Genomic DNA, 57457 nt, shown 5'->3' with positions numbered 1-57457 from the left:
CGCAAGAGGGCTGCCCCTTGAGGCCCATTCTTACCCCCTCAGAACGATCCTGCATAAAATCGATTGACGAATTGAGCAATTGTTACCAACGGTGGACCTTGCACAGGCCCGGAAGATAAGGTCCGCGCCCGCGCCGGGCCCGCTCACCGAGTGAGAAACGCCACACGACACGCCGGTGATGATCATCCGGACCCCGAGCGGGCGGCGCTCCATGCCCTTGCGTAAAACGTTCCAAGTGCCAGTAACACCACCCCGGTGGCCACGAACGCGAGTACTCTGATCATCCCGTCGAGGGTGGCCAGATCGAAGATCAGCAACTTGGCGACGGCGACGCCCGCGGTGATCAAACCGCCGACCAGGCCCCGGCCTACCCTGGCCAGGCTGCGCAGCAGCAACCAGCTGGCGACGATCATCAACCCGAACGTCGCCGCCGCATGCCCGATCAGGAAGCCCAGTTGACGATCACCGAGGGCGGCGCCGACGATCCGGCCGGTGATCACCAGGACTCCGGTGCCGGTGATCATGGCACAGACCCAGACCACGGCCATCGGCGCGCGCACGTCGGAGTGGCTCGCCACGCGGCGTACGAAGGATCCCGCGGCGACCGCGGCCAGGACGCCCGCACAGGAGGCGGACAGGTCCCACACAGTCGGCAGGGCGCTGTCGGTGATCACCAGCCCCGGCAGGACGGCCAGGTAGAACAGGAAGGCGTCCAGGCCGGCGCCGACGCCGACCCAGCCGACGACCCGGTCCACTCCGGCGCCGCCGAGCGCCAGCAGTGTCGCCGCGATGATCATGAACGTTGCGCCGACCAGGCCGACCTGATCGAACCCGGCCACGCCGACGGCCGCGGTCAGCGCTGCGCCGCTGATCAAGACAGCTCGGCGCCCGGGGGTACGGAGCAGGACGGCGAACCCGCACCAGACCACGGCGAGCGCCAGCAGCCAGACGTCGGCCCGGACGTCCTCCAGCAGCACCCGTACCGCGATCATGGGGGTCAGCAGGGCGATCCCGATCATGATCGACGAGATCGTCCCGAGGCCGGGGTGATCGCCGTGGCAGCGGAGCAGCACGTACTCCACCGCGACCACGAGCAGCGCGAACAGGGTCGTCAGGGCCGCACCGAACCAGGTGATGTCGAAGTTCTCCTGGGTCCACCGGGTGCCGGCCAACGTGATCAACACGAGGGCCGTCGGCGCCACCCGGACGCAGTGCACGACGGGCCAGCGCCGATCCAGCTGCAGCAACGTGATCACGCCGGACAGCAGCACCAGCAGGGCGGCCGCCGTCCACGGCCGGTCCAACCCGACGCCAGGGGCGAGCAGGATCACGCCGACCAGAACGATCACCGCGAGCGTCTGGCTGTTCCAGCGGTGCGCCAGCAGGCAGCCGAGCACGGCCAGCAGGGTGGCCATCGCCAGCCCGACGTAGAACGGCACCCAGGCGTAGATCGACGCCACCGCGACGACCACAAGATAGCCGCCCGCGATGCCGCAGGCGGCCAGCGCGATCGGGCCCGGGTTGGTCGGCAGCCGGCGCCGCAGCAGCAGGGCGGTACCGATCAGGGCGGCCGAGACGGCCGAGCCGGTGATCACCCGCGGCACCGGTCCGAACAGGCCGGCCTGGATCGCCAGCACCAGCAGGAACGCGATCCCGACCAGCAGCACCAGCGAGCCCGCGATCGTGAGCAGCCGAGCCACGATCCCCTCGCGCCGCCCCCAGGGCGGCCGGAGCGGCGGGATCAGCGGCGGAAGCTGCCCGGGCGGAACCTGGCCGGGCGGGAACGGCCCGAGCGGAAAGTGCTGGGGTTGGCCCGGCTGGGGCGAGGTCGGCGATCCCGTACCTGCGGCCGGCCGGGTCTGATCCGGCGGAGCCCACGCGTACTGGCCCGGCCCGGACCCTGCCGACGTCGGTGGGCTTGTTGGGACGGCGTGCGGTTGGCCCGGCAGGCCGGGATGCGGCGGCGGGAAGGCGTCCCGGCCCGCATCGCGGGGCTCGGCGGGACCCGCAGCCCGCGCATGCCTCGCCTGCAGTGCGGTCAGATCACGTGCCAGCTGGCCGAGCTGCCGGCTGATCCGACCGAGTTCTTCCTCGAATTCGGGGGATCGCTCCCCCGCTTGACCGCCGCCCACGCTGGGCCGCTGACCATGGCCTGACGATACTGCCCGGAGTGCCGCGGCCCATCGATTCGCCTGGGTTGTCGCCAAAGGTCCTCGGCGGCAGGCTTCCGCGTGACTATGCAGCGGCGGCCGGGGTCTCCAGCAGAGCGTCGACGAACGATTCAGGCTCGAACGGGGCCAGGTCGTCGGCGCCCTCGCCGAGGCCGACCAGCTTGACCGGTACGCCGAGCTCGCGTTGCACCTGGATCACGATGCCGCCCTTGGCCGAGCCGTCCAGCTTGGTCAGTACGATCCCCGTCACGTCGACCACCTCGGCGAAGATCCGGGCCTGGGTGAGCCCGTTCTGGCCGGTGGTCGCGTCCAGCACCAGCAGCACCTCGGTGACCGGTGCCTGCCGCTCGATGACTCGTTTCACCTTGCCCAGCTCGTCCATCAGACCGGCCTTGGTGTGCAGCCGGCCGGCGGTGTCGATCAGCACCGTGTCGACCTCCTGCTCGATGCCGGCCTGGACCGCCTCGAACGCGACGCTGGCCGGATCGGCGCCCTCCGCTCCCCGTACCGTCGGAACGCCCACCCGGTCGCCCCAGGTCTGCAGCTGGTCCGCGGCGGCCGCGCGGAACGTGTCGACGGCACCGAGCAGTACATCGTTGTCCTCGGCGACCAGCACCCGGGCCAGCTTGCCGACCGTGGTCGTCTTGCCGGTCCCGTTGACCCCGACCACGAGCACCACGGCCGGCGTCTCGCCGCGCTGGGTGGCCAGGCTGCGGTCCAGCGACGGGTCGACCAACTTGATCAACTCCTCGCGAAGGATCCCACGGGCCTGGTGCGGGTCGGAGATGCCGTCCACCCGGAACCGGGTCTGCAGCGTCTCCACCAGCTCGGTGGTCGGGCCGACGCCGAGGTCGGAGGTGAGCAGCGTGTCCTCGAAGTCCTCCCAGGTCTCCTCGTCGATCCGGTCCCGGGACAGCAACGTGAGCAGGCCGCGGCTGAGCGCATTGCTCGATCCGGCCAGCCGCCGGCGCAGCCGGGCCAGCCGGCTCTGCCGCGGCTCCGGCCGCTCCACCTCCGGAGCGACCGGCTCGGCCACCGCCGGCTCGGCCGTCTCGGCCGGCTCAGCGGTCGTGGGCTCCGGTGGCGCGGCCTTGGGCCGCTCGACGACCTCCGTCTCGTCCTCCGGCGGCGCCGTGACGGTACCGCCGGTCGTGGACTCGCTCGGGAGCTCGGCCCGGTCCCGGCCCCGGCGCAGGGCCGACCGCCGGCCGACCGCGACGAAACCGACGATGACCACCGCCGCCAGCAGGATGCCGCCGACCACGTACCAGATGAGTGTTGGATCCACCCGGTCAGCTTAGGGCCCTAACGCAGGTCGACCGCGAGCGAGTAGAAGCGGGTGATCTGGCTGGCGCCCGAGTTGTCGTCGGAGATCAGGTACAGCTGCCGGCCGCGGCCCGGCAGCCAGCCGCCGAGCGCCATCCCCTCGACGTTGTCCAGCAGCGGGTTGGGCTGCGGCTGCTTCGCGACGGCGCCCGACGGCGGGCACTCGGCCAGGTCGAACAGGAGGTCCTTCTTCAGGTACGTCCGGTCCGGGGCGTCGGCCAGCGAGGCCCGGTCGGTGACGTCGGTGGCCCGCCGCAGCGAGACAGTGAACACCTTGATCGTGTTGCCGACGCCCGGCGTGTAGCCGCGCTCCAGTGCGACGAGTTGGTCCCGGTCCGCGACGGCGAGCTCGACCAGGGACAGCCCGGGATCGGTGCGGTAGCCGTACTGGGCCGCGACCCGGTAGTCCCGGCCCGGCTTGCCGGCGTACTCGAGGATGCGGTTCCGCGAGCGGCCGTCGGCGTCCGTGCCGTCCGCGGCCAGCGGCCCCTCCATGCCCGCGAACAGCGTGCGGCCGTCGCGGCTCGCGGCCAGCGCCTCGAAGGTGGCGTTCGTCGCCGCCTCACCGGCGGGCGCGACTCGGAACCGCTCCGGTACCGCCAGCGAGGCCGTCTCCTTGCCGTCGGCCAGCCGGAACCGCCGGATCGACGGCTCCCGCTCCGAGCTGGCCAGGATTGACCGGCCGCCACGCTCCACGACCAGACCCTCGCCGTCGAAGTCGGCCCCCGTATACGGTGTGCCGTCCGCGCGCCGCAGGATCGTCAGGCTCTCCACCTCGACCTCCGGCTTGCCGCGGCGGGCGTCGAGCTCCAGCCCGAACACCCGGGCCGGCGTGGTCGCGACGTTGTCGACCAGCGCGAGGGCGTGACCCGGCCTGGTCAGGGAGAGGGCGGACAGCCCGGCGACCGGCTGGCCCTCGTAGGTGGTCTTGTCCAGGCTGTCGCTGAAGCCGAGCAACCGCGCGTCGGCCGAGCAGACGCCGCCGGACGGCGGTCCGTACTGGGCCGCCGCGGGCTGCGGCGGGGCCAGGGCGCCGCCGAGGGCGACAGTGGCGAGCGCAACGGTTGCTGCGAGCAGGTTCTTCCAGCGCACGTGATCCTCCCGAGTTCAGTGGTACGGCACAGCAAAGCCCCGCCCGCCGAACGGAAGGTGAACGAACGTGGGGTCCGGGCACGGTCAGGCCGGCGACCGGTTCTGCCACCCTCACACCGATTTCCGATTACCGTCCAGCCATGGAGAATGGCGGTGAATTGATCCGGTTCCACCGGACAGCCCGGGTCGAACGCCGCGGCTTGTTCGGCACGAAATTCGTCATGCTGGTGCTGTACGACCGCGTCTTCCTGCAGGTCGGCGGAACCAGCCGGCGTGGCTGGATCACGCGGTCCCCGTGCGACACCCGGGCGGAGGCGATCGACGCATTTCAGACGATGCTCGAGCACTATCTGACCGACAGGTACACCTCGGTTCCCTGGCAGGACGAGCTGTTGCCGGAGTTGCCCCCGGAACTGCTGGACGCGGACTGGACCGGCGTGGAGTGCTCGCTGCCGGCCGAGGATGATCACGAAGGGCGGACCGGCGCGGTGCGCTGAGTCATCCGAGCGGGAGAGCCGGCCGGAGTCAGACCTGGTCGCCCAGTTTGAAGCCGCGCTCCTCCCCCTCGGCCCTGGTGTAGGAGAAGCCGTCCGCGCCGATCGTGACCGCGGCCTCGGCGGGGTCGGCGCGCGGCCGGTTCGGCACCGGGTTGCCGTCCAGGTCGAGGACGGCGGAGGCCTCGGCGTACCAGCTGGGCACGACCGGGTTGCCCCACCAGTCGCGGCGCTGGTTGTCGTGGACGTCCCAGGTGACGACCGGGTTGTCCGGGTCACCGGTGTAGTAGTCCTGCGTGTAGAGCTCGACCCGATGCCCGTCCGGATCCCGCAGATAGAGATAGAACGCGTTGGAGACGCCGTGCCGGCCCGGTCCGCGCTCGATGCAGTCGGAGCGGCGCAGTGCGCCGAGCCGGTCGCAGACGGCCAGGATCTGGTGCGACTCGTGCGCGGCGAACGCGACGTGGTGCAGCCGCGGACCGTCGCCGCCGGTCAGGGCGACGTCGTGCACGGTCGGCTTGCGGCGCAGCCAGGCCGCATAGGTGACCCCGTCGGAGTCCCGGATGTCCTCGGTGACCCGGAAGCCGATCCCTTCCAGATAAGCGATTCCGGCCGGCAGGTCGGGTGTCACCTGGTTGACGTGATCGAGCCGGGCGAGGGAGCCGGTCCGGTGCAGGTCGTAGCGCCAGGTCAGCCGCTCGACGTGCTCGACCTGGTGGAAGAACTCGTACGGGAATCCGAGCGGGTCGACCACCCGGACCGCGTCGCCGACCCCGTCCACGAAGCCGCCGGCCGCGCGCCGGGTCGGGCAGCCGAGGTCGCGGTAGTGGGCCTCGGCAAGATCGACATCCTCGGGGGTACGGACCCGGAAGGCGATCGCCGCCGCGGCCGGGACCGGGCCGGCCCGCAGCACCAGGTTGTGGTGGATGAACTCCTCCAGCGTGCGCAGGTAGAGCGTGTCCGGCGTCTCCTTGGTGATCACCAGCCCGAGCAGGTCGACGTAGAACTCGCGGGCCGCGGCAAGATCGGAGACGACCAGCTCGACGTACCCGCAGCGCAGGATGTCCGGGGCGGTGTTGATCATGGCGGTGTTGATCATGATCGGGCTCCGAACCGCGGGGTGTGCGCGGGACCGAGGCTGACGTGGACGGCCTGCTGGTGACTGTAGAAGTCGAGTGACCGCCTGCCCCCCTCCTGCCCGAGCCCGGACGCCTTGACGCCGCCGAACGGGGTTCGCAGGTCACGCACGTTGTGCGAGTTCAGCCAGACCATGCCGGCCTCGATCCGGTGCGCGAGGTTGTGGCCGCGCTCGAGATCGCTGGTCCACAGGTAGGCGGCCAGGCCGTACTTGACGGCGTTGGCCAGCCGCAGCGCGTCGGCCTCGGTGTCGAACGGGGTCAGCGTGACCACCGGCCCGAAGATCTCCTCGGTGAAGATCCGGGCCTCCGGAGCCACGTCGGCGAAGACGGTCGGGGCGACGAAGTTTCCTTGATCAAGTCCGGGCGGCCGGCCGCCGCCGGCCAGCAGCCGGCCCTCGGTCCGGCCCAGCTCGACATAGGACAGGACCTTGGCGCAGTGCTCCGGGTGCACCAGGGTGCCGACCTCGGTCGCCGGGTCACTCGGGTCACCGACGATGATCTTGCTCGCCCGCTCGGCGTATGCGGCGCAGAACTCGTCGTAGATCGGGCGCTCGACGAGGATCCGGCTGCCGGCCGTGCAGCGTTCGCCGTTCAGCGAGAACACGCCGAACAGGGTCGAATCGAGCGCCGCGTCGAGATCCGCGTCGGCGAACACGATCGCCGGTGACTTGCCGCCCAGCTCCATCGACAGCCCCTTCAGCATCGGCGCGGCGCGGGCGAAGATCGTTTGTCCCGTAGCGGACTCGCCGGTGAACGAGATCAACGGCACGTCCGGGTGCGCGACCAGGGCGTCGCCGGCCTGCTCGCCGATCCCGTTGACCAGGTTGAAGACACCGTCGGGAACGCCTGCCTCGGCGAAGATCTCGGGCCACAGGCTGGCCGACAGCGGCGTGAACTCGGCCGGCTTCAGCACCACGGTGCAGCCGGCCGCCAGGGCCGGGGCGAGCTTCCAGCTCTCCAGCATGAACGGCGTGTTCCAGGGCGTGATCAAGCCGGCCACGCCGACCGGCTTGCGGTGCACGTAGTTCAGCTGGCGGCCCGGCACCTGATAGCTGTCTTCGGACTGGGCCACGATCAGGTCGGCGAAGAAGCGGAAGTTCTCGGCGGCCCGCTGGGCCTGGCCGAGGGCCTGGGTGATCGGCAGGCCAGTGTCGTACGTCTCCCAGGCGGCGAGTCGTTGATCTTGGGCCGCGACGGCGTCGGCGATCTTGTTCAGGATCGTGGCGCGTTGCCGGGCGACCATCCCGGGCCACGGCCCGTCGGTGAAGGCGGACCGGGCGGCGCCGACGGCGCGGTCGACGTCCTCGGCCTGACCGGCGCCCGCGGTCAGGTAGGCCTCGTTGGTCATCGGGTCCAGCACCTCGAACGTGCCGCCGTCGACGCTGTCCACGGGCTTGCCGCCGATGAAGTGGCGCAGGTGGTCCGGCAGGTCGGCCGGCTTCCTGTCGTTCATGATCAACTTCCTCCTTCGACGGGACTGAGGAACTCGGCGCCCTCGGCCAGCAGTTGGGCGATCTTGGTCCGGCCGGGTTCGGTCGGCTCGATCAGCGGCGGCCGTACGTGAGCGGAGGCGATCAGGCCGCGCTGCTGCAGGACCAGCTTGGCCGGGGCCGGGTTGGTCTCGGTGAACAACAGATCCACCAATGGGTGCAGGCCGTAGTGGATCCGGCGCGCCTCGGCAAGATCACCATCGGTCCAGGCCTGATACATGGCCGCGCAGGCGGCGGGCGCCAGGTTGGCTGTCGCGCTGATGTAACCGGCGCCGCCGAGGGCGAGCAGCGGCAGGCAGAGCAGCTCGATCCCGGACCAGACCAGCAGCTCCGGCCCGCACCGGTGCAGCACCCGGGAGAAGTGCTCGAAGTCCTTGGTGGTCTCCTTGATCCCGACGAAGTTGTCCAGGTCGGTGAACAGCCTGGCCACGGTCTCCGGAGCAAGATCGACGGCGGTCCGGCTCGGCACGTTGTACGCGATCACCGGCAGGTCCGGGAACTCCCGCGCCACCGCGGAATACCAGCGGTACAAGGCTTCCTGGGTCGGCCGCGCGTAGTAGGGCGTGATGATCAACACCGCGTCCGCCCCGGCCTCCCGGGCGGCGGCGGTCAGCTCGAGGGTCTCGTCCAGCTTGGCGCTGCCGGTGCCCGGCACGAACGGCACCCGATCGGCCACGGTACCGGCGACCAGGCGGATCGCCTCGGCCCGCTCGGCGATCGTCTGCGCACTGGGCTCGCCGGTCGAGCCGCCGATCGAGATCCCGTGCGAGCCCTGCTCGAGCTGCCACTCGACCAGCCGGGTCAGGCTCTGCCGGTCGACCGACCCGTCCTCGGCGAACGGGGTGATCACCGGCGCGAGCGAGCCCCGGATCCGCACCGGGTCGCTGCGAAACCTCATCGTGCCGCCTTTCCGTTGCTGTGGTCGAGGAACGCCCGCAGGGTCGCGTCCCGGTGTTCGCGGACGGCCGCCTCGACGGCGGCGCTGCTCCCCTTCGGGTCGTCGCGGGCCGCGCTGATCGCGGTGATCAACTTCTCGTGCTCGGCCACCGACCGGCGGGCCCGGCCGGGGACGAAACTGAACGTCGAGTCGCGCAACCCGGCCAGCCGAGTTCGGGTGCGCCGGATCAGGTCCAGCAGGTGCCGGTTCGGGCAGCGGTGGAACAGGGCCTCGTGGAATTGCAGGTTGAGCCGGGTGAACTCGGGCGGGTCGAAGTCGTCCAGGGTTCGCTGCAACGCCGCGTTCAGTTCGCGGGCGTGATCAAGATCATCGTCGGTGATCAGCGGCAGCGCCAGCCCGGTGGCGATCCCCTCCAACGCACCGAGGGTCTGCATCACGTCGACGTACTCGGCCGGATCGGGCATCGCGACCTGCGCCCCGACGTTCTTGGCGTAGCGAACCAGGCCCTCCGCCTCGAGCATCCGGATGGCCTCCCGGACCGGTGCGACGCTGATCTCCAATTCGTTCGCGAGTGCCGCGAGGACGAGCCGGTAGCCGGGCGGGTAGCTGCCGTCGGCGATCTTGCCGGCCAGCCAGGTGTACGCCCGCTGAGCCTTCGAGGTCTCCGGTGCCCCGGAGTCGATCATGGTCGCCACTGCCGGTACTTCTCCCGCCAGGCCTCGTTCATCGGATACAGCCCGTCCACCGGTTCGCCGGCGGCGACCTGCTCGGCGATGAAGGTCTCCTGCCGTTCCTGCTCGACGGCGTCGGCCGCGACCTCCGCGACCAGACCGGGCGGGATGACCAGCACACCGTCCGCGTCCCCGATGATCACGTCGCCCGGCTGCACCGTGGTGCCGCCGCAGGCGATCGTCTGGTCGACGTCCCACGGGACGTGCCGCCGGCCCAGCACGGCCGGATGAGCGCCGGCGCAATAGACCGGCAGGCCGAGCTCGGCGACCGCATCATGATCACGAACCCCGCCGTCGGTCACCACACCCGCCGCGCCGCGCACCTTCGCCCGCAGCGCGAGGATGTCACCGATCGTCCCCGTGCCCGGCTCGCCGCGGGCCTCTATCACCAGCACGTCCCCGGGGTTCAGCGTGTCCACGGCCCGCTTCTGCGCGTTGTAGCCGCCGCCGTGACTCTTGAACAGATCCTCCCGCAGCGGCACCATCCGGAGCGTCCGCGCGATCCCGAGCAACCGTTCGCCGGACCGGAGCGCGACCACGCCGTCGATGCTGACGTTGTCCAGACCTCGCTTGCGCAGCTGGGAACTCAGCGTCGCAGTGCCCACCCGGCCCAGCGCAGCCCGGACCTCCTCCGTGAGGGGTCCCTCCGCGCCCTGAGCCTCGTTCCCCGGCGCGCCCTGAGCCTGTCGAAGGGCCTGGGCCCGTCCCGCACCATTCCCCCATGCGTCGGCCCGGGTCGCGTCGTCCACCTTCGGGCCGGCCCCGTAGCCCGCGAGCGGCACCTCACCCGCGCTCACCGTGGTGAGCAACCGTCCGGTCGTCGGCCCACTCGGCGCGTCCACCTCGACCTCGACCCGATCACCGGGCATGATCACCGAAGCGCCGGCCGGCGTCCCGGTCAAGATCAGATCGCCGGCCTCGAGGGTGATCAACTGGGACAGGTCGGCGACCAGGCGGGCGAAGTCGAAGATCAACGCGCCGGTGTCGTCCTCCTGCACCGGCTCGCCGTTCACCCAGGTGCGCAGCCGCAGCCGGCCCGGATCGATCCGGTCCGCCGGGATCAGCGCCGGGCCGATCGGGGTGAACCCGTCACCGCCCTTGGACCGCAGGTTGGAACCCTTGTCGGCGTACCGAAGATCGTAGACACCCAGGTCGTTTGCAGCCGTCACGCCGGCCACCCGGGACCAGGCCTGCTCCGGCGTGGCCCGGCGCGTCGTCTCCTTGATCACCAGCGCAATCTCGCCCTCGAAGCCCAGCAGTTCGGTGCCCGCCGGCCGCTCCACCACCCCGCCGGACGAGGCCAACGAGCTCACCGGCTTGAGGAAGTACGACGGCTGCTCCGGCCGCCTGCCGCGCTCCGCGGCCCGGGACTCGAAGTTGAGATGCACCGCGATGATCTTGCTCGGATACGGCAGCCCGGCCCCGCCGTCGTCGTACGGCAGTGCCCGGAACGGCAACGGCGTCATCGCCTCCGAAATCATAGTTCAGATCGTATATCATGCTAACCAAACTCTGCTTGTGATCAGCAGACCAGATTCTTCACGCGTCTCCGACCACGAACCGGCCAGCTTCGTCTCGACGCTTACCAGCCGCCTGGCTCTTGGAGTACTCAGATCGCAGGGCATTTGGCTCTGGCTGTGATTCCCAGTAGGCAATGATTTCGTCGATCTTCGCACCACGCCGTTTACCCATCAACGGCCGGATCTCCTTCATCAACCGGACCGCCCGCTGGCCCGTCGCGACTGCTCGCCATTGTTGCTTTCGGGCTGGGTACCTCGGCGAGACAGGAACCTTGTAGATCTTGGCGCCGAACAGGTCTGCCACGCGTTGAATGACATCCTCGTCGGTCATGCTCACAACCACGCGCGGGTAGAGATAGATCCCGCGATCACGTTGCAGATAGAAGCTGCCCTCGCCCTCCAAGATGCCTGCAAGCCAGGCAATCTCCTCAGATGTCGCCACGAGAGAAGTCTGCCACCAGCTGAGGAGACGCCGAGTCCACGCCAACGAGGTCCATCATCCCTCGATCTGCTGGGTCAGCGATCGAGAATCCAGACGAAGTCATTGCCCAGATCACCAGTCGAGCCGCTATGTCTGTTTCACGTCGATAGGCCTGAAGTGCCTGGTGCGGATGGATCTGCCCAGCCCATGTGTCGTTGTCGGTCAGGATCATAAAGGTGTCGACCTCGAGGCCGTCTTCCAGAGCCTTGATCATCGGCAGTGCGCAGTCGGTGCCGCCGAACGGCAGCCGGGACACGCTGTCGATCACGTTCTCCAGCCGTTGCCGCGGCCCGATCGCCAGCTCGGTCAGGGCGGCCGAACGCCAACCGGCACCGCCCGCGGTGAACCCGTAGACCGCTGTCCTCGGCTCGGTGGCGACGGTGATCATGGACATCGCCGCCGAGGCCTCCCGCGCGGTCAGCGGGCTGCCGGCGATCGTGACACCCATCGAGCCGGACACGTCCAAGCCGATCATGGTCCGCCGGTTCGCCGGCACCACGTTGCCGAACGACGCGTAGAACGCCGCGTCCAGCGCATCCAGCACCGGCCGGGCGGGGGTCCAGGTCGACGAGCCGCGGAAGGACCGGCCGGCGGCATAGGTGCGCAGGGCGACCAACACGTTGAAGGGATGGATCCTGGCCCGGCTCAGCAGCTCCGGATCGGTGAGCTGCGCCACGACGTCGATGGTGCGATCGCCGTCACGCAACGCGTTGCCGATCACCTCGAGCCGGGTCAACCGGGGCAGCTGCCGGATCAGCGCGGTCATCGGCAGACCGACCTCGACCAGGGCCTGCCAGACCTCGCGCTCGGTCAGCGCGGCGTCTGGCAGCATCTCCCAGGACAACCCGTAATCCTTGATCAACCGGACCCAGTCCGCGGCGGACGCGGCGGCCTGGGCGGCGACGAAGCCGTGCACCAGCCTGGGCAACTGGTACGACAGCTCGTCCTGGGTCACCCAGCGGTACAGGGCGTTCCGTAGTTGATCATCGGTCTTCGGGTGGATCAGCCGCAGCAGGTCGCGCTGGCTGAAGCCCTCCCGGCTGCGGTACTTGACCAACTGGTACGTCAGCGCGTCGATGTCCTTTGCCTCGTACCAGCGGCGACCGGCCCGCATCAGGCCGGAGCCCCAGCCGCGGAACTGCTGGACGTACTTGGCGAACAGCATCAAGTGGGTCCCGGTACGCAGCACTTCAGGCATCGCCGCGAACGCGGCCGCCCGACCCTCCGGCCGGTCCGCCGCGGCGGCCACGGCCAACGCGAAGATCGTCGGGTTCTGCTTGGGCGCCCGCCCGGCCAGCGACACCTCGCGAACGATCTCGACCAGCCGGACCGGGTCCTCGGCCGCGAAGTCGATCACGACCTGCGCGTTCTCGCGGGTCAGTTCCGCCTCGTCCTGGTAGTAGGTGCCGCCGTCGGTGCCGATGATCAAGAACCGCCGCAGCCGTTGCTCCGGGGTGATCTCGAAGACGTGTCCACCGGCGTGGTTGGGCACTTGGTCCGGCGTCGCCGGCCGGGACTGCGGCGTCCGCCGGGTCGAGATCCGGGTCAGCGGATCGGAACCGTACGTCATGATCATCTCCCTCCTGCACCTCGATACGTCGGCGGTGGCCCTCAGACAAGGAATCGACAACCCGGATATTCCACCGCTCTGCCACTGAGCTACAGCGGAAGCCATGTTCCGCCGGCGGGACTCGAACCCGCGACCTCTGGACCCTGAGGTAACGGACTGTCTACGGTCTGAGGACCACCGATCAACCGGCACAGAGCCCGTCTGTGCCGACAGAACGGCGGGGAGGGGACAAGGTTGTGGGACCGGGGTCGTTCTCAGCGATAACCGATCACCTTCGGTCCCCTCCGGACCGCCCGTATTGAGCTTTCTGCCCGCTCAGCGTACGGCCCGTGCCGGTCGGTCACCAGCGGATTTCGGCCCGATCCCTTAGTGTCTGGGTAAAGATCACCGATGATCAGGAGGGCTGATGGCGTCCCCGACCCATCCTGCGGACCCGACCCGGACGAACGCCGCCGAGCGTCGCCGGGTCGCCCTGGCCACCACGATCGGCACCACGATCGAGTGGTACGACTTCTTCATCTACGCGAGCGCCGCGGGCCTGGTGTTCGCCCAGCTCTACTTCCGGCCGGCCGGCGATCAGATCGCGCTGTTGCTGTCGTTCGGCTCGGTCGGCGTGAGCTTCCTGTTCCGCCCGCTCGGCGCCTTCCTGGCCGGCCATCTCGGCGACCGGATCGGCCGCAAGGCGATGCTGGTGGTGACTCTGATCCTGATGGGCGGCGCCACGACCTTGATCGGGCTGCTGCCGACATACGACCAGGCCGGCGTGATCGCGCCGGTCGCGCTGTTGATCTTGCGAATCCTGCAGGGACTCTCGGCCGGCGGTGAGTGGGGCGGCGCCGTGCTGATGGCGGTGGAGCACGCCCCGGCCGAGCGGCGCGGGCGGTTCGGCGCCTTCCCGCAGCTCGGTCCGCCGCTCGGCCTGCTCGCCGCATCCGGCGCGATGGCCCTGATGGCCATGATCGCCCCCGGCGAGGCGTTCGCGGCGTGGGGCTGGCGGGTGCCGTTCCTGATCAGTGTCGTGTTGATCATCGTCGGGATCGTGGTCCGCAGCCGGGTCGCGGAGAGTCCGGTGTTCGCCGAGATCGCCGAACGGCGCGAGCAGGCGTCGCTGCCGATCGCCCGCCTGTTCCGGTTCCACGCGCCGATCGTGATCTTGGCGGCGCTGACGTTCGCCGGCAACAACGCGGCCGGCTACATGACCACCGGCGGCTACATCCAGAACTACGCGACGAATCCCGACGGCCCGCTCGGCCTGGACCGGGCGCCGGTGCTGCTCGCCGTCACGGCGTCGGCCGTCGTCTGGGGCCTCTGCACCTGGATCGCCGGCGGGCTGTCGGACCGGATCGGCCGGCGCACCACGTACCTGATCGGCTGGGGTTGTCAGTTGATCACGGTGTTCCCGATGTTCTGGCTGGTCGATACCGGCAATCTCTGGTTCCTCGCGCTCGGCCTGGCCCTGTTCACGATCGGCAACGGGCTCACGTACGGGCCGCAGGCCGCGTTCTTCGCCGAGCTGTTCCCGGCCTCGATCAGGTTCTCCGGCGTCGCGATCTCGTACGCGATCGGCGCCATCCTCGGCGGCGCCTTCGCCCCGACCATCGCCACCGCCCTCGTGCAGCAGTTCCACACCACCAACGCGGTCGGCGTCTACCTGGCCGGGCTCACGATCATCGCGGCGGCGGCGACGTTCCTGCTCCGCGACCGGACCGGCATCCCGCTCGGCCCCGAGAACGAAGCGGCCCAGTCCCGCGGCGCCACGATCCTCTCCTGACCCACTACCCCACACTTCCTGTCGCAATACCAGAGAAACTTCTATGGTAAAGAGCCAGTTTTTCACGTTACGTGAAAAACTGGCGGGCCTGTTGACGCGGCCGGGCGCGTGATCGTACCGTGACCGAAAACGATTTCATGGACCCCGAGGAAGTGAGCCCATGCCCCCGCATCCAGTTCATCGTGCTCCGCATCCCATCTCTCGTCGCCGCCTGCTCGGCGGCGCCGCCGCCGGTCTGGCCGGCACCGGACTTGCGGCCGGCCTCGTCCAGCCGGCCGCCGCCGACGAAGGCTCGGTGATCGTCGACGGCGTCAAGATCACCAAGGTCAAGAATCTCACCGGGCCGGACATCACCGGCAAGTTCGGGTTGCACTGGGTCGACCTCGGTGCCGTGGCCCGGTGCCCGGACGGCCGCAGCATCTATGTCTTCGGCGACAGCTTCGGGCCCGCCTGGGGTGAGAACTGGCGCTCCCCCACCGCGCTCTGGTCGAGCACCCGCAATCTCGCTACCGGTGTCGAGTTCAACGGGACGCCGGGCGGCGACTGGGCCAAGCAGTTGATCCCGTACGAGCACGGGGACGAGATCTCGACGATCATCCCGTCCGACGTGATCACGATCGGCAACAAGATCTACCTGCACGCCGTGGTCAACCAGGGCTTCGGCAACGTGATCTGGAGCGGGATCTGGGTCTCCAAGGACAACGGCGAGAACTGGGAGGATTCCGGCGCCAGGTTCCCGGGTGCCGCGTACGACAAGCGCTGGCAGCTGGCCAGCTGGGACATCGGCGCGGACGGCTGGCTTTACGTCTACACCTCGGAGTTCCTCCGCGAGAGCACGATGATCTTGCACCGGGTCCGGCCGTGGCACATCACCCAGCCGGAGAAGTACCAGCCGTGGGGCAAGAAGAACGGCCGCTGGCGCTGGGGTGCCGAGCCGACGCCGCTGTCGGACGACATCATCGGCGAGAACTCGCTGCGCCGGTTCGGCGACAAGTGGCTGCACACCTGGTTCGACGGGCCGCGCTACCGGATCGACTGCCAGGTGCTCGACCACCCGACGCAGGATCTCCGGACGACGCCGAAGTTCACCATGCTGCACGGCACCAGCTGGGGCAACCAGGACGTCAACCACCTGGCCCAGCTGTACGGCAGCTACATCATCCCCGGTTCGCGGCTGAACGACGTGCACCTCACCGTGAGCCAGTGGAACACCGGCGACAACAGCATCTACCACGTGATGCAGTACCGCTTCGAGGGCCTCGGCCACTGGGCCGACCGGGCCTGATCACTCGTTGTTGATCACCGGCCGACCGGCTCCAGCCGGTCGGCCGGGATCCGGCGGGCCGCCTGCACCTCCCGCATGTGCGGCGCGACCACGCTGGTCGAGATCCGGCAGTCGGCGACATAGAGCCCGGTCGCCGGGCCGGCCAGCCAGCCGGCCAGATCGTCAAGATCATCGAGGGTGCGTACGGTGCGGCCGGCGGCTCCCACCGAGCGGGCGAGGCCGGCGAAGTCGACCTCACCGATCCGCATCGGACCCTGGTCCAGCCCGAGGCTGCCGTACTGGTGCACCTCGGCGCCGTAGGCACCGTCGTCGAAGATGATCATCACGGCACGGCGGGCGGTCCGGGCCAGCGATTCGAGATCGGGCAGGCCCATCAACGCCCCGCCGTCGCCGGAGGCCAGCACGACCGTGGACTCCGGCCGCGCGCGGGCCGCGCCGACGGCACTGGCCAGTCCCAGACCGATGGTCTGGTACGCGGTACCGACCATGATCAACCGGTCCGGCCCGCCGATCCGCCAATACCGCGGGCCCCACTCCAGGAAGTGACCGCCGTCGGTGACCACCGTCCGGTCCTCCGGCAGGATCGCGTCCAGCCGCTGGGCCAGCCGGCGCGGGTCGAGCCGGCCGTCGGGCGACAGCCCGCCCGGCGTCGCGGGCAACTCGGGCTCGACGGCCGCGGCCACCTCCGGGTGCGCCGCCGTCCAGACGTCATGATCACGCGGCCGGACCAGCCGGAGCAGGTCCCGCACCGCCAGGGCCGCGTCGGCCCGCACCGCGAGGTCCACCCGGGGCTGGGTGGGTGCCGCGAGGTCGACCTGCAGCACCCGGGCGTGCGGGCCGAACAGGTGGCCGAACCGGGTGGTGAACTGGTTCAGGCCGGCCCCCACCACGAGCACCAGGTCGGCCGCCGCGAACGCCGCCGTGCAGCGCCGGGTGCCGAACCCGCCGGCGATCCCGAGGTGATCGGGGACCGGGCCGAACAACGAACGGGCGAACGCCGTCGTGGCCGCCGGGGCCTTGATCGACTGGGCCAGCCGGGTCAGGTCCGGACCGGCACCGGCCAGCCAGGCACCCCGTCCGGCCAAGATCACCGGCCGTTCCGCAGCGTTGATCAACTCCGCCAGGCGATCCAGCTCGCCGGCGGCCGGCGGGACCGGCACCGGCGCCGGGATCCCAGGCAGGGTGGGGATCCGGCCGGCATCGGCCGTCGCGAGATCGTACGGCAGCGCGACCACGACCGGGCTCCGCGCGGCGAGGGCGTACCCGATCGCCTCGGAGAGGTCGGCGACCACCGACCCGGCGCCGACGGTGACGGTGCGCGCCCCGACCGCGGCGGCCAGCGCGGTCTGGTCGACGTCCCACGGCTGCCGGCCGGTGGTCGGTTCGGCACCGGTGATCAAGATCAGCGGGACCTGCGCCCGGACCGCCTCGGCCAGCGGCGTGATCGCGTTGCTGAAGCCCGGGCCGTAGGTCGTGGTGGCCGCGGCGAGCCGACCGGAGGCCCGGACGTAGGCGTCGGCGGCGGCGACCCCGGCGGCTTCGTGCCGGACTGCGGTGAACCGGGTCCGGGTCCGCGACAGCGCATCGAGGAGATAGGCGTTGCCGTTGCCCATCACCCCGAAGACGTCGGAGACGTGGGCGGCGAGGACGAAAGCGGCGTGTTCGGAGACGTTCGACATGAACGGGCCTTCTCTCGACGACGAGGATCAGATCCGTATATGTCTCACCGGTACGCAGCCGGGCTATTGCCCCTTTTTCGAGCAACGACGCCAATTCCGCCGGACACTGCCGACTATAACCCTTGCCGCCCAGCTTCGCGGGTCAGCCGAGTTCGCCCCGGATCCGGTCGGCGGCCTCGGCCAGCCGGGCGCCGACCGGTGCCGGGTCGCGCTCGCGGCCGGCCACGTGCACGACGGCCAGTGCGGCCGGCGCGTGGCCCGGGAGCCGCAGCGGCACGGCGACCGCGGCCAGCCCGGGCACCACCTCGTCCCGGCTGGTCGCGTAGCCGCGCCGCGCGGCCTCGGACGCCTCCGGACGGCGCGCCCGCCCGAGCCCCAGCCCGGCCCACTCGTCGTCGGTGAGCACGCTCTGGATCGCCAGGCCGGGAGCACCGACCATGATCGAATGCCGCGTCCCGGGCCGCTGGGCGATGGTCGCCGGACCGGGCGGCGGCTCGACGCTGGCCAGCGTGACGCACTCGTCGGAATCCAACACCACCAGGAAAGCCGTCATCCCGAGGTCCCGCGCCGCGGCGGTGAGCTCGGGCAGCGCCGCCGCCTGCAGGCTGCGCTGGACACCGCGGGCCAGGGCCGCCATCCGCGGCCCGAGCAGCAGCAGTCCGCGGTCGTCCCGGAGCACCAGTCGGTGATCTTCGAGCGTGCGCAGGATCCGGTACGCGATCGAGCGGTGCAGGCCGAGCGCGGCCGCGAGTTCGGCGATGCTGATCGGCTCGCTCGCCTCGGCCAGGATCTCCAGCGCCCGCAGCCCGCGGGACAGGGTCTGGGAGTGCGCGGCCGCAGGTTTCTGATCAGCCACCCCGCTCCTTTCCCGGTTCGGGTTGCCCACGCCCCACTCCGGGCGTATCGTCCGATACTAGAACAGTGTGTTCTATATGGGAACAACCTACTCAGCGAGGAGCGGGCATGGCCATCCGGACCGGACAACAGTTCCTGGACAAGATCAACTCGATGCGGCCGCACCTGACCATCGACGGCAAGCAGGTCAGCGAGAACGTCGCCGAGCACCCCGCGTTCGCCGGAGTCGCCCGCAGCTACGCGAAGCTGTACGACCTGCAGCACGACCCGGAGCATGCCGCCGCGCTGACGTACCCCTCGCCGAGCAGCGGCGAGCCGGTCAGCGCCTCGTTCCTGATCCCGCGGACCCAGGAGGACCTGGTGCACCGCCGGGAGGCGGCCCGCGTCTGGGCCGACTACTCCCACGGCTTCCTGGGCCGGACCGCCGACTACCTGAACGCGGCGCTGACCGCGCTGGCCGCGGCCGCGGACTGGTTCGACCAGGCCGATCCCCGTTACGGGGAAAGGATCCGGGCCTACTACGAGTACGTACGCGAAAATGATCTTCTGACCACGCACACGCTGATCCCGCCGCAGTCCAACCGGGCGGTCTCCGGCTCGGAGCAGATGGGCGGCAAGGTCGCCGCGCAGGTGATCGAGGAGCGACCGGACGGGATCGTGGTCCGCGGCGCCCGGATGCTCGCCACCGTGGCGCCGATCGCGGACGAGATCCTGGTCTTCCCGTCCACCCTGCTGCGCGGCACCGACCGGGACATCCCGTACAGCTTCGCGTTCGCGATCCCGAACGACACGCCCGGCCTGCGCTACCTGTGCCGGACCTCGCTGCACCACGGCGGCTCCACGTTCGACGAGCCGCTGGCGTCGCGGTTCGAGGAGATGGACGCAATGGTGATCTTCGACGACGTGTTCGTGCCGGCGGAGCGGGTCTTCATGCTCGGCAATCCCCAACTGTGCAACGCGTTCTACACCGAGACCGGGGCGACCGCCCTGATGACCCAGCAGGTGGTGACCCGAACGATCGCCAAGAGCGAGTTCTTCCTTGGGCTGGCGTCGGAGATCGCCTCCTCGATCGCGATCGACGGCTACCAGCACATCCAGGAGGACCTGGCCGAGTTGATCATCGACGTGGAGATCGGCAAGGCGCTGCTGCGGGCGGCCGAGGCCGACGCCGCGCCGAACCGGTGGGGCATGATGACGCCGAAGTGGAGCTCGCTGAACGCGGCCCGGAACTGGTTCCCTCGGGCCTCGCAGCGATTCCCCGCGATCATCCGGAAGTTCTGCGCCTCCGGGCTGCTGGCGGCACCGAGCGAGGCCGACCTCTCCTCCGGTGCCCGCGACGACATCGACCAGTACCTGCAGGCGAAGCTGCTGCCGGCCGAGAGCCGGGCCCAGCTGTACCGGCTCGCCTTCGACGCGTCGATGTCGGGCTTCGCGTCCCGGCAGGCCCAGTACGAGTACTACTTCTTCGGCGACCCGGTGCGGATGGCCGGGGCACTGGTGAACAGCTACGATCGCGAACCGGCCCGGGCCCGCGTCCGGGAGCTGCTGGCCCGGACGGATTGATCAACTCGGCAGGAAGGCGGATCGGATGAGCCAGGACCGCTGGTTCCACCGGCGCGGAACGCTCGCCCGGGACGGCTGGCAGAGCCGCGTGGACGACACCCTGCCCGGCTGGCAGCACACCGGCCTCGATGTCGCCGACCTCACGGACCAGGCCGTCCTGCCACTGGACCGGACGGGCGTGGAGCGGATCGTCGTACCGCTCGCCGGCTCGTTCACCGTCAGCCATCAGGTGGACGGGGTCGCCGGCGAGACCAGGCTGGCCGGGCGGCGCTCCGTCTTCGCCGGGCCGACCGACGTACTCTATCTGCCGGCCGGCAGCACCGGGACGATCACCGGGACCGGTCGGGTCGCCGTGGCGACGTCGCCGACCACCGAGGTCCGGCCGCTCCGGCACGTCGCTGCCGCCGACACCCCGGTCGAGCTGCGTGGTGCCGGCGCCGCGAGCCGGCAGGTGCACAACTTCGGCACGCCGGGCACGCTGGACGCGGCCCGGCTGATCGTCTGCGAGGTGATCACGCCGGCGGGCAACTGGTCCTCGTACCCGGCACACAAGCACGACGACCACGTGCCGGGACACGAATCCCGGCTGGAGGAGATCTACTACTTCGAGGCGGCTCCCGAGGCCGGTGCCGAAGTTGATCATGAGAGCGCCTTCGGCCTGTTCAGCAGCTACTCCTCGCCGGCCGGCGAGATCGAGATCAACGCGATGGTGCGGACCGGCGACATCGCCCTCGTCCCGTACGGCTACCACGGGCCGGCCGTCGCGGCGCCCGGCTACGACCTGTACTACCTGAACGTGATGGCCGGGCCCGACCCGGAACGGGCCTGGCTGATCACCGACGACCCGGCCCACGCCTGGGTCCGCGGCACCTGGCCGGACCAGCCGGTCGACCCACGACTCCCCTACCGTGACGAGGAGTGACTTCCGCCGTGGTCAGCCGGACCGCGAGCCGGACCGGATCGCGGCGACGGAAGCGCGCAGCTCGGCGACATAGAGGTCCGGCACCTCGAGCGCGGCGAAGTGACCGCCCGCCGGCGGTTCGCCCCAGTAGCGCAGGTCGGGGAACCGTCGCTCGGCCCAGCGGCGGGACGGCCGCGGCAGTTCGGCCGGGAAGACCGAGGCGCCGGTCGGGACCATGATCACGTCCGCCGTGGCCTCGGTGAACCACCGGCTCACCTCGCCGATGCTCTCCCAGTAGAGGCGGGCGCTGGACGCGGCGGTCCCGGTCAGCCAGTAGAGCGTGACCGTGTCCAGCAGCCGGTCGATCGGCACGCCCGGCCCGGCCGGATCGGCCCACTCCTCATATTTCTCGGCGATCCAGGCGCAGAGCCCGACCGGCGAGTCGTTCAGCGCGTAGCCGATCGTCTGCGGCCTGGTCGCGTGCAGCTCGCCGTACGCGGAGCCGGTGCGGGACCGCTCGGCCAGTTGATCAACGGCCCGCTGCTCGGCGCCGGTGAACGGCCGCGACCGGTCCGGCGCGACGAGCGGCGGGATCAGGTGGATCCCGATCAGGCGATCCGGCGCCTGGGCGGCGATCATGGTCGAGACGCTGGTGCCCCAGTCGCTGCCCGCGGCGGCGAACCGCCGGTAGCCGAGCCGGTCCATCAGGTCGATCCAGGCGGCGGCGATCCGGTGGATGTTCCAGCCGGCGGAGCTCGGCCGGTCGCTGAACCCGTACCCGGGCAGTGAGGGGCAGACGACGTGGAAGGCATCCGCAGCCGTGCCGCCGTGCGCGGTCGGGTCGGCGAGCGGGCCGACACAAGAGAGGAATTCCAGGTACGAACCCGGCCAGCCGTGGCTGAGCAGCAGCGGCGTCGCGTCCGGGTGCGATGAGCGCTGGTGCAGGAAGTGCACGCCGAGGTCGTCGATCTTGGTCCGGAACTGGGCGTGCCCGGCCAGTTCGGCCTCCAGCCGCCGCCAGTCGTACTCCTCGGACCAGTGATCGGCGATCTCTCGCAGCCGTTCGAGCGCGAGGCCCTGGCCGGGGGCGGTGGCCGGCTCGGGCCAGCGCGTGTCCCGGATCCGGCGGCGAAGATCATTCAGCCGGTCCGGCTCGATCTTGACGATGAACGGTTCGATCACCGTTCCATCCTGCCCGGCCCCACTTCCGGATCCGGGCTCCGGGCCGTTAGGCTGACCCGCGAAGGTGTAACGTCAAACCTAGCCTGGAAGGGCCTTGCCCATGAGCACACCGACCACCCGCGCCGTGATCAACGTCGACCTCGGCGGCCCGGTGATCAACCGGCACCTGTACGGCCACTTCGCCGAGCACCTCGGCCGCTGCATCTACGGCGGCTTCTGGGTCGGCGAGGACTCCGAGCTGCCCAACGTCGGCGGCATCCGGACCGACGTGGTCGAGGCGCTGCGCGCCCTGAACATCCCCAACCTGCGCTGGCCTGGCGGCTGCTTCGCCGACGAGTACCACTGGCAGGACGGGATCGGGCCGCGGCAGGACCGGCCGATCATGGTGAACACCCACTGGGGCAACGTCGAGGAGAACAACCACTTCGGCACCCACGAGTTCATGGCGCTGTGCGAGCTGCTCGGGGCGGACCCGTACGTCAACGGCAACGTGGGTTCCGGCACGGTCCGCGAGATGAGCGAGTGGGTCGAGTACCTGACCCGCGACGGCGACTCCCCGATGGTCCGGCAGCGCAAGGCGAACGGCCGGGAGAAGGCGTGGCGGGTGCCGTTCTGGGGCATCGGCAACGAGGCCTGGGGCTGCGGCGGCAACATGCGGCCCGAGGCGTACGCCGACGAGGCTCGCCGGTTCGCCACGTTCCTTCGTGATCATGGTGACAACAAGCTGTACCGGATCGCCGCCGGCGCCAACGACGACAACCTCGCCTGGACCGAAGCCCTGATGAAGGCGGTCAGCTGCCTGGGCTGCGGCAACAAGCCGCGCGGCTTCTTCCAGGGCATCTCGTTCCACTACTACACCCATGACGGCGACGGCATCCATCGCTCGCACGCCACCGACTTCGACGACACCCAGTACTACCGGACCATGATCAAGGCGGCCGACATCGACCGGGTGATCAAGGCCCACCGGGCGGTGATGGACTCCTACGACCCGGCCGGCGTGGTCGGGCTGGTCTGCGACGAGTGGGGCACCTGGTGGCAGGTCGACGAGGGCACCAACCCTGGCTTCCTCCAGCAGCAGAACACGCTGCGCGACGCCCTGGTGGCCGGGCTGCACTTCGACATCTTCCACTCCCATGCCGAGCGGTTGATCATGGCCAACATCGCCCAGACCGTGAACGTGCTGCAGTCGATGATCTTGACCGATGATCAGGGCGGCCTGGTGCTGACGCCGACCTACCACGTGTTCGAGATGAACAAGGGACACCAGGACGCCGCCTCGCTCGCCGTACACCAGCCGGGCGGGCCGGCCACGATCGATGTCGACGGCACCGCACTGGCCCAGGTCACCGCGTCCGCCAGCCGGAAGGGCGACACCGTGCTGATCTCGGCCGGCAACCTGTCGCTGGACTCCGGCACCATGATCGACTTCGACCTGCGCGGCGGCAGCGTCAGCGCAGCGCGGGGCCGGATCCTCACCGCCGACCGGCCGCAGGCCCACAACACGGTCGCCGAGCCCACCGCGGTCGCCCCGGTCGAGTTGGAGGTACGGGTCACCGACGGCCACCTGATCGCCGACCTCCCGCCGCACTCCTTCGCGACGATCGAGGTCGACCTGGCGAGCTGACAGCCCAGCCGCGATCAGAGGTTGCCGAAGAAGATGATCAGCCATCCCGCGGAGGCAAGGCCGGACAACCCCACGCCGACCAGGCCGAGCACGTAGCCGACATCGAGGGCTCCTTGCTCCGGGTACTCGTAGGGCAAGAAGTAGGCGGCGTAGTAGTCGCGCAACCGGATCTGATAGCGCCGCAAGATCACGATGGTCAGGCTGATCACAAGACCGACCACCGGTATCCAGAACGTGACGATCGCGAAGACCGCCAGCGCGACGCCGGACGCTGCACCGATGAGGCGCACGATCTGGGTGCGGAAGATCTCCCGCGTCCACGGATCGGCCGGCGGCACCGGCGGTGGAGCGCCGGGCCCACGCGCGAACGGTGGCGGTGGCACGGGCGTGCCGGGCTGAGACACGCCGCTGAGCATCACACAACCCGGGGGTCACCGCCAGTGACACCTGTCAGCCTGGTCAGCCTGGGTCAGTGCACGGGTTGGGGCCGCGGCGTACCGGTGCGGTGGGCCACCCAGGCCCGGTGCAGCCTCGCGTAGATGCCGTCCGGCAGGTCGACCAGGTCGGCGTGCCGGCCGTGCTCGACGACGTGCCCGTGGTCCAGCACGAGCGCCAGGTCGGCCCGTTCGGCGGTCGACAGCCGGTGCGCGATGGTGACCGTCGTCCGTCCCCGCTGCAGGCCTTCGATTGCGGCCTGCAGCCGGACGTCGGAGGCCGGGTCGACGGCGCTGGTCGCCTCGTCCAGCACGATCAGGTCCGGGTCGGCGATGTAGGCGCGGGCGAGGGCGACCAGCTGGCGCTCCCCGGCACTGAGGGCTTCGCCGCGCTGGTGCACCGGGGTGTCGAGGCCGAGCGGCATCGCCTCGATCCAGTCCAGCAGGCCGAGGTCCTCCATCGCCGCGAGCATCTGCAGCTCGGTCGCGTCCGGCCGGCCGTAGCGGAGGTTGTCGGCGATGCTGCCGTCGAACAGGAAGCCCTCCTGCGGCACCATCACCACCCGGCCGCGCAGCGAGTCAAACGGGATCCGGTCCACCTCGATGCCGCCGATCCGTACGGCGCCGGAGGTCGGGTCCATCATCCGGGTCAGCAGCTTCGCCAGCGTCGTCTTGCCGCTGCCGGTCTCGCCGACGATCGCGACGTGGGTCCGCGGCGGGATCGAGATGTTCAGGCCATGCAGGACCTCGGGCCCGCCCGGGTACGCGTACCGCAGATCCTCGATCTCGATGCCGAGCGGGCCGGCCGGCAACGGCTGCGCATCGGGCCGGGCCGGGCCGCGCTCCCCCGTCGTCGGGTCGATGGCGCCGCCGGGGTCGCTGACGTCGGCCGGGGTGTCGATCACGCCGAGCACCCGGCGCCAGCCGGCCACCGCGTTCTGCGCCTCGTTCAGCATCTCGATGCCCATCCGGACCGGCTGGCTGAACAGCGACACCAGGAACACGAACGCGACCAGCTGACCCACCGACAGCAGGTCCGTCGACGTGCCCAGCCAGATGCCGACGACGATCACCATGCCGGTGGTGAACCCGTCGCTCATCTCCGACAGCGAGAACGACACGGCCTGGGGTCGCAGCACCTTCAACTGCGCGCCGCGGACCTCGGCGACGGCGCCGTCCATCTCCTGGTTGGTCCGGCCGGTGACGCCGTACGCGCGGATCGTCGCGGACCCGACCAGCGCCTCCGACACCGAGCCGAGCATCGCGCCGACCCGGGTCCGGACGATCTGGTAGCGGGACCGGATCCGCTTCTGGATCTTGGTCATCGCCAGCAGTACCGGGACGAAGCAGAGCCAGGTCAGGATCGCCAGCGGCCACGAGTAGATCGCCATCACGACGGTCGCGATGACCACCTGCAGGCTCATCACGATCAGCATGATCCCGCCGAAGGACATGAACTGGCTGACCGTGTCGACGTCGCTGGTCACCCGGGAGACCAGCGCGCCGCGCTTCTCGGTGGACTGGGTGAGCAGCGACAGGTCGTGGATGTGCCGGAACGCTCGGGTACGCAACGTCCGCAGAGCCGTTTCCGAGGCCCGGAACAGCCGGCGGTTCATGAACACGTTCGCCGTCACCGTCCCCGCGAGGATGAGGGCCGCGAGACCGAGGCTGCCGGCGACGAACCCCAGGTCGATCGCCTCGGCGCCGACGATCCCGCCGTCGATGATCCGCTGCACCGTCACCGGTACGACGATCTTCCCGGCCGTCGTGATCACGGCCAGCACCAGCGTCAGCCACAGGCCGCGGGCGACCTCCGGGGTCAGCGACAGGCCGCGCCGGATGGTGGCGATGGTGCCTTCGGTGGCGTTCCGGTCAGTGACCAGGCTGCTGCTCTCCGAGGCGGGGGCTTTCATCGTTCCTCCATCAGGCGGTCCTCGTCGTCGCAGTCGGTGCGGTGCCGCTCCTCGGCCAGTTCGACCCACACCTCCGGGTCGTCGGGCGACGGCTCCCGCTTCCCGTGCTCGCGCTCGGCGCGCTCCCGTTCCGCCCGTTTCCGCTCGGCAATCTCGGCGTCCGCCCGCTCGCGTTCGGCGCGGGCGCGTTCGTTGCTCGCCGCCGCAGCGGCACGGTCCTCGAGCTCGGCCCGCTCCGACTCGAGCAGTTCGTGGGCGATGGCCGCCTCGTCGTACGCCTCGACCAGGGCTCGGTACGCCGGGACATCGGCGAGCAGCTCGGCGTGGCTGCCGGTCGCGGTGATCCGGCCGTTCTCCAGGAACACCACCCGGCTGGCGATCGCGATCGTCGACTTGCGGTAGGCGACCACCAGCAGCGTCGTCTCGGTGATCTCGCGGTGGATCCCCTCCAGGATGGCGGCCTCGACGGCCGGGTCGCAGGCGCTGGTGGCGTCGTCCAGGACGAGCAGCCGGGGCCGGCGGACCAGCGCGCGGGCCAGGGCGATCCGTTGGCGCTGGCCGCCCGACAGCGACCCGCCGCGCTCCCCGAGCACCGTGTCGAGGCCCTCGGGCAGGGCATCGACGAAGCCCTCGGCCTGAGCGATGCGCAGGGCCCAGCGGACGTCGGCGTCGCTGAAGTTCTCGCCGAGGGTGACGTTGTCGCGAACGCTGGAGTCGAACACGAAGGCCTGCTGCAGGACCAGCGCGACCGACTCGGCGAGCGAGTCGGCGGTGAGGTCGCGCAGATCGACCCCGTCGAGCGTGATCCGGCCGTCGGTCGGGTCCAGCAGTCGGGAGGCCAGCAGGGTCAGCGTCGACTTGCCGGAGCCGGTGGCACCGACGATCGCGACCACCCGGCCGTCGGTCTCGGCATCGGCCGTGAGATCGACCTCGTGCAGGGCGACCGCGTCCGGCCGGGTGCGGCCGGTCGCGGAGTGCGAGTCGCGGTATTCGAGGGTGACGCCCTGGAACTCCACCCGGGCCGGGCGGCCGGTGTCCGGTGCCGTTCTCGTCCCGTACCCGAGCCGGTCCCGGGCGGTCAGGATCCGCCGGGTCCGCCGCCAGCCGACGACCACCCGGGACAGGTCGCCGAGCACCCAGCCGAACGAGCGCAGCGGCAGCGCCATCAGCGTGAACAGGTAGGCGACCTGCACCAGTTGGCCGGTGGTCAGTGCCCCCTGCCCGATCCGCCAGGTGCCGACCAGCGTGACCAGCAGGATCGCCACGTTGGGCAGCGCGTCGATGACCGGGTCGAACCAGCCGCGGACGTAGCCGAGCCGGATGCCGTTGCGGCGCAGCCGGTCGGCGGCGTCGACGAACCGTACCTCCTCGGCGTCCTCCCGGCCCAGTGACTTCACCACTCCTGCGCCGTCGAACGACTCGTGCGCGATCTCGGAGACCTCGGCGCGCAGCCGCTGCGACTCCAGCGCGATCGGCGCCGCCTTGGCCTGGAAGATCATGTTCAGCGCCATCAGGATCGCCACCGTGACGACCATGATCAGCAACAGGACGGGGTCGATGCCGGCCACCACGACGACCGCGTACGCCAGCATGGCCAGCGTCGCCAGGGCGAACGGGAACGGCGCGATGGCGAAGAAGGTGGCCTCGATGTCGGAATACATCGTCGACAGCAGCGTGCCGGTCGACTGGCGCCGATGCCACAGCAACGGCAGCTCGGACAGCCGCCGGGTCAGCCGCAACCGGTAGTCGGCGATCAGGTGGAACTGCGTCACCGAGGCGAGCGTGCGCCGGCCCACCACCGTCACCGCCCGGAGCACCGCGATCCCCGCCACCAGCAACCCCGCCGCGGCAACGGCGCCCGGAACCGGATTCCCGGACTCGAACGACGGCACGATGACGTCCTGCGTCACCTGGCCGATCACCGTGGACGTCAGCACCTGCAGCAGGGCGAACGCGACGCCGGAGAGCACCGACGGAATGAAGATCAGCCGACGTTCCCAGCACGCCGAGAACAACCGCCCGAGTCCCTCGCGGAAGACGACACCCGCCGACGGTGCCGCGGCGATGCCGTCGGCCGTCGGGCCTTTCGCGGTACGGGAGGACGACGATCGAGACGGCGACGTGGAGAGAGTCATGAACACCCAGGAAGAAGTACGAGAACGACGGGAGCCCGTCGACGATGACGAAACCCAACGATCCTAACCCGCCGCCGAGACGCGGGAAAACGAGTTCCCGCGGAGAGGGCCGGCGCGACCGAGTCAGGCCAGGGTGCTGGCTCGACGGACGATGGTGGCCGGAGGCATCACGACCCGGGCCGGCGCGGGGGTCGAACCCTGGGCGATCCGCTCCACCAGCAGGGTGCAGATCGCGTCGGCCATCGCCTCGTTGTCCGGTTCGACGGAGGTCAGCGCGGGAACGGTGTAGGCGCTGGTCCGGAGGTTGTCGAAGCCGATCACCTGCACCTGGTCGGGCACCGTGATCCCGGCGTCGGCGAGGGCCCGCAGAGCTCCGTACGCGGCGGCGTCGGTGAGCGCGAAGACGCCGTCGAAGTCGACCCCGGACCCGAGCAAGTCCCGGACCACGCGATGGCCGTCGGCGACCCGCAGCGGCGACGGCACGATCAGCTCCGGATGCACCGGCAGCCCGGCGTCGGCGTGCGCCGTGCGGTAGCCGCGGGTCCGCAGCGCGGCCATGGTCTGCCGGCGCGACGAGCTGCCGCCCAGCAGCAGGATCCGCCGGGCGCCGGTCCGCAGCAGCAGCTCGGTGGCCTGCCGGGCACCGTCGACGTTGTCCATCAGCACATGATCGAACCGGGCTGGCACGGCGCGCTCGCCGATCAGCACGACCGGGGTGTCGATCCGCAGCCGTTCAAGATCATCACGGTCGCCGGCGACCACGCTCAGCACGAACCCGTCGTAGCTGCTCAGCCGGGCCGCGGTCAGCGTGTCCAGTTCGGCGGCGCGGGAACCGGCGGTGCGTTCCATGATCAACCGCAGTTCATGATCACCGAGCCTGGCGGCCAGCCGGTCGGCCAGCTCGGAGAAGTAGCCGGAGTCGAAGTCGGGCACGGCCAGTCCCACGGTGCCGGTCCGGCCGACCCGGAGTTGCCGGGCGGCGACGTTGACCTGGTAGCCGAGCTCCTCGATCGTCTCCAGCACCCGCTGCCGGGTCGCCTCGCCGACCCGCCGCGACCGCCCGTTGATCACGTTCGACACGGTCATGGTCGACACGCCCGCGGCGCGGGCCACGTCGTTCATGGTCACCGCACGCCGGTTCATGATCAGCTTCGGTCAGGCGACCGATTCGGCGTCGGTACGGAGACGCTGGGAGATCACCGCCGAGACGCCGTCCCCGCGCATGGTCACCCCGTAGAGCGCGTCCGCGACCTCCATCGTGCGCTTCTGGTGGGTGATCACCAGCAGCTGGCTGTTCTCGCGCAGCTCCTCGTAGATCTCCAGCAGCCGGCCCAGGTTGGTGTCGTCCAGCGCCGCCTCGACCTCGTCCAGGATGTAGAACGGGCTCGGCCGGGCGATGAACAACGAGACCAGGAACGCGACCGCGACCAGCGACCGCTCGCCGCCGGACAGCAGCGACAGCCGCTTCACCTTCTTGCCCGGCGGCCGCGCCTCGACGTCGACGCCGGTGGTCAGCCAGTTGCCCGGCTCGGTCAGCACCAGCCGGCCCTCGCCGCCCGGGAACAGCCGGGCGAAGACCCGGTTGAACGCGTTCTCCACGTCGGCGTACGCGTCGGCGAAGACCTGCTCCACCCGGGCGTCGACCTCGGTGATGATGTCGAGCAGGTCGGTCCGGGTCTTGCGCAGGTCCTCCAGCTGTTCGGAGAGGAACTGGTGCCGCTCCTCCATCGCGTCGAACTCCTCCAGCGCGAGCGGGTTGATCCGGCCCAGCTGGCCGAGCGACCGTTCGGCCCGGCGGAGCCGCTTCTGCTGCTCCTCCCGTACGTACGGCACCGGCTCGGGCCGCTCGTCCTCGTCGGTGATGGCCGAGCCGTCGTCCCGGGTCAGCACCGGCACCGGCAGCTCCGGCCCGTACTCCTCGGTCAGCACGGTCGGCTCCAGGCCGAGCTCGGTCATAGCCTTCTCGTTCAGCGCCTCGATCCGCATCCGGTGCTCGGCCCGGGCCATCTCCTCGCGGTGCGCGGAGTCGACCAGCGACTCGAAATCGGCGCCGAGGGAGCGGACCTTCCGGCGGACCTCGGTCAGCACGGCCTCGGCCTCCTGCCGGGTGGCCTCCGCCTCGGACCGTTCCGCCGCGGCCAGCGCGACGGAGCGGTCCACCTGCTCGGCCAGGTGGCTGCCGGCCGCATGCACGGCGGTCGCGATCCGGGCCTCGCGGAGCATCCGTTCCCGGCGGGCCACGGCCCGGGCGTGCGCCTGGCGTTCGTTCTCCGCGGCCCGGCGCAGCGCATCGGCCCGGCCGGCCAGGGCGCGGACCCGTTCCTCCAGCGTCCGCAGTGCGAGCCGGGACTCCATCTCGGCGGCCCGGGCCAGCCGGGCCTCCTCGCCGAGCCGGTCCCGTTCGGTCGAGTCCGGCTCGTCGATCTCGGCCTCGTCGCTGGCCATCTCCAGCCGTTGTTCCAGGTCGGCCAGCCCGGACAGGTCGGAGTCCCGGGCTTCCTCGGCCTGCCGGATCGCCGCGGCCAGCCGGTCGGCCTCGCCGCGGGCGCCCTTCGCGGTCGAGGACAGCTGGCCCAGCTCCTCGGCCACGGCCGCCATCGCGGCGTCGGACTCGTGCAGCTTGGCCAGCGTGATCTCGACGTCCCGCTTGGCCTGGGTGTGCCGGTCGGCCAGCTCGGTCTGGGCGAACTTCAGCCGTTCACAGGCGTGGTTGGCCTCGGCCAGCTTCTGCTCCGCCTCGTCGACCGCGGCCTGCACCTCGATCAGGCTCGGCTGCGCCGACGACCCGCCGGCCGCGAAGTGGGCACTGAGCACGTCGCCGTCCCGGGTCACCGCGGTCAGGTCGGCGTGCTGCCGGACCAGATCCCGGGCCGCCGCCAGGTCGTCCACGACGGCGATCTTGCGGAGCACCCGGTCGACCGCCGGCCGCAACTCGGCGCTGCACTCGACCACGTCCACGGCGTAGCGGACACCCTCGGGCAGCGCGGGCCAGGACGCACGATCCGAGCCGGGAGCGCCGGCCAGCAGCAGCCCGGCCCGGCCCAAATCCTCGGTCTTGAGGTGTTCGAAGGCGGTGATCGCCGCGTTCACGTCGGTCACCGCGACTGCGTCGGCCGCGTGCCCGAAGGCCGCCGCCACCGCCGTCTCGTACGTCGCCTCGACACCCACCAGCGCGGCCACCGAGCCGAGCAGCCCGGCCACCTGGTCGGTCGCCGCGAGCAGGGCGGCACCAGCGTCCTTGCGCCGCAACCCGACCTGGAGCGCCTCGACCCGGGCGACCAGCGCGGCCCGTTCCTGGTGTGCCTGCGCCTCGGCCCGGCGCAGCTCGGCGAGCTCCGCCTCGACCCGGTCCAGCGCCTCCTGGGCGGACTCATGCTCGGCGTCCAGGCCCTCCTCGCCGTCGTCCAGCCCGGCCACCCGCGACTCCAGCGAGGTGAACGCCCGTTCGGCCGCGGCGGCCCGCTCGGCCGCCTCCGCCTGGGCGGCGCTGAGCCGGCCGAGTTCGGCTTCGGCGGCCTCGGCGCGGCTGCGCAGCGAGTTGACCTGGCCGGTCAGCCGGGCCAGGCCCTCCCGGCGGTCGGCGGCGGCCCGGATCAGGCCGGCGAACCGGGTCTCCTCGATCCGGTGCGCCTCCTCCAGCTCGGCCCGCCGTTCGCTGGCGAGTTCGAGGGCCTCGGCCTTCTCCTCCAGTTCGGCGGTCAGCTCGGCCTCCTGCTCGCCGACCGCGTCCGCCTCCCGGTCCAGTTCGTCGGGGTCGCGGCCGGGCCGTACCTCACCCGGATCGGACTCGGCGTTGCGCATCCGCTCCCGGGCGATCGACAGTGTGCTGGCCACCCGCTCCTTGAGCGCGGCCAGGGAATACCAGGTCTCCTGGGCGGCGGTCAGCCGCGGCAGCCCTTCCCGTACGGACTCCTCGGCGGCGACCTCGGTCTCCCGGGCGGCCTCGAGTGCGTCCTCCAGCTCGCGGCGGCGTTCCCGCATCGCCTTCTCGTCGGCCAGGTCCGACTCCATCGCCAGCGTCGCCTGGACCAGGTCGTCGGCGATCAGCCGGGCCTTCGCGTCGCGGACCTCGGCCTGGATCACGGCGGCCTTGCGGGCGACCTCGGCCTGCCGGCCGAGCGGCTTCAGCTGGCGCCGGATCTCCGAGATCAGGTCGTTCAGCCGATTCAGGTTGCCCTCGGTCGACTCCAGCTTCTTGAGCGCCTTCTCCTTGCGCTTGCGGTGTTTCAGCACGCCGGCGGCCTCTTCGATGAAGCCGCGGCGGCCCTCCGGGGTGGCCTGCAGGATCGAGTCGAGCTGGCCCTGGCCGACGATGACGTGCATCTCCCGGCCGATGCCGGAGTCGGACAGCAGTTCCTGGATGTCGAGCAGCCGGGCGGTCTGGCCGTTGATCGCGTACTCCGAACCGCCGTTGCGGAACATGGTCCGAGACAGCGTGACCTCGGTGTACTCGATCGGCAGCGCGCCGTCGGAGTTGTCGATGGTGAGCGTGACCTCGGCCCGGCCCAGCGGCGCCCGGCCCGACGTACCGGCGAAGATGACGTCCTGCATCTTGCCGCCGCGCAGCGACTTGACGCCCTGCTCGCCCATCACCCAGCTGAGCGCGTCGACGACGTTGGACTTGCCCGACCCGTTCGGCCCGACCACGCAGGTGATCCCCGGCTCGAAGTTGAGCGTGGTCGCCGAGGCGAAGGACTTGAATCCCTTCAGGGTCAGGCTCTTCAGGTACACCGCACGTTCCTCGACTAACTCGTCTCGACAATCTCTTTCGGGGCCGGGGAAGCGTACTTCACACTAACCGAGGGATTCCGGTCAATCGGGGAGGTCAGCCCCGGACCCGCTCCCGCGCCCCGCCGGCCGGTTCGGGTTCGATTCGTTCCTGGTCCCGCGCGGCTCCGGCCTCCTCGGCCACCTCCGCGGCGACCTCGGCCTCGAAGCTGACATGGCTGCCGCGGCGGACGGCGGAGAAGGTCCACAGCTTGTTCAGGACGAACGAGATCGGCACCGTGAAGCCGATGGTGATCAGCTGGGCCCAGTAGTACTTGGTCCGGAAGCCGGTCGAGTTGTCGAGCAGGTCCGACGGCAGCGAGAACATCGAGCCCGGGTGCATCAGCAGGGTCAGGATGCCGAGGCCGATCAGCTGGGCCACCAGCCCGACCGCGAGGAACGGCCCGAACTCCCGCCACCAGCCGCTGTGCTTGGCGCTCCGGAACGTCCACAGCCGGTTCAGCTGGAAGTTCCACAGGTTGGCGATCAGGAAGGCGATCATCGAGTAGACGTGGTACCAGCGGACGTTGAAGTCGGTCAGCGGCAGATCGATCGCGACCGCGTCGAAATGGGGCCCGGCCCGCTTCAGCAGCACGACGCTGATCAGGTTCACCAGCACGCCGGACGCGCCGACCAGCCCGAACCGGATCAACAGGAGCCAGTTGTGGCGGTGGCGCACGAAGAGGAAGTGCCGGAGTCTTTCCACGATCGGACGATGCTACCGCCCCACCCTGTGCGCGACGCCAATCGACGGCTCAGCCCGCGAGCGCGAGGCGACGGGGGCCGGCTCAGCGATCGCCGGTCTGCGATCGCCGCCGGCTCCGCTTGGCGGGCAGCAGGACCTGGTCGTCCAGCTGCCGATCGAACGTCTCGCGCGCCTGCAGGACCTGCTCGATGTGCTGCTCGGCCCACCGGCCCAGTGCGCCCAACGGTTCGTGCAGGGTCCGGCCCAGATCGGTGAGTTCGTACTCGACCCGGGGCGGCATCTCGTTGTACGCGATCCGCTCCACGATCCCGTCGCGTTCAAGATCACGCAGGGTGTCGGCGAGCACCTTGCCGCTGATGCCCTGCACCGTGTCGCGGAGCTCTCCGAACCTGAGCGGTCCGTCGCTGAGCGCGATCACGATCATGGCCGTCCACTTGTTCGCGATCTTCGCCAGCGAGGTCCGCGACGGACACGTTGCCACCAGGACGTCCCAGGCCGGTGTCGCCATCTGGATCCCATTCCCCTCTTTAGTTACGTTGAAGTAACAGGTAACCGTTCGTAACTATAGGGGTCGATTCGATCACAGATTCCGAGGAGAACCGATGTCCGAACAGCAGCCGGCCGCCGTGGCCGCGACCTACTTCGATGCGCTGGCCCAGGGCGACGTGCCGGGTGCGATGGCGCTGCTGGCGCCGGAGGTGGTGTGGCACCAGCCGGGCGCCAACCAGTTCAGCGGCGACCATGTCGGCGTTGACGGGGTCGGGCGACTCCTCGGCGGGATGATGGAAGCGAGCCAGGGCACGTTCCAGTTGCAGGTCACCGGCACTGCCATGATCAACGGCGAACTGGTCGCCGTACCGGTGCGGTTCAGCGGCAGCCGTGACGGCGCGACCATGGACATGAGTGGCGTCGACCTGCTGACCATCCGCGGCGGCAAGATCGCCAAGGTCCACCTGTTCTCCGAGGACGGCGCCGCCGAGGATGCCTTCTGGGGCTAATCCAGCAGGGGGCCGAGGTCGGGGCGGCCGGGCAGGACGTCGCGGACCCGGTCGATGCCGCCGGCGGGCCAGCGGTCGACGAGGCGCCGGACCTCCGGATCCCGGATCTCGGCCTGCAGGGCGGCCTGGAAGTCGCCCCAGAGGACGCGGAACGGGCGGTCCCAGAGGCGCACGATCTCGGTCGGTACGGGTTCGGTGAGGCCGAGCGCGTTCTGCCGGGCGGCGACGTGCCGGTAGGCGGCGATCAGCGCCTCCTCGCGATCTAGCCAGGACGTCGCCCGGAGCACGGCCGTGAGCAGCGGCTGCAGGATCTCGGCTCCGGGCAGCCGGGCGAAGGCGGTGCCGAACCATTTCGGGTACGGGGCGTAGCGACGCTCGATCAGGAAGCAGAGCTGGATCAGGCCGCGGACCAGGTCGGCGCCGATCAGGGCCGAGCCGAGCTCGTCGCCGACCTGCCCGGTGCGGCCGACCAGGTTGGCCTCCGGGTGCACCCGCCACCAGGCCGTCGACAGCAGATACAGCCAGACGTCGTGCGGGTAGTAGGCGAACCGGTCCCGCACCTGCTGCAGCCCGGCCTCGTCGTGGAACACCGCGCCGGCGGTGATCATCAGCAGCCGCTGCTCGGACAGGCCCAGCCAGTCCCGGACCGTCGGTTCCTGATCTTGGTCGACGCCGAGCTGGCCGCGGACGTAGTCGCGCAACGGCTGCACCCGGTGGTCGGTCGGAAATCCTTCGAACCGGTCCGGAACCGCCCGCCGGACCGTCGCCGCCACCGGCTCGACCGGCTGGCCGTCGCGGACGAAGATCAACACCCGGGGTTGTCGATCATGGTCCGCCGACAGCGGATCGTCGTAGCCGAGCACCTCCGAGCCGCGGCCGAGCAGGGCGGCACTGTAGGCCAGGTCCGGGTGATCATCGGCCAGGGCGGGGCCGACGATCTCCGTGAAGAGGCGGCGGCTCAGCTCCCGGCCGGAGACGTACGGTTCCATGATCAGACGAGGTTGGACAGGGCCGCGGCGACGGCGAAGCCGATCACGGTGACCAGCCCGGCCCGGCTGCCCGCCTTCTCGGTGGCCTCGGGGATCATCGAGTCGACCAGCATCACCAGCAGCGCACCGGCCGCGAACCCGTCGATGCCCGCCTTGATCTCCGGCCCGGCGACGCTGGCGAGCCCGTACCCGCCGAGGGTGGCCAGCATGCAGGCCACGGCGACCACGCACCACAGCCCGAGCACGGCGCGCGGCGACTTGCCGGCCGACCGCAGGTCGCTGGCCGAACCGATTCCCTCGGGCAGATTCGAGATGAAGATCGCGACCAGCAGCGCGACGCTGACTCCCTCGCCGGCGGCCAGCCCGATCCCGAGCACGGCCTGCTCGGGGATCCCGTCCAGCAGCGAGCCGAGTGCCAGCGGCAGGCCGCCGGCCCCACCGCCGGACCGGCCGCCGATCTTGTTCACCGCCGCGTTCGCAGCGAAGAACGCCAACGCCCCGGCGGCCAGCCCGATCGCGACCGGGATCGGCCCGGCGATGGTCAGGCCCTCCTGGGCCAGCTCGAAGGCGACGCTGGAGATCAACGCGCCGGCGCCGAACGCGAGGACGCCACCGACCAGTCCCGCGTGCCATTTCCTGATCATGCCGAGCACGGCCCCGATCACCAGCGAACTCGCCGCTACCGCGCCCCAACCCAACGCTGCCAGCATGTGATCACGCTACTGGGCCCGTCCGGCAGGAACGACGCATCAAGGTAGATCGGAGCTACGTAGAGGGGATCTACCTCGACGCGGCGAAATCGGGCATTCGTCACCGACAGGTCAGTCCGGAGTCGCCGGCCGGACACCTTCGGCCCGCAGATTGCCCGGGTGTCGCGCGTTCCCCTGCGGGCGGTGACGATCGCTGCGGCCGTGGTCGCCGGCCTCGGCAGCCTGTTGTACGTCCTCGCACCCGTGATCGAGCAGACCGCCCGGTACGACTGGACCAGCTCGCCCGAGCAGCGTTCGGTCGCGCTGCCGCTCAGCCCGCCGCGGCCCGCCGAGTTGTCGATCATGCTGCCCTGCGCCGCGTTGGCCGCTCCGGGCACATCCACGGCGCCGCTGGTCGGCACGGTCAACGCCGCGCAGGGTGATCACCGGATTCCGGGAACGGCCGGCGCGGACCGGTTGGCGCGGGACGCGCTGCGGATCGGCTGGACGGACGGGCGGCTGGTGATCACCTCCGCCGGCGGCCGGGTGGCGAGCCTCGTGCCCGGCCAACTGCGGGACTGCTCGACGCTGACCGTACGGCTGCGGCCGGCGGGCTCGGCGATCCTGCTCGACGACCGGCCCGTGATCACCGACCCGAAGGACCGGCGCCCGGTGCTGACCGGACTGTTCACCGACCCGGCCGCCGGGCCGGTCCGGTTCACCGTCGTCGCGGACACCCAGTTCAGCTCGACGCCGTCCGCGTTCAAGATCATCATCGGGGTACTGGCCGCGGCCGCCCTGGCCTTGGCGTTCGCCGGGCTGCGGCGCGCCGATCCCGTTCGGCGCCGGACACCGGTCCGGTTCCGGCCGGGACCGGCCGACGCAGCGGTCGCCGTGATCATGATCGGCTGGGCCATGATCGGTTCCGGCACCGACGACGACGGGTTCATCGCCCAGATCGCCCGGACCGGCCAGGTCGACGGCTACTACGGCAACTACGTCCGCTGGTACAACACCCCGGAAGCTCCGTTCGGCTGGTACTACGCCGTGATCGACCTGTTCGGCCGGGTCGGCTGGGAGCCGCTCTGGCTGCGGCTGCTGCCGCTGCTGCTCGGCCTGGCCGGCTGGCTGGTGCTGCGGCATCTCCTGCTGCCGCGGCTGATCGCGCGGCCCTCGCCGTGGGTGGTCGCCGGGCTGGCCGCCGGGATGCTGCTGCCGTGGCTCGTCTACGGGAACTCGCTCCGGCCCGAGCCGTGGTTCGCGCTCGGGTTGATCATCGTCCTCTGGCTGGTCGACGTCGGCCGGACCGAGCGCCGCGCCGTGCCGATCGCGGCCGCCGCGGCGGTCGCCGGACTGACCACGGGGGTCGGGCCCACCGGGCTGGTGGCGTTCGCGCCGCTCCTGGCCGCGCTGCCGTCGCTGATCAAGATCATCGGACGCCGGCAGCGGGCGCTCGGTGCGACCGCGGTCTGGCTCACCGTGCTGGCCGCCGCCGGGATCGCGCTGCTGCCGATGTTCGCCGACCAGACCCTCGGTTCGACGCTGGCCAGCATCGCGGCCCGCAATCACGACGGCCCGAGCTACGCCTGGTACGACGACTGGCTGCGCTACGCCCAACTGCTGGAGTCGTCGTTCCCGCGCAACATCACGGTGTGGCCGGCCCTGGCCGTGGCGATCTTCGTCGCGGCCGGCTGGCGCCGCTTCGCACCCGTGCCCGGGCTGCGGACCCGGCTGGCCGGGCTGCTGCTGGGGTCGTACTTCCTGTTCTTCCCGATCTTGATGTTCAGCCCGACGAAGCTCTACCACCACTTCGGCGCGCTGACCATGATCACCGGGCTGGTGATCGCGGTCGCCGTGCAGATGCTGAGCCGATCCGCGGTGCCGGCCGCCGCGCTGGCCGGGCTCACCGCGGGTCTCGCCGTCGCGGCCGGGCTGTCGCTGCGGCAGAGCAACGCCTGGTGGGAGGTCGCCCGGCTCGGCGTCTGGTCCGACGACGGCCCGATCCACCTGGGCCGGGTCGAACTGGCCACGCCGGTCATGATCATCGGCCTGGCCGCCGCCTTGGTGATCTTCGTCGCCGGCCGGACCCGGATCGGCCGCTGGACCCCGAGAATTCTGGCCCGGGTGCTGGTCGCCGGGCTGGCGCTGACGGTGCTGGTCGAGCCGTTGGCGCTGGCCAAGGCGGCGCTCGCCCGGCCCGGCCGGTACACGGGGGCCGCCGCGTCGGCCGCGACGCTCACCGGCAACCGGTGTGCCCTGGAGAGGTCGCTTCGGGCCGAGCCGGATCCCGCGAACGGCGTCCTCGGCGCGATCCGGCCGGGGCACGACTTCCCCGGCCGCAACGGCGACGGGGTGCCGGTCCGGACCATGATCACGGAGGGCCGCTTCAGCAGCGGCTGGTACGCGATCCCGCCGGAGTCGATCGAGGGCGGCCAGGTCGTGGTCCGGGTCGGCACACCGGCGAAGGGCGACCGGGTCTGGCTGGAGACCGATCACGACCGCAAGGTGCTGCTCAACCGGGACGGCCGCTCCGGTGACCTGGCGGTCAGCCTGGCCCGGCACGGCGGCGCGACCCGGGTCCGGGTGGTCGCCGAGACCCGGCCGGGCTCCCGGTTGTCGGTGACCGCGCCCCGGATCCCGCGGACCGTTCCGCTGGCCGAGCTGGTCGGCGACCGGCCGGTATACCTGGGCTGGCGGATCGCCTTCTACGCCAGCTGCCTGCGGCCCGCATCGCTCGCCGCCGGCCGCGCCGAACTGCCGGCGTACGCGTTCGGCCGCAAGCCGATCGAGCACCTGGCCCGGATGGGCTCGCCGTTCGCCGGCGTACCCGATCTGGCGGGTTTCCGGTGGATCCCGCTCTATCCGGCGACGCCGGACGACGCATTCCGGCGGCTCGGCTACGGCCTCTACCGGGTGGTGCCGGCGGGGATCGAGCCGGCTCCGGCGCCGACCCGGGGCGAGGCCTGGCGCTGGGGCTGGACCAGCACGCCGGCGATCACCCGCTGACCCGATAGTCCGGTACGGAGACCTCGGCGCCGCCGGCCAGCGCCGAGGCGTGGGCACAGATGCCCGGTGCGGTGAACTCGGCGGCCCGCCGGGCGTCGATCCGGGCCGGCCGCCCCTCGACGATGCTGGCCACGAATTCGTGCACCAGGTGCGGATGCGAGCCGCCGTGGCCGCCGTCGGTGAACGGCCGCAGCGGTTCCGGCAGGAGTTCGGGGGCGCCTGGTGGCCGTACGTCCACCACCGAGACCGGCCGGCCGCGCTGCCCGGCCGCGGCCGGCTCCATCGCGAACCGCTTCATCGGACCGCCCTCCAGCTGCGGCCATTCGAGCGCGCCCTGGTCGCCGTACACCGAGAAGCCCTCCAGGTAGGACCGCCCCAGCTGGAAGAACGACATCGTGATGTTGGCGACCAGCGCGTCGGCGGCCGGCGACCCGTCCCGCGGCACCAGCGAGAACAGGGCGGCCTCGGTGCCGAAGCCCTCCCCCGCGACGCCGACCCGGTCCGGCGTGAGCCGGGACGAGCCGAGACAGCGGACGGTGTCGACCCGGGCGTCGGCGAGCGCGAGGGCGGGCGACAGGGCGTGGGTGACGTAGTGCATCGGCGGGTAGCCGAGCCAGTAGGGCGGGTAGCCGTCGAGGTTCTGCAGGTGCTCGCCGCGGAAGTAGCTGAGCCGCCCCAACGCGCCGGAATCCCTGAGCTGCAAGGCTTGGAAGAACTCGCGCGAATAGACGGCGGTCTCCATCATGAAATAGTTCCGCCCGCTGCGCGCCTCCGCCGCGATCAGCCGGTCAAGATCATCCAGCGTGGTCGCCATCGGCACCGCACTCGCGCAGTGCCGCCCGGAGTCCAAGATCAACTCCACCTGATCCGCGTGCAATGCGACCGGCGTCAGCAGGTGCACCGCGTCCCAGCCGTCCGCTGCCAGCGCGTCCTCCAGACCGGCGAAACGATCATGAACTCCGAGCCGGTCCCCGACCTCGGCCAGCCGCGCGGGATCGCTGTCCGCGACCGCCACCCGACCGACCGAGGGATGCGCCTGATAGATCGGTACGAAAGCCGCGCCGAACCCCAGGCCCACCACGATCACGTCCACCGTCGACTGCCCACGCGAAGCCATTCGCCAACCCTGCCATCCGGGCGCCGGGATCAGCCGGACGGGTCCTCCACGACGTGCAGGAACTGGCTCGGCCGCAGCGGCCGGTTCACGATCCGGGTGTCGCCGATCCAGCCGTAGTAGCCCTGCCCGTACGCACCGGCGAACTGGGTGCCACCGATCGCGAACGGCTTGCCGAGCGTCGAGATCCCGTTCGACTCCTCGCTCGCGTTCCGGGCGATCGGCGAGCCATCGACGTAGACCGTCGTCTGCCGGCCGTCGTTCACCACCGCGAGATGGGTCCACCGGCCGACCGGCAGCGCGTGGCTCCACGAGGTCGGGTCGGCGTCGCCCGGGACCGGGTAGACGACGAACTGGAGGAACCGTTCCGGCGACAGGTTGAGGCTGCAGGTCGGCTCGTCGTCGGACCAGCCGCTGTGCTTGCCGGCGTCGCCCGCGCGCCCCTCCCAACTCAGGATGCCCATCCAGGCGTGATCGCCCTCGAACGGCTCGGGCAGCTTGATGAACGTCTCGATCGTGTAGCCGTCCCGGAACTTCAGGCTGTTCAGCGGCGCCGTCGCACCGGTCCGGAGCACCGCGCCGCGGTCCGGGTCCTTGCCGCCGCCGAAGCGCAGGCTGGCGTGTGCCGGCTGGGCGTCGTGGTGAGCGGACGACCGGCGCAGGGCGTCCGGGCCGCTGGAGTGCAGCCGTTCGACGGTGAGGTCGTTGCCGGAGCCGGTCAGGTCGCGGGCGACGACCCCGTCGGCGACCGTGGACCCGTCGCCGCCGGAGCCGGTCAGGCCTGCCGCGTCGAAGCGCCAGTAGGCGACGGTCCCGCGCGGCATGACGGCGCTCGCCGGTCGCGGGTCCGGCAGCTTCGGCGGGGCGAAACCGGCGAACCGAGACCGGAAGTCGACGTCGACGTTGAACCGGTCGACGCCGCCGGTGAGCTCCGCGGTCTCGACCTCGAGCGGAGCGGGCGTGCGCCGCCCCATCAGCCACGGCGAGAACGTCGTGACGTCGATCGTGTCGCGCGCCAGGTCGAAGGTGTAGCAGCGGACCATGCCGGCGCCGCCGTAGTAACGATCTTGGTAGTTCGTGATGTGCAGGTGCACCGGATTGCCGTGGTCGTTGGTCATCGTGACCCGCCCGGGCGGCCAGTAGTGTCCGCCGATGGCGAGGAAGATCTGGTCGTTGCCCTTGATCAGCCGGTCCCACAACCGCTCCCCGTACTCGGAGAGCTGGGCCTTGCCGTCGTCGTCGGCCCAGGCGATCTCGTGCGTCGTCAAGATCACCGGCAACGCGGGATGCCGGTCCAGCACTCCCTGCGCCCAGGCCAGCCCGGCGTCGGAGATGCGCCAGTCGAGGGCCAGGACGAGCCACTCGCGGCCACCGGCCGTGAAGGTGTGGAAGCTGTTGTAGCCGTCCTTCGAGGAGCCGCCGTACGTCTTCGACCGCCGGAACCGCTGCGGCCCGAACGTCTGCAGGTACGGAGTGTCGCCGCGCTGGTCGTCCGAGTTGCCGGGGACGTCGTGGTTGCCGGCCAGCACGCTGTACGGCAGCTTGCCGTCGATCGCCTGGAACACGGCGTCGGCCTGCCGCAGTTCCGCCTCGGTGCCGTGCTCGGTGACGTCGCCGAGATGGGCCAGGAACACCAGGTCGGATCGTCGGTGCTCGCCGACCAGGTGGCGCAGCGTCGCGGCGACCGGCTCGGAGTCCGAGCCGCCTTCGTCGAACAGGTACTGGGTGTCGGGCAGGACCGCGACCGTGAAGCGCGAGGTCGAGGACTTGGCCGGCTTGGCGGTGTCGGCCCGGGCGGCCGGCACCTCCGCGGCGGCGACGACGGCGGGGGCAACGATGGCGGCCTGCAGCAGGCGGCGACGAGCAACGGTCACCCGGGCAGTGTGCGGGCGCGGGCTGGCGCCGCGGTGATCTTCGGGGGAACGGACGATGGCCGGTCGGCGGCAAGACGTTCAGGGAAGGCCGAGCAACCGCAGGCCGGCGGCGACGGCGGCCGCGGCGGTCACGGTGATCACGAACGGCGCCCGGCGCCAGGCCAGCACGCCGGCGACCAGGACGCCGGCCGGGCGGGCGACCCCGGCGAACTGCTGGGCCTCGGTCGTCGCCGTGGTGGCCACGACGGCGAGCAGCAGCACGATGGTCGAGGTGTCGATCAGTTCCTGGACCCGCTCGGACAGGTCGATCCGGTGGGCCAGCAGGGGGCCGGTCAGCCGGAAGGCGTACGTGCCGAGGGCGAGGCAGAGCGCGCCGATGATCACGACCAGCGGGTTCATCGCGAGGTCCGTACGCCGGGCAGGGCGGCCAGCAGCCCGACCAGGGCCAGCAGCACCGGCAGCCCGGGCGGCAGGAACGGCGTGGTGACCAGGGCGATCACGCACCCGACGGCGGCGGCCCGGCGCACCCGGCCGGACTTCCGCAGGGCCGGCAGGGCGACGGCGAGCAGGACGGCGGGGAACATCGCGTCCAGGCCGAGCTGGGCCGGGTCGGCGACCAGGCCACCGAGCAGCCCGCCCAGGATCGCGCCGCCGGGCCAGCAGAGCAGCACGCCGAACCCGCACAGCCAGAACGCGGCCCGCCGCCGGTCCGGATCGGTCTGCCCGAGCGCCAGCGCGACCGACTCGTCGTTCATCAGGTGACTGCCGAGCAGCCGGCGCCAGCCGGTGCCCACCACGTCGGCGACGGCCAGCCCGAACGGCAGGTGCCGGGCGTTGACCAGCAGTCCGGCCAGGACGGCGGCGACCGGACCGCCGCCGGCGGCGAGGATTCCGACGAACAGGAATTCCGCCGAGCCGGCCAGCACGGTGACCGAGAGCAACGCCGGCACCCAGAGCGGGAAGCCGGAGCCGACCGCGATCGCGCCGTACGAGACGGCGACCAAAGCCACCGCCGCACTGACCACCGCGACGTCCCGGACCATCCCCCGATCCGCCGTTCGCCATATCGAACGCATGTAGCCTATGGTGAACGTATTCAAGGCGTTCGTCAAACCGAACGACCGTACGATGAGCCGACCGATAGGAGAACCATGGCCGAGGAGCGGTCCGAGCGAAGCCGCGCCCCGCTGGACGTGATCGCGGCGGCTCTGCGGGCCGAGCGGCGCCGGACCGGGTTGTCGCTGGGCGAGGTCGCCCGGCGGGCCGGGATCGCCAAGTCGACCCTGTCCCAGCTCGAGTCCGGCTCCGGTAACCCGAGCGTGGAGACTCTTTGGGCGTTGAGTACGGCACTCGACGTGCCGATCTCCCAACTGGTCCAGCCGACCCGGCCGCCGACCACCCTGATCCGGGCCGGCGAAGGCCCGGCGGTCGCCTCCGACCGGGCCGACTATGTCGCGACGCTGCTCTCGTCCAGCCCGCCGTCGGCCCGCCGCGACATCTTCCTGGTCACCGCCCAGCCGGGCAGCGCCCGCGACTCCGACCCGCACCTGCCCGGCATTGTCGAGCACGTGATCATGGGCGCCGGCCGGGCCGAGGTCGGGCCGGCCGACGACCCGGTCGAGCTCGGTCCCGGCGACTACCTCAGCTACCCCGGCGACGTCGCCCACGTCTTCCGGGCCCTCGAGCCGGGCACCACCGCCGTGTTGATTTCCGAGCACACCCGGGCCTGATGATCAAGGTCGGGCCGGCGCCAGCCCGTCCAGTTCCAGGCGGTACGAGCCGCCGGCGCCGCGGTCCAGCCGGCCCCGTACCCCGAACACCTGATCAAGGACCTCCGGCCGCAGCGCCTCGCCCGCGGCACCCTCGGCGATCACCCGGCCGTCGTCGATGATCACCACCCGGTCGGCATAGTTGGCCGCCTGCTGAAGATCATGAACGGTCATCAGGATCGCCAGGCCCTGACTCCGGGCCAGCTCCCGGCACAGTTCGAGAACGGTCAGCTGGTAGCGCAGGTCGAGGTGATTGGTCGGCTCGTCGAGCAACAGCACCCGCGGGTCACTGGCCAGTGCCCGGGCGATCGAGACCCGCTGCCGCTCGCCACCGGACAGCCGGCTGAGATCGCGCTCCGCCAGGTCGGCCAGCCCAACGGTGGTCAGACACTCGGCGACCCGCCGCTGGTCAACCGCAGTCAGCACCTGGTGCAGCCGGAGCCGCGGCACCCGGCCGGCGGTCACCGACTCCCGGACCGTCATGCCCGGCAGCGATTCGGGCTCCTGGACGCTCGCGGTCAGCAGCTGGGACAACCGGCGCCGGGACAGCGTCCGGAGCTCGCGGCCGTCGATCATGATCTTGCCGCCGTCGACCGGGACCTGGCGGTAGCAGCAGCGCAGCGTGGTCGTCTTGCCGCTGCCGTTCGGGCCGACCAGCGCGACCACCTCGCCCGCGGCGACGGTCAGGCTGACCCCGTCCAGGATGCGCCGGCCGCGCAGCGTGACACCCACTCGATCGAGTTCGAGCATCACAGGATCCGTTCCCGGAACTGGCGGTAGAGCAGCACGACGAAGATCGGTGCGCCGATCGCCGAGGTCACCACGCCGACCGGGACCTCCCGCCCGTCGAGCAGCACCCGGGCCAGCAGTTCGGCTCCGACCAGGGCCAGCGCACCGAGCAGGGCCGAGGCCGGCAGCAGCCTCCGGCCGGTGACGCCGACCAGGAACGACGCCACGTGCGGCACCAGCAGTCCGATGAACCCGATCGGGCCGGCCACGCTCACCGAGACGGCCGCCAGCACCGAGACCGCGAGCAGCGTCAGCGCCCGGAACCGCGGCACGTTCATCCCGAGCGCGGCCGCCGCCTCGTCGCCCGCGTGCAGCAGGTCGAGCCGACGCCCGGCCATGATCACTCCAATCCCGAGCAGGAGCAGGATGATCACCGGCAGCATGATCATCGACCAGTCGGTGGCGCCGAAACCGCCGGCCGTCCAGCGCACCACCGCGGTCACCTGGCGCTCGTCGGCGATCACCATCAGCACGAACGTGACGCCGGCCGAGAAGAACTGGGCCATGGCGACCCCCATCAAGATCAGCGCGACCGTGTTGCGGGAGCGGCTCGCCACCAGCAGGCAGGCGCCGATCGGGATCAGGGTGCCGAGGAACGCCGCGACGGGCATCGCCCAGGGGCCGAGCGCGGCACCGATCCCGAAGACGATCACCAGCATCACGCCGAAGCTGGCGCCGGACGAGACCCCGAGCAGGTACGGATCCGCGAGCGGATTCCGGGTGACGCGCTGCGCCAGCGCCCCGGCCAGGCCGAGCATCGCCCCCACCACGGCCGCCATCAGGGTGCGCGGCAGCCTCGAATCGAGGACGATCCGTTCCCGGGTCTCGCGCCACCACGGCTGTTCCGGGATGCCGACCAGCTGGTGGCCGACGATCGCCCAGACGTCGGAGGGCGGCAGGTCGGCGGACCCGATCGAGACGCCGGCGACGACCAGGAACGCGAGCAGCACCGCACCGGTGCCGTAGAACGGGACCAGCGCGACCCGACGGATCACCGCGGCTGCTTCCCATGGACGGCCTCGGCGAGATACTCCACCGTGCGCGGGATGCGGACGCCCTCGAACGTGTCGTACAGGCCGAGCGTGACATAGCGGCGCTGCCGGACGGCCGGGGTCGAGGCCATCAGCGGATTCGCCTCCAGGATCTTGATCTTGTCCGCGACCGTGCCCGAGTACGGGTAGTCGAGGATCACGATCACCTCCGGCTGCTGGTCGGCGACCTGCTCCCAGCTGGCCGTGATGAACGGCCGCTCGCCGCCGCTGATCACGCTCGGTGCCTTCGCCTGGTCGGCGATGAAGCTGAGCACGCCGGGCCCGCCCGGGGTGTACGGGCCGTCGGTCCCGCTGTCGTAGTAGAACGTGCGCAGCGGCCGTACCCCGTCGAGCACGGACCGGGACCGGTCCAGCCGCTCGCGCAGGTCAGCGATCAACGCCTCGGCCCGGTCCGGCGTGCCGAGGATCGCGCCAAGATCACGAAGATCCTTCTCCAGCGTCTCGAACCCGGCGAACCCGCCCGCGCAGTACTCGGTGAAGCCGAACGTGTTGATGCCGTAACCGAGCAACTGGTCGCGGCTGCGCCCCTCGTCCTCGTCGAACAGGTCCCAGCCGGCGACGACCAGCTCGGGCCCGAGATCGGCGATCCTCTCGCCGCTGAGATTGGCCTTGCCGAGCACCTCGAGCCGGTCGAAGTCCGCGGCCGCCTCCGGCACCGGGCGCGGATCGTCGGTCTCGGTCTGGCGGCCGATCAGCCGGTCACCGGCGCCGAGCATGATCATCGTCTCGACCGCGGTGACGTTCATGGCCAAGATCGACTTCGGCGGTTCCGGGTACGTCGTCGTCACTCCGCAGTTCTCCACGGTCACCGACCCGGCAGCCGACGGCCGGCTCGCCGGCGCGGCCGGCGCGGCACACCCGGCGACGATCACCACCAACGCCAACACCATGATCAACAACCGCTGTCGCGCCATGCGGACTCCCCTTCGAACGGACGTGTGCAGCGCGACTCTACAACATGTAGAACCATGGTTTGTCGAGGACCCCGGCCAGTTTCGGACGGGCCATTGACCACATATGGCCGCGCCGGATTTGATTCCTGCATGAACCCGCGATCAGATCGACGACGATTCCTCGCCCTCGGCACCGGCAGCGCGCTCGCCGCCGCCGTCGGCGTCCACCTGGCCGATCCCGGCCGCGCCTGGGCCAAGCCGCAGTTTCCCGACGACCCGTTCCGGCTGGGCGTCGGGTCCGGCGAACCGTACCCCGACGGCGTGGTGCTGTGGACCCGGCTCGCCCTCGACCCGGTCAGCCCGGACGGCACCGGCGGGATGCCGGACCGGGTGATCCCGGTCGAATGGCAGGTCGCCGAGGATGATCGGTTCCGGCGGGTGGTCGCCCGCGGCACTGCGAAGGCCTCGCCCGCGCTCAATCACTCCGTGCACGTCGAGGTGACCGGGCTCCGGGCGCACCGCCGCTACTGGTACCGGTTCCGGACCGGCGGCTACACCAGTCCGGTCGGCCGGACCCGGACCGCGCCGGACCCGAAGGCGGCGGTCAACCGGCTCGACTTCGCGTTCGCCAGTTGCCAGAACTACTACGAGGGCTACTACACCGCCTTCTCCCACCTGGCCGCGGAGGACCTCGACTTCGTCGTCCACCTCGGCGACTACATCTACGAGGGCGGCGGCCAGGGCACCATCGGCCGTGGCCATCTGCCGGCGGTCGAGACGTTCTCGCTGGCCGACTACCGGATCCGGTTCGGGCAGTACAAGGCCGACCCGGAACTGCAACTCGCGCACGCCGCCTTCCCGTGGCTGGTCACCGTCGATGATCATGACGTCGAGAACAACTGGGCCGGCAGCCACTCGCAGCCGGACACCGAGCCGGACCAGGATCCGGCGATCTTCCTGAAGCGCCGCGCCGACGCGTTCCAGGCGTTCTACGAGAACCAGCCGTTGCGGCTGGAGTCCAAGCCCGACGGTCCCGACATGAAGCTGTTCCGGCGGCGGCCGTTCGGCCGGCTGGCCTCGCTGCACATGGTGGACACCCGGCAGTTCCGGGACGTCCAGCCGACCGCGCAGGACGATCGGCACGATCCGGAGCGGACGATGCTCGGCGCCCGGCAGGAGCGTTGGCTGGTCGACGGCCTGGACCGGTCCCGGACCACCTGGAACATCGTCGGCAACCAGGTCTTCATGTTCCAGGCCGATCACACCGAGGGCCCGGACACTCGGTACGGACTCGACCCGTGGGACGGCTACACCGCGGCCCGGCAGCGGCTGTTCAACGCCGTCGCCGACCGGGGCGTGGACAACTTCGTCGTGCTCACCGGCGACGCCCACCGCGGCACGGCGGCGGACCTCAAGCTGGACTTCGACGACCCGTCGTCGCGGACGATCGGTACGGAGTTCCTCGGCTCGTCGATCACCTCCGGCCGGGACGGCGCGGCGATGGACAACCTCGGCCGGATCTGGCTGGCCGAGAACCCGCACCTGAAGTTCCACAACGCCCAGCGCGGGTACGTCAGCTGTTCGGTGACCCCGGACGCCTGGCAAACCGACTACAAGGTGGTCCCCTACGTGACCCGGCCGGGCGCACCGCTCGAGCTGGCCGGCCGGATCCACGTCGAGGCAGGAAAGGCGGGCATCGCCGGCGTCGAGACCGCCACCGACTGATGATCCTTGTCACGGTCGGTGTCCGCCGCGGCTACGTAGCGTGACGTAGCCGGAATCGGCTCCGGCACCGATGTGCCGGAGCCGGTGACGGACCAGGATGGCCCTTGTCGCCATCACCGAGGGGGAGCCACCGACCATGATCATCAACAAGAGCACGGACCGGACCAAGATCAGCCGACGCAGCCTGCTCGCCGCGGGGGCGGGCGCGACGATCGCCGCCGCGGTGCCGGGCGCCGCGTTCGCCGAACCACGGACGGTCGGCGACCCGGTGCAACGGTGGATCCGGGACCAGGCGGTCTCGTTGCGCACCGTCGACCCTTCGGCGCCGCTGGATGACCTTCGCCTGCTGCCCCGGCTGACCCGTGGCGCGACCCTGGTCGGGCTCGGCGAGCACGGCCACAATTTCGCCGAGGTCACCACACTGAAGCACCGGGTGCTGCGGCAACTGGTCGAGCGGCAGGGCTTCCGTACCCTGTTCTGGGAGGAGGACTGGTCGCTCTGCCTGTTGATCGACCGTCACCTGAGCACCGGCGCCGGCGACCTGATCGCCCTGGTCAACCAGATGAGCCCGGCCTGGCGGAACCAGCAGGTCGTCGACCTGCTGCGGTGGCTGCGCCGGCACAACCTCCGGCAGCGGAATGATCAGGTACGGTTCGTCGGCGCCGAGCATTACGCGACGCTGCCGTTCGTCTACACCGAGCTGAAGGCCTACCTGGCGAAGGTCGCGCCCGAGCACCGGGCCGAGGTCGCCGAGTTGATCAAGTACCTGATCCCCGACTGCAGCAAGACCGACGACCCCGACTGCAACTCGATCGGCGGGTACGCCCGTTGGTACTTCCTGAAGGTCCAGGACAAGGAGCCGTTCCTGACCCGGGCCGCCCGGCTGCGCGAGATCGTCGACGCCCTGCCCTGCCGCCCCGGTGATCTTCGGCGCGAGCTGGCCGGCCAGGCGGCCCGTCAGATCCAGAAGTTCTACCTGCACTACAGTTTCCCGCCGCCGGAGATCCCGAGCTTCCGTGACGCCGGCGCGGCCGGGACGATCCGCTGGTGGCACGACCTGACCCGGACCAAGGCGGTCTACTGGGCCGCGACCTCGCACACCTCCCGGGCCGCGAGGGTGTCCATCACCGGTGGCTATCCGGTGACGTTCGCTCCGGTCGGTTCCCACCTCGCCGGCTGGTACGGCGAGCGCTATCGGGTGATCGGCTTCGGGTTCCACCACGGCACGTACCGGACCGAGACCGGCGCAGTCGTCGACGTGCCGGTGCCGAAGCCGGACTGGTACGAGCACACGTTCACCGGTCTTGATCATGATCAGTCCGTGCTCGACCTGAGCGGCCGGGTCCCGAACGAGGTCCGGGAATGGCTCGCCGCCCCGTTCCTGGCCCGCGGCTACCCGGACGAGGGCTACGACTCCGAGGGCAGCGGCGGCACGCTCGCCGACTGGTTCGACGTGATCATCCACCGCCGCGAGGTCGCCCCCACGGACCTGATCAGGGCGGATACCTGATCCTGCATGGGCCCATCAGGATCCTGAGCCGCCGTCGCTGACCGCACTGCGCCGTCCCTCGCTACGGTCGTTGCCCATGCCGCCGCACAGCACCATCACGTTCGACCGGGCCACCGTCGGCGGCGTCGCCGTCGCCGGAGCCCTGCTCGCCGGGACGATCGGGATCGCCGTCTGGTGCTTTCTCGACCAGGACGTGATCCCGATGGTGGGCTGGCTGATCGCGGCCGGCGTGCTGATCGTGATCATGGTCCGGACCGTGGTCGCCGATCCGGCCCGTCCGGCCTTCGTCCGCGGGGTCACCGCGGTCACGGTGCTGGGCGTGCTGGCCGGGATCGTCGCCGCGGTCGCCGTACCGCTGAGGCTTCGCCAGGTCGAGTACGGCGGGACCGGGGTCATCTGGCAGGCCGACCCGGCGGTCACCGGCGACGGTCTGCGGCCGGTCGGGGTGATCGGCGAAGCTGCCGTTCTCAAGAACACCGAGCGCGCCGTCTTCCTCGCGCTGGCCGACGGCCGGTTCCTCGGCGAGGTGGCGCTGCGTGGCGGTGACCGATTGACGATCGCGGGTGACCACGTCCTGGTCTCGGACGACGAGAGGTCCCAACTGTACGACGCCACCGGCCGGCCGCTCTGGCCGACCGAGGTCGCCGGGGCCATGCCGCTGGCCGCGTCCGGGGATGTCACGGTGCTGCACCAGACCTGCAACGAGGTCTCGAGCTGCGCCGTGGGCTACGACCTCACCGGCAGTAAGGTCTGGCAGGCGGAGAATCCACAACGGTTGCTCGATCATCGATCGCGGCGCCTGCCCGAGCACGTGCTGGTGCGGAAGCACGCTCACTGGCAGGTCCTCGATCCGGCCGGCGGTCGCGTGATCGAGACCGTCGACGCAGAGCTCGCCCTGGCGACCGATACCGCGATCGTGGCGATCGACGTGGACGAGAACGGAGGCCTCTGCGACATCCGCATCGGCCGGCAGCAGATCGACCGCAGCACGGCCTGCGACTTCCAAGCCGTCCGCGACCTGGGAGACGGGGTGCTGGCGGTCGACAGTGCGGAGCCCGGCATCGGGATCGCACCCACCGAACCCCCCGAGGAACCGACCCAGTTCGACAGCGCGACCGTCGACGGAGATCCCGGCGACACCGCCGTCGGACGCTACGGCTGGGCGCAGCTGAGCGGCAGAACGCTGGAGTTCAACGACTGGGGTCCCAGCCTGGCTCACCGGACGGTGCGAGAACTGCCGATCGAACTGAACGACGGGGCCCCGGCCGGGGTCCTCGTCGAAGCCGGCGCGGCGATCGTCGAAGGCACGGCCGAACCACGGCTGGGCGAGGTTCGTCCCAACCGGCAGGTGATCATCTTCGACTTCGCCAGCGGTGCTGAGACCGGTCGGATCCGGCTGCCGCACGGCGGATCGTGGCTGTCCCGCGACGATGTCCTGACCACCGGGCCGGGGCAGGTGCTGATCAGCACGAACGGACAGCCGCCGATGCTGATCGGCCGCCGGACCTGAGTCAGGACGCCCTGATGATCATCCGCGGCGCCGGCTGGCAGCGCGGGCAGCGGAACGAGGAGCGGTTCATGAACGGCTCTCGCTTGATCGGTCGCCCGCAGCGCAGGCAGGGCAGGCCCTCGCGTCCGTACACGGCGAGCGCCCGCTCGAAGTAGCCGCTGCTGCCGTTCACGTTGACGTACAGGGAATCGAAGGACGTGCCGCCCTCGCCGAGGGCCTCCCGCATCACCGCGGTCGCCTCCATGATCACGCCGACCGCTGCCTTCCGGGTCAGCCGGTCGGCGGGCTTGGCGTAGTGCAGCCGGCTCCGCCAGAGCGCTTCGTCGGCATAGATGTTGCCGATGCCGGAGATCAACTCCTGATCGAGCAGCGCCCGCTTCACCCCGCTGCGCTTGCGGCGCAGCCGGGCCACGGTCTGATCAAGATCGAATTCGGGATCGAACGGGTCCCGCGCGATGTGCGCCACCTCGGCCGGCAGCTCGGCGCCGTCCGGCGACAGGCTGAGGCCGCCGAACATCCGCTGGTCGACGAACCGCAGCTCCGGCCCGCCGTCGGCGAAGACGAACCTGATCCTGGTGTTCGGCGGGTCCGGCAGCGTCGCCTCGTCGGAGCGGAACTGGCCACTCATCCCGAGATGGGCCAGCAGCGCGTCGCCGTCCTCGAACGGCAACCACAGATACTTGCCGCGTCGGCGCGGCTCGGCGAACCGGCGACCGGTCAGTTGGGCGGCGAAGTCGGCCGGGCCGGCCAGATGCCGACGGACCGGCCGGTCGTGCAGCACGTCGACCCGCGTGATCGTACGACCTCGTACGGCGGTGGACAGGCCGCGCCGGACGACCTCGACCTCGGGAAGCTCGGGCATCGGACGTGGAGCCTGGCGCCGGACTCAGTCGGCGGCGACGACCCCGCCGACCCCGTCGGTCGACGGCGCCGACTCGGCCTGGGTCAGTTTCAGCCGGGAGGTGACGGCCTCGAACGCGACCGAGGCCGCGTTCTGCTCGGCCTCCTTCTTGTTCCGGCCGGCGCCAGGCCCGAACCGCTCCTCGCCGAGCACCACCCGGGCCTCGAACGACTTCGCGTGGTCCGGCCCGGACTCGCTGATCTCGTAGCTGGGCACGCCGAGGTTCGACAGCGACGCGATCTCCTGCAGGCTGGTCTTCCAGTCCAGCCCGGCACCGCGGGTCGCCGCCTCGGCCATCAGGTCGTCGAACAGGTGGTGGATGAACCGCGCCGCGGCCTCGATGCCATGGCCCAGGAAGACGGCGCCGATCACGGCCTCCATCGTGTCGGCCAGGATGGAGGACTTGTCCCGGCCGCCGGTCGACTCCTCGCCGCGGCCCAGGTAGACGGCCGAGCCGAGGTCGAGTTCGCGGGCGATCTCGGCCAGCGTCGTGGCCCGGACGACCGCCGAGCGCAGCTTCGCCAGCTGACCCTCGGACTGTTCCGGGTGGGTCAGGTAGAGATGCTCGGTGACGACCAGGCTGAGCACGGCGTCGCCGAGGAACTCCAGCCGCTCGTTGGTCGGCAGCCCGCCCTTCTCGTACGCGTACGAGCGGTGGGTGAGGGCAAGGTCGAGCAACTCGGGATGCACCGGCATCCCGAGCTGGTCAAGAAGCTCCCGGACAGGTCGTTGGTCGGGGGCCGCCGCTGACTCGGTCAGGACGCGAGCACCTGACGACGGGCCGAACGCGGTCCGTACTGACCGCAGGCCGGGCAGGCCACGTGCGGCAGGTGCTTCTCGCGGCAGGCCGGGTTCGCACAGGTCACCAGGGTCGGCAGCTTGGCCTTCCACTGGGACCGGCGGTGCCGGGTGTTGCTGCGGGACATTCTCCGCTTCGGAACGGCCACGAATCTTCTCCTTGCCCTTGGCCCGGACGCTTCCGGGTCAGTTGTCCTTGCTCTGCTCCTGCTCGTCCGACTCGAGTGCGAGCCCTGCGATCGCTGCCCACCTGGGGTCCACGGGCGCTTCGTGCCCGTGGTCCGGGTCGTCGTTGAGGTTGGCGCCACAGGTGGCGCACAACCCCTCGCAGTCGTCTCGGCACAGCGGCCGGTACGGCAGGTCGAGCACCACCTGGTCCCGGAGAATCGGCTCCAGGTCGAGCAGGTCGCCCTGAAGCCGGCTGGCTTCGTCGGCCTCCGCGTCGCTGCCGGGATACACGTACAGCTCCTGGAGATCGACGGTCAGGTCTCGACTGACCTCGCCCAGGCACCGAACGCACTCCCCGTGCAGCTGGACCACCGCGGTTCCGGTGACCAGCACTCCTTCGACGACCGATTCCAGACGTACGTCCAGCTCGACCTCAGACTCGGGTGGCACTCCGATCACGGCAAGGCCAAGACCCGTCGGGGCCGGGACGGTCGTCTGCACGTGGCGGCTCGCCCCCGGCCGGCGTCCCAGCTCGTGGGTGTCCAGCACTAGTTCGGACCGCGGATCCAGCCCGTGTTGCGCCGAATCCATGCAGAATTCCTTCCCAACTCAGACGGCCCCAGGCAGAGCTGTGACCGACCAGACACCTTACCTGCTCTGTCCGCAATTCCGGTAATCGCCGAGTCGCGGTGCGACCGGCCCGTCGACACACCCTAGACTGTGCCTCCTGAAGGGGAGTATCCCAGTTTCGTCGCGATCGTCATGACGGGTTCCGCCGCCGCAACCCCGGTCGCGACCGCGGGCCCGCCGGAGACATCCGGGCGGGGGCCGCGCGGGAGAGACGTTCGGGTCCGTACCGTCCACCCGAAAGGTTCCTGTGGAGCTCACCATCCCGCTCTGGTTCGAGATCGGCACCTACGTCGTCCTGGCGCTGATCCTCACTTCGACATCGTGCTGGCGTTCCGGCGCCCGCACATCCCGTCCACCCGGGAGTCGGCGCTGTGGATCGGCTTCTACGTCCTCCTCGCGCTGGTCTTCGCCGGCGCCCTGCTGCTGCTCGGGGACGCCGAGCACGCCGGCCAGTTCGTCGCCGGCTGGCTGACCGAGTACAGCCTCTCGATCGACAACCTGTTCGTGTTCCTGATCATCATGGCGCGGTTCGCGGTGCCGAGGACGTACCAGCAGGAACTGCTGATGATCGGCATCATCCTGGCGCTCGTCTTCCGCGGCGTCTTCATCCTGCTCGGTGCCACGCTCATCTCGAACTTCAGCTGGATCTTCTACGTGTTCGGCCTGTTCCTGATCTACACGGCGATCAACCAGGCGGTCGCCAAGCACGACGACGAGTCCGAGAACCCCTTGATCAGGATCCTGCGCCGGCGGATCCCGATCACCGACCAGTACGACGGCGCCCGGCTCAAGACCACGGTCCGGGGACGCCGCATGTTCACGCCGGTGATCATCGTCCTGATCGCGCTCGGCACCACCGACCTCGTCTTCGCGGTCGACTCGATCCCGGCGATCTTCGGCATCACCACCGAGCCGTTCCTGGTCTTCACCGCCAACGTGTTCGCCCTGATGGGCTTGCGGCAGCTGTACTTCCTGCTCGGCGATCTGGTCGAGAAGCTCGTCTTCCTGAAGTACGGGATCGCCGCCATCCTCGGCTTCATCGGGGTGAAGCTGTTCTTCCACGCCCTGCACGAGAACGAACTGCCCTTCATCAACGGCGGCCAGCACGTCGCCTGGGCCCCCGAGATCGGCACCTTCGTCTCGCTCGGCGTGATCGTCGGCGCGATGGCCGTCGCCGTGATCGCGAGCCTGATCAAGCTCCGGCTCGACGCACGCAAGGAGAGCAACGCCCTCCGCTGACCCGGCGGGCGCACTCCGCCGCCAAATGGACCCCAGAGCAACTCCGATCGCCGACCGGCCCTTCCCCCTCATCGGGGTACTTCCGGCCGCGATGTCGCGGCTCGACATTCCCCACTCTGGTCGGCGACGACAATCTCGGCACGCACTGATACTCGCCACGTCACAGGTCATAGGCGTGGGCGCAGGGCCCACCAGCCGATCGAGGCGGCCGCGAGGAGCAGTGGAACGCCCAGCAGGAAGGGCAGGTGGAGACCGAACTGCTGGGCGACGACTCCGCCGAGCAGGGCACCGAGGATCGAGGCTGCGGTGATCACGGTTCCGTTGATGCTGCTGACGCGCCCCAACAGCTCGAGGGGTGTCCGCCGCTGGATCAACGTACGCGCCGCGACATTCCAGACGGCGAAGACCGCGCTGCTGGTGGCCAGCACGATCGCGGTGACGGCCACGCGGCTGGTGACTCCGAGGGCGAGTTGCCCGGCCGCCGCGACGAGCAGGCTGCCGACGATGGTCCATCGCAGCCCGACGGCGCGCCCGATCCGGGCGGCGACCAGTCCCCCGGCCAGGCCGCCGACGGCGCCGACCGCCAACATGATCCCGAACCAGAGATCGGGCAGGCCGACAACCTCACGGAGATAGAGCACGAGCAGGGTGAACCAGGCGCTGTCGGTCATCGCCAGGGCGACACTGGTCGCAGGGACGGCCAGCACCTCGCGTCGCTTGATCAGCCAACCGAGCCCGGTTCGCAGATCCATGATCACGTTCGACACCGGGGTTCCGGCGCCGACAGTTGATCTTGACTGCACCAGGGCCGGAATCGAGGCCACCAAGGCCGCGGCGATCGCCATCGTTCCACCGTTGACGGCGAACGGCAGGGCGATCGCGACGCCGAACAGGTAGGCACCCAGCGGGGGCCCGACGAACTCGTTGCCCGCGATCTCGGCCGTGACCATGCGGCCGTTGGCCCGGTCGAGTTGATCTTTGCCGACGATCGACGGCAGTAGCGTGCCGGCCGACGTGTCGCGCAACACCGACGCCAGACCGGACGCGAAGACCACGACGTAGACCGCCCAGATCGTGGCGTGGCCGGTCGCGATCATGGCCACGAGCCCAATGAGCAGTGCGGTGCGGACGATGTCCATCACCAGGACCAGGACGCGTCGATTGACCCGGTCGGCGACGACTCCGGCCAGCAGGCCGAACAGCAGACCTGGCAGCTGCCCGGCGACCGCGACGCCGGTCACCAGGACCGGACTGGAGGTCAGGCTCGCCGCGAGCAGCGGAAAGGCCGCGGCGCGGATCCCGTCGCCGAGGTTCGACAGGGCCGTGGCGGACCACAATCTGGCATAGACCGGCCCCAGCGGCACCGCGGACACGTCAGCTCCGGAATCGGCGCGCGTAGAGCTCTTTCAGCTCGGACTCGAAGCGCGGCGCGGGGCCGTCGACCACGAGGTACGGGGCGACGGCGTTGACCGGGAGCGGCGCGACCGGTCCGGCCGGCAGGCCCCACTCGGCTCGCCAGCGGGTCAGTTGGGCCGACGATGCGGCGTAGACGATTCGGCCCAGGCCGACCCAGGCGTGCGCGGCGGCACACATCGGGCAGTGCTCGCCGGAGGTGTAGACCGTCGCTGCGGCCCGTTGCCCGGGGTGGAGGTTGGCGGCCGCCCACTGGGCCGCCGCCAGCTCCGGGTGCCGGGTCTGATCGCCGCCCTGCACCTCGTTGTGCCCCTCGAAGAGCACGGTGTCGTCGCGGTCGACGAGGACGGACCCGAACGGCTCGTCGCCCCCGTCCAGCGCGGTGCGAGCGAGGGCGACACACCGCTCGAGATACCCGAGATCTGCATCGGAAACGGCCATGCCGGAAGTCTAGTGAACCGGCCTGACTATTGAAGGTAGGTAATAGTGAACTATACTCACGATATGGCGAGCCCGACCGAACTCCTTGATCAACTGCTGGCCTTGTCGATCATGATCGACAAGGACCTGACGGCCACGCTCGGGAAGGACGGGCTGACGCTGGCCAGGACCCACCTGATGTGGGAACTGCACCGGTCCGGCCCGGTCACCCAGCAGCGG

49 protein-coding genes (1 of these 49 cut by a window edge) are annotated in these 57457 nt (G+C 70.6%); 14 read left to right on the top strand and 35 right to left on the bottom strand.

Annotation, left to right across the window (positions count from 1 at the left end):
* Positions 1-182: 182 nt before the first annotated feature.
* The 3 genes from BKA15_RS28535 to BKA15_RS28525 all read right to left on the bottom strand — a co-directional run bounded on the left by BKA15_RS28535 (position 183) and on the right by BKA15_RS28525 (position 4589).
* The gene (locus BKA15_RS28535; RefSeq protein ID WP_179756739.1) at positions 183-1700 is read right to left on the bottom strand and encodes a DUF2339 domain-containing protein; all 1518 of its coding nucleotides are present in this window, start codon (positions 1698-1700) and stop codon (positions 183-185) included.
* Between the two features lie 535 nt (positions 1701-2235).
* A complete protein-coding gene (gene ftsY / locus BKA15_RS28530) occupies positions 2236-3459 on the bottom strand; it encodes a signal recognition particle-docking protein FtsY (RefSeq protein WP_179756737.1) in 1224 nt (407 codons plus the stop codon).
* A gap of 17 nt (positions 3460-3476) precedes the next feature.
* Positions 3477-4589, bottom strand: a complete 1113-nt coding sequence (locus BKA15_RS28525) for an esterase-like activity of phytase family protein (protein ID WP_179756735.1) — start codon at positions 4587-4589, stop codon at positions 3477-3479.
* 140 nt (positions 4590-4729) lie between these two features.
* On the opposite strand from BKA15_RS28525, the gene BKA15_RS28520 reads away from it, so the two are divergent.
* Positions 4730-5086 carry a hypothetical protein gene (locus BKA15_RS28520; protein WP_179756732.1) on the top strand — a complete coding sequence of 119 codons (357 nt, stop codon included), beginning with the start codon at positions 4730-4732 and terminating at the stop codon, positions 5084-5086.
* Between the two features lie 28 nt (positions 5087-5114).
* On the opposite strand, the gene hpaD is transcribed toward BKA15_RS28520, so the two are convergent.
* Genes hpaD through BKA15_RS28485 form a run of 7 tightly spaced genes read right to left on the bottom strand, consistent with a single transcriptional unit; the run spans position 5115 to position 12912 of the window.
* Complete coding sequence (hpaD, locus tag BKA15_RS28515) at positions 5115-6182, bottom strand: 3,4-dihydroxyphenylacetate 2,3-dioxygenase (RefSeq protein ID WP_218871613.1); 1068 nt, start codon at positions 6180-6182, stop codon at positions 5115-5117.
* Positions 6179-7675 (bottom strand): 5-carboxymethyl-2-hydroxymuconate semialdehyde dehydrogenase, encoded by a 1497-nt coding sequence (gene hpaE, locus BKA15_RS28510; protein ID WP_179756730.1) that lies wholly within the window; start codon positions 7673-7675, stop codon positions 6179-6181. Before hpaE ends, hpaD begins: the two co-directional genes overlap by 4 nt.
* Positions 7676-7677: 2 nt before the next feature.
* Positions 7678-8610, bottom strand: a complete 933-nt coding sequence (gene dapA / locus BKA15_RS28505; protein ID WP_179756728.1) for a 4-hydroxy-tetrahydrodipicolinate synthase — start codon at positions 8608-8610, stop codon at positions 7678-7680.
* Positions 8607-9296, bottom strand: a complete 690-nt coding sequence (locus tag BKA15_RS28500; protein ID WP_179758756.1) for a GntR family transcriptional regulator — start codon at positions 9294-9296, stop codon at positions 8607-8609. Before BKA15_RS28500 ends, dapA begins: the two co-directional genes overlap by 4 nt.
* Positions 9293-10822: a fumarylacetoacetate hydrolase family protein gene (locus BKA15_RS28495; protein WP_246322441.1), complete on the bottom strand. Its 1530-nt coding sequence runs from the start codon at positions 10820-10822 to the stop codon at positions 9293-9295. Before BKA15_RS28495 ends, BKA15_RS28500 begins: the two co-directional genes overlap by 4 nt.
* A gap of 58 nt (positions 10823-10880) precedes the next feature.
* Entirely contained in the window at positions 10881-11303 is a 423-nt protein-coding gene (locus BKA15_RS28490; protein ID WP_179756726.1) for an LAGLIDADG family homing endonuclease, read from the bottom strand.
* The gene (locus tag BKA15_RS28485) at positions 11290-12912 is read right to left on the bottom strand and encodes a TROVE domain-containing protein (protein ID WP_179756724.1); all 1623 of its coding nucleotides are present in this window, start codon (positions 12910-12912) and stop codon (positions 11290-11292) included. Before BKA15_RS28485 ends, BKA15_RS28490 begins: the two co-directional genes overlap by 14 nt.
* A 406-nt stretch (positions 12913-13318) precedes the next feature.
* Here BKA15_RS28485 and BKA15_RS28480 point away from each other — a divergent pair, with 406 nt between their 5' ends.
* Complete coding sequence (locus BKA15_RS28480) at positions 13319-14683, top strand: MFS transporter (RefSeq protein ID WP_179756722.1); 1365 nt, start codon at positions 13319-13321, stop codon at positions 14681-14683.
* 160 nt (positions 14684-14843) lie between these two features.
* Positions 14844-15968, top strand: a complete 1125-nt coding sequence (locus tag BKA15_RS28475; protein WP_179756720.1) for a glycoside hydrolase family 183 protein — start codon at positions 14844-14846, stop codon at positions 15966-15968.
* A gap of 14 nt (positions 15969-15982) precedes the next feature.
* On the opposite strand, the gene BKA15_RS28470 is transcribed toward BKA15_RS28475, so the two are convergent.
* Positions 15983-17647 carry a thiamine pyrophosphate-binding protein gene (locus tag BKA15_RS28470; RefSeq protein ID WP_179756718.1) on the bottom strand — a complete coding sequence of 555 codons (1665 nt, stop codon included), beginning with the start codon at positions 17645-17647 and terminating at the stop codon, positions 15983-15985.
* Positions 17648-17789: 142 nt separating this feature from the next.
* Complete coding sequence (locus BKA15_RS28465) at positions 17790-18503, bottom strand: IclR family transcriptional regulator (protein ID WP_218871611.1); 714 nt, start codon at positions 18501-18503, stop codon at positions 17790-17792.
* 107 nt (positions 18504-18610) lie between these two features.
* On the opposite strand from BKA15_RS28465, the gene hpaB reads away from it, so the two are divergent.
* A complete protein-coding gene (gene hpaB / locus BKA15_RS28460) occupies positions 18611-20065 on the top strand; it encodes a 4-hydroxyphenylacetate 3-monooxygenase, oxygenase component (protein ID WP_179756714.1) in 1455 nt (484 codons plus the stop codon).
* 25 nt (positions 20066-20090) lie between these two features.
* Positions 20091-20987, top strand: a complete 897-nt coding sequence (iolB, locus tag BKA15_RS28455) for a 5-deoxy-glucuronate isomerase (RefSeq protein WP_179756712.1) — start codon at positions 20091-20093, stop codon at positions 20985-20987.
* 12 nt (positions 20988-20999) lie between these two features.
* Here the strand turns inward: iolB and BKA15_RS28450 are convergent, their stop codons facing one another.
* A complete protein-coding gene (locus BKA15_RS28450; RefSeq protein ID WP_179756710.1) occupies positions 21000-22148 on the bottom strand; it encodes an epoxide hydrolase family protein in 1149 nt (382 codons plus the stop codon).
* 100 nt (positions 22149-22248) lie between these two features.
* On the opposite strand from BKA15_RS28450, the gene BKA15_RS28445 reads away from it, so the two are divergent.
* On the top strand, positions 22249-23775 hold the full coding sequence (locus tag BKA15_RS28445; RefSeq protein ID WP_179756708.1) for an alpha-N-arabinofuranosidase: 1527 nt from the start codon (positions 22249-22251) through the stop codon (positions 23773-23775).
* Positions 23776-23789: 14 nt separating this feature from the next.
* On the opposite strand, the gene BKA15_RS28440 is transcribed toward BKA15_RS28445, so the two are convergent.
* From BKA15_RS28440 to BKA15_RS28410, 7 genes are all read right to left on the bottom strand, one after another.
* Positions 23790-24179 (bottom strand): hypothetical protein, encoded by a 390-nt coding sequence (locus tag BKA15_RS28440; protein ID WP_179756706.1) that lies wholly within the window; start codon positions 24177-24179, stop codon positions 23790-23792.
* A gap of 65 nt (positions 24180-24244) precedes the next feature.
* Positions 24245-26122, bottom strand: a complete 1878-nt coding sequence (locus tag BKA15_RS28435; protein WP_179756704.1) for an ABC transporter ATP-binding protein — start codon at positions 26120-26122, stop codon at positions 24245-24247.
* Entirely contained in the window at positions 26119-28257 is a 2139-nt protein-coding gene (locus BKA15_RS28430; RefSeq protein ID WP_179756702.1) for an ABC transporter ATP-binding protein, read from the bottom strand. The genes BKA15_RS28435 and BKA15_RS28430 overlap by 4 nt, the downstream gene beginning before the upstream one ends.
* Before the next feature lie 123 nt (positions 28258-28380).
* Positions 28381-29400, bottom strand: a complete 1020-nt coding sequence (locus BKA15_RS28425) for a LacI family DNA-binding transcriptional regulator (RefSeq protein WP_179756700.1) — start codon at positions 29398-29400, stop codon at positions 28381-28383.
* A gap of 12 nt (positions 29401-29412) precedes the next feature.
* Positions 29413-32988, bottom strand: a complete 3576-nt coding sequence (gene smc / locus BKA15_RS28420; RefSeq protein ID WP_179756698.1) for a chromosome segregation protein SMC — start codon at positions 32986-32988, stop codon at positions 29413-29415.
* A 94-nt stretch (positions 32989-33082) separates the two neighbouring features.
* Positions 33083-33730 (bottom strand): GtrA family protein, encoded by a 648-nt coding sequence (locus BKA15_RS28415; RefSeq protein WP_179756696.1) that lies wholly within the window; start codon positions 33728-33730, stop codon positions 33083-33085.
* A gap of 82 nt (positions 33731-33812) precedes the next feature.
* Positions 33813-34238 (bottom strand): winged helix-turn-helix transcriptional regulator, encoded by a 426-nt coding sequence (locus BKA15_RS28410; protein WP_179756694.1) that lies wholly within the window; start codon positions 34236-34238, stop codon positions 33813-33815.
* Between the two features lie 94 nt (positions 34239-34332).
* Between BKA15_RS28410 and BKA15_RS28405 the strand changes: the two genes are divergently transcribed.
* Positions 34333-34728, top strand: a complete 396-nt coding sequence (locus tag BKA15_RS28405) for a nuclear transport factor 2 family protein (protein WP_179756692.1) — start codon at positions 34333-34335, stop codon at positions 34726-34728.
* Here BKA15_RS28405 and BKA15_RS28400 read toward each other — a convergent pair.
* Both BKA15_RS28400 and BKA15_RS28395 read right to left on the bottom strand, forming a co-directional pair.
* Positions 34725-35717, bottom strand: coding sequence for a DUF4037 domain-containing protein (locus BKA15_RS28400; RefSeq protein ID WP_179756690.1), 993 nt, complete (start codon positions 35715-35717; stop codon positions 34725-34727). The genes BKA15_RS28405 and BKA15_RS28400 overlap by 4 nt on opposite strands.
* Positions 35718-35719: 2 nt before the next feature.
* Entirely contained in the window at positions 35720-36427 is a 708-nt protein-coding gene (locus tag BKA15_RS28395) for a ZIP family metal transporter (RefSeq protein WP_179756688.1), read from the bottom strand.
* A 159-nt stretch (positions 36428-36586) separates the two neighbouring features.
* On the opposite strand from BKA15_RS28395, the gene BKA15_RS28390 reads away from it, so the two are divergent.
* Entirely contained in the window at positions 36587-39412 is a 2826-nt protein-coding gene (locus tag BKA15_RS28390; RefSeq protein WP_179756686.1) for an arabinosyltransferase domain-containing protein, read from the top strand.
* Here the strand turns inward: BKA15_RS28390 and BKA15_RS28385 are convergent.
* The 4 genes from BKA15_RS28385 to BKA15_RS28370 all read right to left on the bottom strand — a co-directional run bounded on the left by BKA15_RS28385 (position 39402) and on the right by BKA15_RS28370 (position 43476).
* Positions 39402-40529, bottom strand: a complete 1128-nt coding sequence (locus tag BKA15_RS28385) for a Gfo/Idh/MocA family oxidoreductase (RefSeq protein WP_179756684.1) — start codon at positions 40527-40529, stop codon at positions 39402-39404. The two genes, BKA15_RS28390 and BKA15_RS28385, sit on opposite strands and share 11 nt — an antisense overlap.
* A gap of 29 nt (positions 40530-40558) precedes the next feature.
* Positions 40559-42400 carry a LamG-like jellyroll fold domain-containing protein gene (locus BKA15_RS28380; protein ID WP_179756682.1) on the bottom strand — a complete coding sequence of 614 codons (1842 nt, stop codon included), beginning with the start codon at positions 42398-42400 and terminating at the stop codon, positions 40559-40561.
* Between the two features lie 78 nt (positions 42401-42478).
* Positions 42479-42799 carry a branched-chain amino acid transport AzlD family protein gene (locus tag BKA15_RS28375; protein WP_179756680.1) on the bottom strand — a complete coding sequence of 107 codons (321 nt, stop codon included), beginning with the start codon at positions 42797-42799 and terminating at the stop codon, positions 42479-42481.
* Positions 42796-43476: an AzlC family ABC transporter permease gene (locus BKA15_RS28370; RefSeq protein ID WP_179756678.1), complete on the bottom strand. Its 681-nt coding sequence runs from the start codon at positions 43474-43476 to the stop codon at positions 42796-42798. Before BKA15_RS28370 ends, BKA15_RS28375 begins: the two co-directional genes overlap by 4 nt.
* Positions 43477-43551: 75 nt before the next feature.
* Here BKA15_RS28370 and BKA15_RS28365 point away from each other — a divergent pair, with 75 nt between their 5' ends.
* Positions 43552-44130: a helix-turn-helix domain-containing protein gene (locus BKA15_RS28365; protein WP_179756676.1), complete on the top strand. Its 579-nt coding sequence runs from the start codon at positions 43552-43554 to the stop codon at positions 44128-44130.
* 3 nt (positions 44131-44133) lie between these two features.
* Here the strand turns inward: BKA15_RS28365 and BKA15_RS28360 are convergent, their stop codons facing one another.
* From BKA15_RS28360 to BKA15_RS28350, 3 genes are read right to left on the bottom strand one after another with little or no spacing between them, the layout of a single operon-like run.
* Positions 44134-44919 carry an ABC transporter ATP-binding protein gene (locus tag BKA15_RS28360; protein WP_179756674.1) on the bottom strand — a complete coding sequence of 262 codons (786 nt, stop codon included), beginning with the start codon at positions 44917-44919 and terminating at the stop codon, positions 44134-44136.
* Positions 44919-45953, bottom strand: coding sequence for a FecCD family ABC transporter permease (locus BKA15_RS28355; protein WP_179756672.1), 1035 nt, complete (start codon positions 45951-45953; stop codon positions 44919-44921). The genes BKA15_RS28360 and BKA15_RS28355 overlap by 1 nt, the downstream gene beginning before the upstream one ends.
* Complete coding sequence (locus tag BKA15_RS28350; RefSeq protein ID WP_179756670.1) at positions 45950-46924, bottom strand: ABC transporter substrate-binding protein; 975 nt, start codon at positions 46922-46924, stop codon at positions 45950-45952. The genes BKA15_RS28355 and BKA15_RS28350 overlap by 4 nt, the downstream gene beginning before the upstream one ends.
* 129 nt (positions 46925-47053) lie before the next feature.
* Between BKA15_RS28350 and BKA15_RS28345 the strand changes: the two genes are divergently transcribed.
* The 3 genes from BKA15_RS28345 (at position 47054) to BKA15_RS28335 (ending at position 51648) form a co-directional block, all read left to right on the top strand.
* Positions 47054-48628, top strand: coding sequence for an alkaline phosphatase D family protein (locus BKA15_RS28345; RefSeq protein ID WP_179756668.1), 1575 nt, complete (start codon positions 47054-47056; stop codon positions 48626-48628).
* 97 nt (positions 48629-48725) lie between these two features.
* A complete protein-coding gene (locus BKA15_RS28340) occupies positions 48726-50138 on the top strand; it encodes an erythromycin esterase family protein (RefSeq protein ID WP_179756666.1) in 1413 nt (470 codons plus the stop codon).
* Between the two features lie 76 nt (positions 50139-50214).
* Positions 50215-51648, top strand: coding sequence for a hypothetical protein (locus BKA15_RS28335; protein ID WP_179756664.1), 1434 nt, complete (start codon positions 50215-50217; stop codon positions 51646-51648).
* Position 51649: 1 nt separating this feature from the next.
* On the opposite strand, the gene mutM is transcribed toward BKA15_RS28335, so the two are convergent.
* The 4 genes from mutM to BKA15_RS28315 are packed head-to-tail and all read right to left on the bottom strand — an operon-like array spanning position 51650 to position 54106.
* Positions 51650-52510 carry a bifunctional DNA-formamidopyrimidine glycosylase/DNA-(apurinic or apyrimidinic site) lyase gene (gene mutM, locus BKA15_RS28330; RefSeq protein WP_179756662.1) on the bottom strand — a complete coding sequence of 287 codons (861 nt, stop codon included), beginning with the start codon at positions 52508-52510 and terminating at the stop codon, positions 51650-51652.
* A gap of 24 nt (positions 52511-52534) precedes the next feature.
* Positions 52535-53245, bottom strand: a complete 711-nt coding sequence (rnc, locus tag BKA15_RS28325; RefSeq protein WP_179756660.1) for a ribonuclease III — start codon at positions 53243-53245, stop codon at positions 52535-52537.
* Between the two features lie 59 nt (positions 53246-53304).
* Entirely contained in the window at positions 53305-53496 is a 192-nt protein-coding gene (gene rpmF / locus BKA15_RS28320; RefSeq protein WP_179756658.1) for a 50S ribosomal protein L32, read from the bottom strand.
* A 37-nt stretch (positions 53497-53533) separates the two neighbouring features.
* Entirely contained in the window at positions 53534-54106 is a 573-nt protein-coding gene (locus tag BKA15_RS28315) for a YceD family protein (protein WP_179756656.1), read from the bottom strand.
* A 360-nt stretch (positions 54107-54466) separates the two neighbouring features.
* On the opposite strand from BKA15_RS28315, the gene BKA15_RS28310 reads away from it, so the two are divergent.
* Positions 54467-55384, top strand: a complete 918-nt coding sequence (locus tag BKA15_RS28310; protein WP_312879465.1) for a TerC/Alx family metal homeostasis membrane protein — start codon at positions 54467-54469, stop codon at positions 55382-55384.
* 167 nt (positions 55385-55551) lie between these two features.
* Here BKA15_RS28310 and BKA15_RS28305 read toward each other — a convergent pair whose 3' ends face one another.
* Together BKA15_RS28305 and BKA15_RS28300 are read right to left on the bottom strand one after the other, a co-directional pair.
* Positions 55552-56757 (bottom strand): MFS transporter, encoded by a 1206-nt coding sequence (locus tag BKA15_RS28305; RefSeq protein WP_179756654.1) that lies wholly within the window; start codon positions 56755-56757, stop codon positions 55552-55554.
* Position 56758: 1 nt separating this feature from the next.
* Positions 56759-57238, bottom strand: a complete 480-nt coding sequence (locus BKA15_RS28300) for a nucleoside deaminase (protein WP_179756652.1) — start codon at positions 57236-57238, stop codon at positions 56759-56761.
* Between the two features lie 63 nt (positions 57239-57301).
* On the opposite strand from BKA15_RS28300, the gene BKA15_RS28295 reads away from it, so the two are divergent.
* Positions 57302-57457 carry the beginning of a MarR family winged helix-turn-helix transcriptional regulator gene (locus BKA15_RS28295; RefSeq protein ID WP_179756650.1) on the top strand. Its footprint extends 297 nt past the window's final position, so 156 of the gene's 453 nt are visible here — the first part of the coding sequence; it begins with the start codon at positions 57302-57304; its stop codon lies beyond the right edge, outside the window.

Source organism: Microlunatus parietis (genome assembly GCF_013407955.1).
Taxonomy (GTDB): Bacteria; Actinomycetota; Actinomycetes; order Propionibacteriales; family Propionibacteriaceae; genus Microlunatus; species Microlunatus parietis.
The sequence above is the reverse complement of the archived record's forward strand: the minus strand, read 5'-3'. Positions and strand labels throughout refer to the sequence as shown.

Excerpts from the sequence above, each read along its gene's own strand:
- hpaB (WP_179756714.1), top strand. The coding sequence starts at position 18,611 with ATGGCCATCCGGACCGGACAACAGTTCCTGGACAAGATCAACTCGATG.
- BKA15_RS28495 (WP_246322441.1), bottom strand. The coding sequence starts at position 10,822 with ATGATTTCGGAGGCGATGACGCCGTTGCCGTTCCGGGCACTGCCGTAC.
- BKA15_RS28445 (WP_179756708.1), top strand. The coding sequence starts at position 22,249 with ATGAGCACACCGACCACCCGCGCCGTGATCAACGTCGACCTCGGCGGC.
- BKA15_RS28375 (WP_179756680.1), bottom strand. The coding sequence starts at position 42,799 with ATGAACCCGCTGGTCGTGATCATCGGCGCGCTCTGCCTCGCCCTCGGC.
- hpaE (WP_179756730.1), bottom strand. The coding sequence starts at position 7,675 with ATGAACGACAGGAAGCCGGCCGACCTGCCGGACCACCTGCGCCACTTC.
- BKA15_RS28350 (WP_179756670.1), bottom strand. The coding sequence starts at position 46,924 with ATGGCGCGACAGCGGTTGTTGATCATGGTGTTGGCGTTGGTGGTGATC.
- BKA15_RS28470 (WP_179756718.1), bottom strand. The coding sequence starts at position 17,647 with ATGTCGAACGTCTCCGAACACGCCGCTTTCGTCCTCGCCGCCCACGTC.
- BKA15_RS28385 (WP_179756684.1), bottom strand. The coding sequence starts at position 40,529 with ATGGCTTCGCGTGGGCAGTCGACGGTGGACGTGATCGTGGTGGGCCTG.
- BKA15_RS28345 (WP_179756668.1), top strand. The coding sequence starts at position 47,054 with ATGAACCCGCGATCAGATCGACGACGATTCCTCGCCCTCGGCACCGGC.
- BKA15_RS28520 (WP_179756732.1), top strand. The coding sequence starts at position 4,730 with ATGGAGAATGGCGGTGAATTGATCCGGTTCCACCGGACAGCCCGGGTC.
- BKA15_RS28425 (WP_179756700.1), bottom strand. The coding sequence starts at position 29,400 with ATGAACCGGCGTGCGGTGACCATGAACGACGTGGCCCGCGCCGCGGGC.
- BKA15_RS28315 (WP_179756656.1), bottom strand. The coding sequence starts at position 54,106 with ATGGATTCGGCGCAACACGGGCTGGATCCGCGGTCCGAACTAGTGCTG.
- hpaD (WP_218871613.1), bottom strand. The coding sequence starts at position 6,182 with ATGATCAACACCGCCATGATCAACACCGCCCCGGACATCCTGCGCTGC.
- BKA15_RS28340 (WP_179756666.1), top strand. The coding sequence starts at position 48,726 with ATGGCCCTTGTCGCCATCACCGAGGGGGAGCCACCGACCATGATCATC.
- BKA15_RS28435 (WP_179756704.1), bottom strand. The coding sequence starts at position 26,122 with ATGAAAGCCCCCGCCTCGGAGAGCAGCAGCCTGGTCACTGACCGGAAC.
- BKA15_RS28400 (WP_179756690.1), bottom strand. The coding sequence starts at position 35,717 with ATGGAACCGTACGTCTCCGGCCGGGAGCTGAGCCGCCGCCTCTTCACG.
- BKA15_RS28480 (WP_179756722.1), top strand. The coding sequence starts at position 13,319 with ATGGCGTCCCCGACCCATCCTGCGGACCCGACCCGGACGAACGCCGCC.
- iolB (WP_179756712.1), top strand. The coding sequence starts at position 20,091 with ATGAGCCAGGACCGCTGGTTCCACCGGCGCGGAACGCTCGCCCGGGAC.
- rnc (WP_179756660.1), bottom strand. The coding sequence starts at position 53,245 with ATGCCGGTGCATCCCGAGTTGCTCGACCTTGCCCTCACCCACCGCTCG.
- BKA15_RS28395 (WP_179756688.1), bottom strand. The coding sequence starts at position 36,427 with ATGCTGGCAGCGTTGGGTTGGGGCGCGGTAGCGGCGAGTTCGCTGGTG.
- BKA15_RS28300 (WP_179756652.1), bottom strand. The coding sequence starts at position 57,238 with ATGGCCGTTTCCGATGCAGATCTCGGGTATCTCGAGCGGTGTGTCGCC.
- BKA15_RS28335 (WP_179756664.1), top strand. The coding sequence starts at position 50,215 with ATGCCGCCGCACAGCACCATCACGTTCGACCGGGCCACCGTCGGCGGC.
- BKA15_RS28500 (WP_179758756.1), bottom strand. The coding sequence starts at position 9,296 with ATGATCGACTCCGGGGCACCGGAGACCTCGAAGGCTCAGCGGGCGTAC.
- BKA15_RS28370 (WP_179756678.1), bottom strand. The coding sequence starts at position 43,476 with ATGCGTTCGATATGGCGAACGGCGGATCGGGGGATGGTCCGGGACGTC.
- BKA15_RS28405 (WP_179756692.1), top strand. The coding sequence starts at position 34,333 with ATGTCCGAACAGCAGCCGGCCGCCGTGGCCGCGACCTACTTCGATGCG.
- BKA15_RS28365 (WP_179756676.1), top strand. The coding sequence starts at position 43,552 with ATGGCCGAGGAGCGGTCCGAGCGAAGCCGCGCCCCGCTGGACGTGATC.
- BKA15_RS28485 (WP_179756724.1), bottom strand. The coding sequence starts at position 12,912 with ATGACGTACGGTTCCGATCCGCTGACCCGGATCTCGACCCGGCGGACG.
- dapA (WP_179756728.1), bottom strand. The coding sequence starts at position 8,610 with ATGAGGTTTCGCAGCGACCCGGTGCGGATCCGGGGCTCGCTCGCGCCG.
- BKA15_RS28430 (WP_179756702.1), bottom strand. The coding sequence starts at position 28,257 with ATGACTCTCTCCACGTCGCCGTCTCGATCGTCGTCCTCCCGTACCGCG.
- BKA15_RS28410 (WP_179756694.1), bottom strand. The coding sequence starts at position 34,238 with ATGGCGACACCGGCCTGGGACGTCCTGGTGGCAACGTGTCCGTCGCGG.
- BKA15_RS28475 (WP_179756720.1), top strand. The coding sequence starts at position 14,844 with ATGCCCCCGCATCCAGTTCATCGTGCTCCGCATCCCATCTCTCGTCGC.
- mutM (WP_179756662.1), bottom strand. The coding sequence starts at position 52,510 with ATGCCCGAGCTTCCCGAGGTCGAGGTCGTCCGGCGCGGCCTGTCCACC.
- BKA15_RS28360 (WP_179756674.1), bottom strand. The coding sequence starts at position 44,919 with ATGCTCGAACTCGATCGAGTGGGTGTCACGCTGCGCGGCCGGCGCATC.